The 48,831-nt window shown below is 66.8% G+C and carries 51 protein-coding genes, 3 tRNA genes and 3 pseudogenes; 51 read left to right on the top strand and 6 right to left on the bottom strand.

The genetic code is table 11. From position 1 onward, the window contains the following. On the bottom strand, positions 1 to 1,246 hold a 1,246-nt coding region (locus G5C60_RS21075; protein WP_165261568.1), incomplete at its 3' end, for an amidohydrolase family protein. A gap of 244 nt (positions 1,247 to 1,490) precedes the next feature. Here G5C60_RS21075 and G5C60_RS21070 point away from each other — a divergent pair. The 8 genes from G5C60_RS21070 (at position 1,491) to G5C60_RS21035 (ending at position 6,336) form a co-directional block, all read left to right on the top strand. Further along, positions 1,491 to 1,563 (top strand) — tRNA-Thr (locus G5C60_RS21070). 45 nt (positions 1,564 to 1,608) lie between these two features. Beyond that, positions 1,609 to 1,681 (top strand) — tRNA-Met (locus tag G5C60_RS21065). Positions 1,682 to 1,770: 89 nt separating this feature from the next. Continuing rightward, positions 1,771 to 1,935 carry a 50S ribosomal protein L33 gene (rpmG, locus tag G5C60_RS21060; RefSeq protein ID WP_003948671.1) on the top strand — a complete coding sequence of 55 codons (165 nt, stop codon included), beginning with the start codon at positions 1,771 to 1,773 and terminating at the stop codon, positions 1,933 to 1,935. Between the two features lie 126 nt (positions 1,936 to 2,061). Further along, complete coding sequence (locus G5C60_RS21055; RefSeq protein ID WP_165261566.1) at positions 2,062 to 2,514, top strand: MaoC family dehydratase N-terminal domain-containing protein; 453 nt, start codon at positions 2,062 to 2,064, stop codon at positions 2,512 to 2,514. A 5-nt stretch (positions 2,515 to 2,519) separates the two neighbouring features. Then, entirely contained in the window at positions 2,520 to 2,948 is a 429-nt protein-coding gene (locus tag G5C60_RS21050; protein ID WP_165261564.1) for a MaoC family dehydratase, read from the top strand. 173 nt (positions 2,949 to 3,121) lie between these two features. Next, positions 3,122 to 3,691, top strand: a complete 570-nt coding sequence (locus tag G5C60_RS21045) for a TetR/AcrR family transcriptional regulator (protein ID WP_206439790.1) — start codon at positions 3,122 to 3,124, stop codon at positions 3,689 to 3,691. Positions 3,692 to 3,771: 80 nt separating this feature from the next. Then, entirely contained in the window at positions 3,772 to 5,217 is a 1,446-nt protein-coding gene (locus G5C60_RS21040) for an MFS transporter (RefSeq protein ID WP_165261560.1), read from the top strand. Positions 5,218 to 5,274: 57 nt separating this feature from the next. Next, positions 5,275 to 6,336, top strand: coding sequence for a UDP-N-acetylmuramate dehydrogenase (locus G5C60_RS21035; RefSeq protein WP_165261558.1), 1,062 nt, complete (start codon positions 5,275 to 5,277; stop codon positions 6,334 to 6,336). 94 nt (positions 6,337 to 6,430) lie between these two features. On the opposite strand, the pseudogene G5C60_RS21030 reads toward G5C60_RS21035, so the two are convergent. Next, positions 6,431 to 6,755, bottom strand: a pseudogene (locus tag G5C60_RS21030) (NAD(P)H-binding protein); the annotation flags it as partial. Positions 6,756 to 6,759: 4 nt separating this feature from the next. On the opposite strand from G5C60_RS21030, the pseudogene G5C60_RS21025 reads away from it, so the two are divergent. Then, positions 6,760 to 6,957 (top strand): annotated as a pseudogene (locus G5C60_RS21025) (TetR/AcrR family transcriptional regulator); the annotation flags it as partial. A 153-nt stretch (positions 6,958 to 7,110) separates the two neighbouring features. On the opposite strand, the gene G5C60_RS21020 reads toward G5C60_RS21025, so the two are convergent. Further along, on the bottom strand, positions 7,111 to 8,139 hold the full coding sequence (locus G5C60_RS21020) for an adenosine deaminase (protein ID WP_165261556.1): 1,029 nt from the start codon (positions 8,137 to 8,139) through the stop codon (positions 7,111 to 7,113). A 160-nt stretch (positions 8,140 to 8,299) separates the two neighbouring features. Beyond that, positions 8,300 to 9,526 carry a pyridoxal phosphate-dependent aminotransferase gene (locus G5C60_RS21015; protein WP_165261554.1) on the bottom strand — a complete coding sequence of 409 codons (1,227 nt, stop codon included), beginning with the start codon at positions 9,524 to 9,526 and terminating at the stop codon, positions 8,300 to 8,302. A gap of 203 nt (positions 9,527 to 9,729) precedes the next feature. Here G5C60_RS21015 and G5C60_RS21010 point away from each other — a divergent pair. The 18 genes from G5C60_RS21010 (at position 9,730) to G5C60_RS20925 (ending at position 34,142) form a co-directional block, all read left to right on the top strand. Further along, positions 9,730 to 9,802 (top strand) — tRNA-Trp (locus G5C60_RS21010). Positions 9,803 to 9,911: 109 nt separating this feature from the next. Continuing rightward, positions 9,912 to 10,199, top strand: a complete 288-nt coding sequence (secE, locus tag G5C60_RS21005) for a preprotein translocase subunit SecE (protein ID WP_165261552.1) — start codon at positions 9,912 to 9,914, stop codon at positions 10,197 to 10,199. A gap of 77 nt (positions 10,200 to 10,276) precedes the next feature. Beyond that, positions 10,277 to 11,194 carry a transcription termination/antitermination protein NusG gene (gene nusG, locus G5C60_RS21000; protein WP_165261550.1) on the top strand — a complete coding sequence of 306 codons (918 nt, stop codon included), beginning with the start codon at positions 10,277 to 10,279 and terminating at the stop codon, positions 11,192 to 11,194. 214 nt (positions 11,195 to 11,408) lie between these two features. Further along, the gene (rplK, locus tag G5C60_RS20995) at positions 11,409 to 11,843 is read left to right on the top strand and encodes a 50S ribosomal protein L11 (protein WP_165261548.1); all 435 of its coding nucleotides are present in this window, start codon (positions 11,409 to 11,411) and stop codon (positions 11,841 to 11,843) included. A gap of 101 nt (positions 11,844 to 11,944) precedes the next feature. Further along, entirely contained in the window at positions 11,945 to 12,670 is a 726-nt protein-coding gene (gene rplA, locus G5C60_RS20990; protein ID WP_165261546.1) for a 50S ribosomal protein L1, read from the top strand. 195 nt (positions 12,671 to 12,865) lie between these two features. Further along, on the top strand, positions 12,866 to 13,774 hold the full coding sequence (locus tag G5C60_RS20985) for an SCO4651 family lipoprotein (protein ID WP_165261544.1): 909 nt from the start codon (positions 12,866 to 12,868) through the stop codon (positions 13,772 to 13,774). A 105-nt stretch (positions 13,775 to 13,879) separates the two neighbouring features. Further along, entirely contained in the window at positions 13,880 to 14,758 is an 879-nt protein-coding gene (locus G5C60_RS20980; RefSeq protein WP_241266947.1) for an SCO4651 family lipoprotein, read from the top strand. Positions 14,759 to 15,107: 349 nt separating this feature from the next. Continuing rightward, the gene (rplJ, locus tag G5C60_RS20975) at positions 15,108 to 15,650 is read left to right on the top strand and encodes a 50S ribosomal protein L10 (protein WP_165261540.1); all 543 of its coding nucleotides are present in this window, start codon (positions 15,108 to 15,110) and stop codon (positions 15,648 to 15,650) included. Positions 15,651 to 15,764: 114 nt separating this feature from the next. Beyond that, on the top strand, positions 15,765 to 16,151 hold the full coding sequence (gene rplL, locus G5C60_RS20970) for a 50S ribosomal protein L7/L12 (RefSeq protein ID WP_165261538.1): 387 nt from the start codon (positions 15,765 to 15,767) through the stop codon (positions 16,149 to 16,151). A 655-nt stretch (positions 16,152 to 16,806) separates the two neighbouring features. Further along, positions 16,807 to 20,292: a DNA-directed RNA polymerase subunit beta gene (rpoB, locus tag G5C60_RS20965; RefSeq protein WP_165261536.1), complete on the top strand. Its 3,486-nt coding sequence runs from the start codon at positions 16,807 to 16,809 to the stop codon at positions 20,290 to 20,292. A gap of 97 nt (positions 20,293 to 20,389) precedes the next feature. Beyond that, positions 20,390 to 24,289 carry a DNA-directed RNA polymerase subunit beta' gene (locus G5C60_RS20960; protein WP_165261534.1) on the top strand — a complete coding sequence of 1,300 codons (3,900 nt, stop codon included), beginning with the start codon at positions 20,390 to 20,392 and terminating at the stop codon, positions 24,287 to 24,289. Positions 24,290 to 24,529: 240 nt separating this feature from the next. Then, positions 24,530 to 24,997 carry a DUF1707 and DUF4190 domain-containing protein gene (locus G5C60_RS20955; protein ID WP_165261532.1) on the top strand — a complete coding sequence of 156 codons (468 nt, stop codon included), beginning with the start codon at positions 24,530 to 24,532 and terminating at the stop codon, positions 24,995 to 24,997. Between the two features lie 298 nt (positions 24,998 to 25,295). Next, positions 25,296 to 25,667 carry a 30S ribosomal protein S12 gene (gene rpsL / locus G5C60_RS20950; RefSeq protein ID WP_003948652.1) on the top strand — a complete coding sequence of 124 codons (372 nt, stop codon included), beginning with the start codon at positions 25,296 to 25,298 and terminating at the stop codon, positions 25,665 to 25,667. Positions 25,668 to 25,669: 2 nt separating this feature from the next. Next, positions 25,670 to 26,140, top strand: a complete 471-nt coding sequence (gene rpsG, locus G5C60_RS20945) for a 30S ribosomal protein S7 (RefSeq protein ID WP_030345396.1) — start codon at positions 25,670 to 25,672, stop codon at positions 26,138 to 26,140. 39 nt (positions 26,141 to 26,179) lie between these two features. Continuing rightward, positions 26,180 to 28,306, top strand: coding sequence for an elongation factor G (gene fusA, locus G5C60_RS20940; RefSeq protein WP_165261530.1), 2,127 nt, complete (start codon positions 26,180 to 26,182; stop codon positions 28,304 to 28,306). Positions 28,307 to 28,473: 167 nt separating this feature from the next. Further along, positions 28,474 to 29,667, top strand: a complete 1,194-nt coding sequence (tuf, locus tag G5C60_RS20935; protein WP_165261528.1) for an elongation factor Tu — start codon at positions 28,474 to 28,476, stop codon at positions 29,665 to 29,667. A 270-nt stretch (positions 29,668 to 29,937) separates the two neighbouring features. Then, complete coding sequence (locus G5C60_RS20930) at positions 29,938 to 32,997, top strand: glycosyl hydrolase 115 family protein (protein ID WP_165261570.1); 3,060 nt, start codon at positions 29,938 to 29,940, stop codon at positions 32,995 to 32,997. A gap of 38 nt (positions 32,998 to 33,035) precedes the next feature. Beyond that, positions 33,036 to 34,142 carry an endo-1,4-beta-xylanase gene (locus G5C60_RS20925; protein ID WP_165261526.1) on the top strand — a complete coding sequence of 369 codons (1,107 nt, stop codon included), beginning with the start codon at positions 33,036 to 33,038 and terminating at the stop codon, positions 34,140 to 34,142. A gap of 49 nt (positions 34,143 to 34,191) precedes the next feature. Here the strand turns inward: G5C60_RS20925 and G5C60_RS54200 are convergent, their stop codons facing one another. Together G5C60_RS54200 and G5C60_RS20915 are read right to left on the bottom strand one after the other, a co-directional pair. After that, the gene (locus tag G5C60_RS54200) at positions 34,192 to 34,380 is read right to left on the bottom strand and encodes a hypothetical protein (protein ID WP_420907394.1); all 189 of its coding nucleotides are present in this window, start codon (positions 34,378 to 34,380) and stop codon (positions 34,192 to 34,194) included. Between the two features lie 88 nt (positions 34,381 to 34,468). Then, positions 34,469 to 34,594 (bottom strand): annotated as a pseudogene (locus G5C60_RS20915) (helix-turn-helix domain-containing protein); the annotation flags it as partial. A 730-nt stretch (positions 34,595 to 35,324) separates the two neighbouring features. On the opposite strand from G5C60_RS20915, the gene rpsJ reads away from it, so the two are divergent. From rpsJ to map, 24 genes are all read left to right on the top strand, one after another. Next, positions 35,325 to 35,633, top strand: coding sequence for a 30S ribosomal protein S10 (gene rpsJ, locus G5C60_RS20910; RefSeq protein WP_003948644.1), 309 nt, complete (start codon positions 35,325 to 35,327; stop codon positions 35,631 to 35,633). Positions 35,634 to 35,649: 16 nt separating this feature from the next. Continuing rightward, complete coding sequence (gene rplC / locus G5C60_RS20905) at positions 35,650 to 36,294, top strand: 50S ribosomal protein L3 (RefSeq protein WP_165261524.1); 645 nt, start codon at positions 35,650 to 35,652, stop codon at positions 36,292 to 36,294. An 8-nt stretch (positions 36,295 to 36,302) separates the two neighbouring features. Further along, positions 36,303 to 36,968 (top strand): 50S ribosomal protein L4, encoded by a 666-nt coding sequence (rplD, locus tag G5C60_RS20900; RefSeq protein WP_165261522.1) that lies wholly within the window; start codon positions 36,303 to 36,305, stop codon positions 36,966 to 36,968. Beyond that, positions 36,968 to 37,384 (top strand): 50S ribosomal protein L23, encoded by a 417-nt coding sequence (gene rplW, locus G5C60_RS20895; RefSeq protein ID WP_165261520.1) that lies wholly within the window; start codon positions 36,968 to 36,970, stop codon positions 37,382 to 37,384. The genes rplD and rplW overlap by 1 nt, the downstream gene beginning before the upstream one ends. Before the next feature lie 38 nt (positions 37,385 to 37,422). Then, on the top strand, positions 37,423 to 38,259 hold the full coding sequence (gene rplB, locus G5C60_RS20890) for a 50S ribosomal protein L2 (protein ID WP_030046376.1): 837 nt from the start codon (positions 37,423 to 37,425) through the stop codon (positions 38,257 to 38,259). Between the two features lie 12 nt (positions 38,260 to 38,271). Further along, positions 38,272 to 38,553, top strand: a complete 282-nt coding sequence (gene rpsS / locus G5C60_RS20885) for a 30S ribosomal protein S19 (protein WP_165261518.1) — start codon at positions 38,272 to 38,274, stop codon at positions 38,551 to 38,553. 41 nt (positions 38,554 to 38,594) lie between these two features. Continuing rightward, positions 38,595 to 38,942 carry a 50S ribosomal protein L22 gene (gene rplV / locus G5C60_RS20880; protein WP_165261516.1) on the top strand — a complete coding sequence of 116 codons (348 nt, stop codon included), beginning with the start codon at positions 38,595 to 38,597 and terminating at the stop codon, positions 38,940 to 38,942. Then, positions 38,942 to 39,784, top strand: a complete 843-nt coding sequence (rpsC, locus tag G5C60_RS20875) for a 30S ribosomal protein S3 (protein WP_165261514.1) — start codon at positions 38,942 to 38,944, stop codon at positions 39,782 to 39,784. Before rplV ends, rpsC begins: the two co-directional genes overlap by 1 nt. 5 nt (positions 39,785 to 39,789) lie before the next feature. Continuing rightward, positions 39,790 to 40,209, top strand: coding sequence for a 50S ribosomal protein L16 (gene rplP / locus G5C60_RS20870; RefSeq protein ID WP_165261512.1), 420 nt, complete (start codon positions 39,790 to 39,792; stop codon positions 40,207 to 40,209). Next, positions 40,209 to 40,433: a 50S ribosomal protein L29 gene (gene rpmC, locus G5C60_RS20865; RefSeq protein WP_003998824.1), complete on the top strand. Its 225-nt coding sequence runs from the start codon at positions 40,209 to 40,211 to the stop codon at positions 40,431 to 40,433. Before rplP ends, rpmC begins: the two co-directional genes overlap by 1 nt. Next, on the top strand, positions 40,433 to 40,720 hold the full coding sequence (gene rpsQ / locus G5C60_RS20860; protein WP_165261510.1) for a 30S ribosomal protein S17: 288 nt from the start codon (positions 40,433 to 40,435) through the stop codon (positions 40,718 to 40,720). The genes rpmC and rpsQ overlap by 1 nt, the downstream gene beginning before the upstream one ends. A gap of 487 nt (positions 40,721 to 41,207) precedes the next feature. Then, positions 41,208 to 41,576, top strand: coding sequence for a 50S ribosomal protein L14 (rplN, locus tag G5C60_RS20855; protein ID WP_003992364.1), 369 nt, complete (start codon positions 41,208 to 41,210; stop codon positions 41,574 to 41,576). A gap of 2 nt (positions 41,577 to 41,578) precedes the next feature. Further along, positions 41,579 to 41,902: a 50S ribosomal protein L24 gene (rplX, locus tag G5C60_RS20850; protein ID WP_053674523.1), complete on the top strand. Its 324-nt coding sequence runs from the start codon at positions 41,579 to 41,581 to the stop codon at positions 41,900 to 41,902. Next, entirely contained in the window at positions 41,902 to 42,459 is a 558-nt protein-coding gene (gene rplE / locus G5C60_RS20845; protein WP_165261508.1) for a 50S ribosomal protein L5, read from the top strand. Before rplX ends, rplE begins: the two co-directional genes overlap by 1 nt. A 5-nt stretch (positions 42,460 to 42,464) precedes the next feature. Beyond that, entirely contained in the window at positions 42,465 to 42,650 is a 186-nt protein-coding gene (locus tag G5C60_RS20840; protein ID WP_003948630.1) for a type Z 30S ribosomal protein S14, read from the top strand. A 212-nt stretch (positions 42,651 to 42,862) separates the two neighbouring features. Then, positions 42,863 to 43,261, top strand: coding sequence for a 30S ribosomal protein S8 (rpsH, locus tag G5C60_RS20835; RefSeq protein ID WP_030831671.1), 399 nt, complete (start codon positions 42,863 to 42,865; stop codon positions 43,259 to 43,261). A 24-nt stretch (positions 43,262 to 43,285) separates the two neighbouring features. Then, positions 43,286 to 43,825, top strand: a complete 540-nt coding sequence (gene rplF, locus G5C60_RS20830; protein ID WP_165261506.1) for a 50S ribosomal protein L6 — start codon at positions 43,286 to 43,288, stop codon at positions 43,823 to 43,825. A gap of 3 nt (positions 43,826 to 43,828) precedes the next feature. Continuing rightward, positions 43,829 to 44,212, top strand: a complete 384-nt coding sequence (gene rplR / locus G5C60_RS20825; protein ID WP_165261504.1) for a 50S ribosomal protein L18 — start codon at positions 43,829 to 43,831, stop codon at positions 44,210 to 44,212. Positions 44,213 to 44,253: 41 nt separating this feature from the next. Then, entirely contained in the window at positions 44,254 to 44,862 is a 609-nt protein-coding gene (rpsE, locus tag G5C60_RS20820; protein ID WP_165261502.1) for a 30S ribosomal protein S5, read from the top strand. Next, positions 44,862 to 45,044, top strand: coding sequence for a 50S ribosomal protein L30 (rpmD, locus tag G5C60_RS20815; protein ID WP_033319647.1), 183 nt, complete (start codon positions 44,862 to 44,864; stop codon positions 45,042 to 45,044). Before rpsE ends, rpmD begins: the two co-directional genes overlap by 1 nt. A 2-nt stretch (positions 45,045 to 45,046) precedes the next feature. Beyond that, positions 45,047 to 45,502 carry a 50S ribosomal protein L15 gene (gene rplO, locus G5C60_RS20810; protein WP_055493178.1) on the top strand — a complete coding sequence of 152 codons (456 nt, stop codon included), beginning with the start codon at positions 45,047 to 45,049 and terminating at the stop codon, positions 45,500 to 45,502. A 244-nt stretch (positions 45,503 to 45,746) separates the two neighbouring features. Continuing rightward, complete coding sequence (secY, locus tag G5C60_RS20805; protein WP_165261500.1) at positions 45,747 to 47,060, top strand: preprotein translocase subunit SecY; 1,314 nt, start codon at positions 45,747 to 45,749, stop codon at positions 47,058 to 47,060. After that, positions 47,060 to 47,743 carry an adenylate kinase gene (locus tag G5C60_RS20800; RefSeq protein WP_165261498.1) on the top strand — a complete coding sequence of 228 codons (684 nt, stop codon included), beginning with the start codon at positions 47,060 to 47,062 and terminating at the stop codon, positions 47,741 to 47,743. Before secY ends, G5C60_RS20800 begins: the two co-directional genes overlap by 1 nt. A 179-nt stretch (positions 47,744 to 47,922) precedes the next feature. Beyond that, the gene (map, locus tag G5C60_RS20795; protein WP_165261496.1) at positions 47,923 to 48,759 is read left to right on the top strand and encodes a type I methionyl aminopeptidase; all 837 of its coding nucleotides are present in this window, start codon (positions 47,923 to 47,925) and stop codon (positions 48,757 to 48,759) included. The last annotated feature ends 72 nt before the right edge of the window (positions 48,760 to 48,831 follow it).

Here is a 48,831-nt window from a genome sequence, read left to right as displayed (position 1 = left end):
GCCCCTCACCCCGCCCCTGCCGAGGCAGATCCAACGCCACAGCCGCAGCCGAGCCGCAGAATTCCCGCACCGCATTCGTCCGAGCCACCACACGCCCCTGGTGCACCACGATCCGGCTGTAGGCCAGCGACAGCGCCCCCGCCAGCCGGTCCCCGCGCACAGCGAGCAGTTCGGCCGGGAAACCCGCATCCACCCGTACCTCGGGCAGCCCGAGCGCTGCCCGGGCCGACGAACTCACCGCGTCGTACGCGTCCTCGGGCCGCAAGCCGTAGCGGGAGGCCAGCAGATACGCCGCCTCCAGCGGGTCGCCGCGCCCCACCGGGTTCGATACGTCCCTCAGGGCGCCGCTGCCCGCCACGACCCGCACCCCGGCCGACCGCAGCAGCCGTACGGGAGCCGTCCCGCGCCGGTCGACGCCCGAGCAGCCGCCCTGGGGCAGGCAGGCCACGGTCACCCCGGCAGCGGCCAGCTGGTCCGCGGCCCGCGACGCCACCTCTGAGGGCAGTCGCCCGAGCCCGCCGCACGGTCCGAGCGTCACGCCGGGCCGCAGCCCGCCCGCCATCGCCGCGAGTCGCGTGAGCCGCGCCGGGTCGTCACCGTCCGTGTGCAGGTCGACCGGGCAGCCGTGCTCGGAAGCGACTTCCAGGACCGCCTCCACGTACCCCGTCGGATCGGGGTCGAGATCCGGACAACCGCCCACTACGGAGGCACCCATTTTCACCGCGTCCCGCAGCATCGCCAGCCCTTCGATACCGGCGAGCCCGGTCAGCACCCGTGGCATCGCCACCGCCGTCAGCTCGGTGAGCCCCCGCAGCGCGCGCCGCGCCTGGAGCACCGCCTCCAGCGCGCCGAGCCCCTGCACATCACCGATGCGCACGTGGGAACGCAACGCCGTGGCCCCATGCCCGAGCTGCAGCAACGCGGCCTCGGTCGTACGGCGCTGGACGTCCTGATCGTCGTACGAGACAGGGCCGTCGCCGTCGGCCGAAAGGGCCGTGTCGCCGTGGGCGTGCGGCTCCGCGGGGGCCGGCAGGAGCAGATAGCCGGCGAGGTCCACGCGCGCGGTGTGCATGCTGAGGCTGCCGGCCGTGCCGACGGCCTCGATGCGCCCGCCGCCCAGCCGCACGTCCACGGTCCGGCCGTCCGTGAGCCGGGCACCGCACAGCAGGAGGGCGGAGCCGTCGGTCCGGCCCGACGAGGGACCCGACGACGAGGAAGGGGGCTGCTGCGGCTGGCTGTCGGGCATCGCGCTCCTGGGGCTTCGGGGCGGCTGCGAAGGGGGACATTGATCACGCAGCGTGAGTCGAGCCTAGGGTGACGAGCAGTGCGCTTCGAGGAGGAGCGGAATAGTCGTACCGGTGTGGTCCGCTGTGCAGAAGGGGCTGTTGGAGCTCATGGGAACAGCCGAGAACGCCGGGAACGGGGTGGTGCAGGTGCCGCGAAACGGATTTGGGCGATCGGCTGCCGAGCGTGTAATGTCTTCATCGCTCGCCCCAATAGCTCAGTCGGCAGAGCGTCTCCATGGTAAGGAGAAGGTCTACGGTTCGATTCCGTATTGGGGCTCTGGTGTGTGAGGTCCCGCCGTGAGGCGGGATTCGATCGCATCACAGCGGTGTAGCTCAGTCGGTAGAGCAAGCGGCTCATAATCGCTGTGTCACCGGTTCAAGTCCGGTCACCGCTACTGACAGTAGCCGATTGTGGGGTCGGTCCTCCGATCGGCTACTCTTCTGTGCGTTGTACCGTCCCATCCGTCCGGCAAGGAGCACTCACGTGGCTGCCACCGACGTCCGCCCGAAGATCACGCTGGCCTGCGTGGAGTGCAAGGAGCGGAACTACATCACCAAGAAGAACCGGCGTAACAACCCGGACCGTCTTGAGATGAAGAAGCACTGCCCGCGTTGCAATGCGCACACCGCGCATCGCGAGACGCGATAAAACAGGCTCGTACGCGAGGCCGCCCCCAGCTGATGGGGGCGGCCTCGCGTCGTTGTCGGCCGCATCGGCCGACCGGCCGCATGCTGTTCCGGGCAATCACAGCGAAAACCAGGAGGTGCCGGGTCCATGGCGCTCGACCAGTCCTTCGTGGGGCGGTCCTATCCGCCCACCGATCCCTATGAGGTCGGCCGGGAGAAGATCCGCGAGTTCGCGGAGGCAGTGGGGGACCCCAACCCCGCGTACACGGACCCGGAAGCCGCCAAGGCGCTCGGGTACGCCGATGTGATCGCCCCGCCCACCTTCGTTTTCTCGATCACCTTCAAGGCCGCGGGACAGGTCGTCCAGGACCCTCAGCTGGGCCTCGACTACAGCCGCGTCGTGCACGGCGACCAGAAGTTCGTCTACGCGCGGCCGGTGCGCGCGGGCGACCGGCTGACGGTCACCTCGACCATCGACGCGATCAAGTCCATGGCGGGCAACGACATCCTGGACATCCGGGGCGAGGTTCACGACGAGGCGGGCGAGCACGTGGTCACCGCCTGGACGAAGCTCGTGGCCCGCGCGGCAGAGGAGGGCTGACCCGCATGGCGGCGAAGATCGCGTACGACGACGTCGAGGTCGGCACCGAGCTGTCGGCTCAGAGCTTCCCCGTGACCCGCGCCACGCTCGTGCAGTACGCGGGCGCCTCCGGGGACTTCAACCCGATCCACTGGAACGAGAAGTTCGCGGTCGAGGTCGGCCTCCCCGATGTCATCGCGCACGGCATGTTCACGATGGCCGAGGCGATCCGGGTCGTCACCGACTGGGTCGGCGATCCGGGCGCGGTCGTCGAGTACGGCGTGCGCTTCACCAAGCCCGTGGTCGTCCCGAACGACGACAAGGGGGCCACGATCGAGGTCAGCGCCAAGGTCGCGGCGAAGCTGGACGACAACACCGTGCGCGTCGACCTCACGGCGACGAGTGCGGGACAGAAGGTCCTGGGGATGTCGCGGGCGGTCGTACGACTGGCCTGATGGCATCCCATGAGTAAGGGGCACCCTCAATGGAGGCGTGCCCCTTACTCGTACGCTCCGATCGCACTCGTACGCTCCGACCGCGCTCCAACGCGACGGGGAAAGCCGCTGCCGAAATGGCTGCAACAGCACCCCCTTGACCTAGGTAGTGATTGGCCACTAACTTAGCTCGCATGGTCAGGATGAGCGCAGAAGAGAGGCGTGAGAGCGTCATTCGCGCGGCGACGGGTGAGTTCGCCCGGGGCGGCTACTACGGCACGTCCACCGAGGCGATCGCCAAGCGTGTGGGTGTCTCGCAGCCATATCTCTTCCGCCTCTTCTCCAGTAAGAAGGCGATCTTCCTCGCGACGGCGGAGCGCTGCACGGAGGACACTCGCCGCACTTTCGAGGAGGCCGCCAAGGGGCTGGAGGGCGAAGAGGCCCTGCACTCCATGGCGGACGCGTACACCAAGCTCATCGCGGAGCAGCCGGAGTTGCTGCTGATGCAGATGCAGATGTACGCCGCGGTGGGGGCCGCCGAAGAGGCGGGTGACCATGAGTTCGGCGAAGCGGTGCGGGCCGGCTGGATGCGCCTGTGGGACACCGTCCACCTGCCGCTGGGTGCCGACGTCAACGACACCACGACCTTCCTGGCTTACGGGATGCTCGTCAACTGCCTGGTGGCCATGGGGTTTCCGCCCGAGCACCGGGTGTGGGAGGGGCTCTATCCCTCGGCTCGGGCCAAGGGCCGACTCGAACTCTGAAATGACAGTGGCGTAGATCGTCGCCTCTTCATGCCTGTGAAAGTTAGTCATCAATTACTAACCAAATCTCTGGGGGAGCGATGTCACAGGAGACACCAAGTCGCGGGAGCACAGCCTGGGCTCTCGTCATCACCAGCGTCGCGGGGTTCATGGCGGCGCTCGACAATCTCGTCGTCACCACCGCCCTGCCGTCGATCCGCGAGGACCTCGGGGGAGGGATGGAAGACCTGGAATGGACCGTGAGCGCGTACACGCTCACCTTCGCCGTGCTGCTGATGTTCGGCGCGGCGCTCGGGGACCGGTACGGCCGCCGTCGGCTCTTCCTCACCGGCATCACGATCTTCACCGTGGCCTCGGCCGCCGCGGCCATGGCGCCCGGTATCGACTCGCTGATCGCCGCTCGGGCGGTGCAAGGCGTCGGTGCGGCGATCATGATGCCGTTGACGCTGACCCTGCTGACGGCCGCCGTGCCCGCCGCCAAGCGCGGTATGGCGTACGGGATCTGGGGTGCCGTCAACGGACTCGCGGTCGCCTCCGGGCCACTCATCGGTGGCACTCTCACCGAACACGTCTCCTGGAACTGGATCTTCTGGCTGAACGTGCCGCTCGGCCTCGCCCTGCTGCCGCTCGCCCGGATGCGCCTCTCGGAGTCGTACGGCTCGGGCGCCCCGCTCGACATCCCCGGCACTGTGCTCGCCAGTGGCGGCCTCTTCGGGATCGTGTACGGCCTGATCCGCGGCCCCGTCGACGGCTGGACCAGCGGGCCCGTGCTGACGGGCCTGATCGCGGGCGGCGCGCTGCTCGGCGGCTTCGTCCACCACGGCATCCACAGCAAGAACCCGATGCTGCCCATGCGGCTCTTTCGCAGCCGGGCCTTCGCCGGGATCAACCTGGCCAGCCTGCTGATGTTCCTCGGGATGTTCGGCTCGATCTTCCTGCTCAGCCAGTACATGCAGGGCGTTCTCGGCTACTCGCCCACCGAGGCGGGGCTGCGGATGCTGCCCTGGACCGGCATGCCGATGCTCATCGCTCCGGTCGCCGGCTATCTGTCCGACCGGATCGGTGGTCGCCCGGTCGTCGCCGTAGGCCTGTTCCTGCAGGCCGTCGGACTGGGCTGGTTCGCCTCCGTGGTCGCGGCCGACACCTCGTACGCCACGCAGCTGCCCGCTCTGGTCATCAGCGGCATCGGCATGTCCCTCTTCTTCGCCCCGGCCTCCAACCTGGTCATGTCCAGTGTCCGGGCACAGGAGCAGGGGATCGCGTCCGGCGCCAACAACGCGCTGCGCGAGGTCGGCGGCGCGCTCGGTATCGCCGTGATGGCCTCGATCTTCTCCGCGCAGGGCGGTTACGAGACCGGTCAGTCCTTCGTGGACGGGATCCGGCCCGCGCTGTGGGTGGGCGCCTCCGCGGTGGCCCTGGCGGGCATCGCGGCACTGTTCATCCCGACCCGCCGCCGTGCGGCCGAGATGGAGGTGCGGGGCGCGGAGACCGCACCCGGGCCGGTACTGGAGACGGCCTCCCACTGAGTCGAGCCCCATGGAGAACGGCCCCGCCCTGACCGGCGGGGCCGTTCTCGTACCCTTGTGCACGTGCAGGAACTCCACGATGCCCCGCTCGCCCCACTGACCACCTTCCGTCTCGGTGGCCCCGCCACGCGGCTGATCACCGCGACGACCGACGCCGAGGTGGTCGCCGCCGTCCGCGAGGCCGACGGCACCGGTACGCCGCTGCTGCTCATCGGAGGCGGCTCCAACCTGGTCATCGGCGACAAGGGCTTCGCCGGCACCGCCCTGCGCATCGCCACGCGCGGCTTCGAACTCGACGGTACGAAGCTGGAGTTGGCCGCCGGTGAGGTGTGGACCGACGCGGTCGCCCGCACTGTCGAGGCCGGCCTCGCGGGCATCGAGTGCCTCGCCGGAATCCCCGGCTCCGCGGGCGCGACGCCCATCCAGAACGTCGGCGCGTACGGCCAGGAAGTGTCGTCGACGATCACCGAAGTGATCGCGTACGACCGGAAGACCCGCGAAACGGTCACTGTTCCGAACGCCGAGTGCGCCTTCTCGTACCGCCACAGCCGCTTCAAGGCCGACCCCGAGCGCTTCGTCGTCCTGCGCGTCCGCTTCGAACTGGAGGACGCCGACGGGCTCTCCGCGCCGATCAAGTACGCCGAGACGGCTCGCGCCCTCGGTGTCGAGGCCGGCGATCGCGTGCCCCTCGCGGCCGCCCGCGAGACCGTCCTGAAGCTGCGCTCCGGAAAGGGCATGGTCCTGGACCCCGAGGACCACGACACCTGGTCGGCGGGGTCGTTCTTCACCAACCCGATCCTCACGGACGAGGAGTTCGCGGCGTTCCACGCGCGCGTGGAGGCGCGTCTGGGGACGGGCGTCACCCCGCCCGCGTACCCGGCGGGCAACGGCCACACCAAGACCTCCGCGGCCTGGCTGATCGACAAGTCGGGCTTCACCAAGGGCTACGGCACGGGTGCCGCGCGCATCTCCACCAAGCACACCCTCGCCCTCACCAACCGCGGGGAGGCCACCACCGATGACCTGCTCGCGCTGGCCCGCGAGGTCGTCGCCGGAGTCCACGCCGCCTTCGGGATCACGCTGGTCAACGAACCGGTGATGGTGGGCGTCAGCCTTTGATGTGCCCTCCAGGGGGACGATTTTCGAAAACCGGCCCCCAGTAGAGCCTCATCAGCAACCGGGCCCTACTAGAGGGCTAGTAAGCCACCCCCCAGACATCCGCGCGCCCGATCGTGCGGCCCTTGCGGGGCACGCCGCCGACGGCCGTCCGGTACGTACCGGTCAGCGGCTTGTCGAGCAGGCGGGGCGGCCGCACGGACGTCCAGCCGGTGGCGCTGTTCGCCACGTCCTCCGGCGAGCGGGGCCGCGCTCACCACCAGCAGCCGTCGTACCTCCTCCGCCTCCACGGCCCGCAGGACGGACCGGGTCAGCCGTGCCGCGACCCCGGCGTCCTTGCGGCTGCGGGCGCCGAGCCCGGACAGGACCGCCCGCCGGCCCGCGACCGCGGCTCGCAGCGCCTCAGGGGCCGTCAGCTCCGCGCCCGCGGAGCAGGCCGCAGGCCGCGTCAGTCCCGACGCGGACACCTTCGCTGCGGCCTCGCTCCTCCTCGGCGCCTGCGCGCAGCGCGCCTTCGCCTACGACGCGACGAAGGAGGGTGCGGCGCCGTCCGTGGAGCCCTTCGCGCGGTCACTCGCCCGCACGCTCCTGAGTGGGATCTCCACCACCGACCAACCGTCGTGACCGTCGGCGTTTTCCGCCCCCGCCGCCCCTACCCGTCCCATCCCTGGGGCTGCGCCCCAGGCCCCCCCTTGAGAGGTCGTGTTTCGGCTGCGGGTTCGTTGTGGCTGGTCGCGCAGTTCCCCGCGCCCCTTTAGGGCGCCCTTTAGGGGCGCCCTAAAGGGGCGCGGCACTGAGCCAGGTGTCGATTCCGGACAGGAGCTTCTCCTTGACGTCCTGGGGCGCCGCCGACCCCCGTACCGACTGCCGCGCCAGCTCGGCCAGTTCCGCGTCCGTGAAACCGTGATGGTGCCGTGCGATCTCGTACTGGGCGGCCAGCCGTGACCCGAAGAGGAGCGGATCGTCCGCGCCCAGCGCCATCGGAACCCCGGCTTCGAAAAGCGTGCGCAAGGGGACGTCCTCCGGCTTTTCGTACACCCCTAGGGCCACGTTCGACGCCGGGCACACCTCACACGTGATCCCGCGGTCCGCGAGCCGCTTCAGCAGACGCGGGTCCTCGGCGGCCCGCACGCCGTGCCCGATGCGCGACGCGTGCAGGTCGTCCAGGCAGTCACGCACGGACGCGGGACCCGTCAGCTCGCCGCCGTGCGGTGCGGACAGCAGCCCGCCGTCGCGTGCGATCGCGAAGGCACGGTCGAAGTCCCGTGCCAGGCCCCGGCGTTCGTCGTTGGAGAGGCCGAAGCCGACGATGCCGCGGTCCGCGTACCGCACGGCCAGACGGGCCAGCGTGCGGGCGTCCAGCGGGTGCTTCATACGGTTCGCGGCCACCAGGACCCGCATCCCGAGCCCGGTCTCGCGCATGGCCGAGTCCACCGCGTCCAGGATGACCTCCAGGGCCGGAATCAGCCCGCCCAGCCGAGGCGCGTACGACGTCGGATCGACCTGGATCTCCAGCCAGCCGGAGCCGTCCCTGAGGTCCTCCTCGGCAGCCTCGCGCACCAGCCGCTGAATGTCCTCGGGCTCTCTGAGGCACGACCGCGCCGCGTCGTACAGCCGCTGGAAACGGAACCAGCCCCGCTCGTCCGTGGCCCGCAGCTTCGGCGGCTCGCCGCTGGTCAGCGCGTCGGGAAGATGGATCCCGTGCTTGTCGGCCAGTTCCAGCAGGGTGGTGATCCGCATCGAACCGGTGAAGTGCAGGTGCAGATGGGCTTTCGGCAGCTCAGAGACATCACGTACGTGCTCCATCTGAAGATCCTCCCGTACGCCCCCGTCGAGTCGGTAGCGCTTTCCCCGAACGTGGTCTTGCTCGCACTGAGAAGCGGGCCGCCTCCCCAAAGGGAAGCGACCCGCACGCACGCGTGGAGCACGAAAACGAAAACGGCGACCCCAGGACGTACCAAAACTGTCAGGCCCGCGCCTCCGCCAGCAGCTTCTGGATCCGCGAGACACCCTCGACGAGGTCCTCGTCACCCAGGGCGTACGACAGTCGCAGATAGCCCGGCGTGCCGAAGGCCTCGCCCGGGACGACCGCGACCTCGGCCTCCTCCAGGATGAGGGCGGCCAGCTCGACCGAGTCCTTCGGGCGCTTGCCGCGGATCTCCTTGCCGATGAGGGCCTTCACGGAGGGGTACGCGTAGAAGGCGCCCTCGGGCTCGGGGCAGACCACGCCGTCGATCTCGTTGAGCATCCGAACGATGGTCTTGCGGCGCCGGTCGAAGGCCTCACGCATCTTGGCGACGGCTTCCAGGTCGCCCGAGACGGCGGCGAGCGCGGCGATCTGAGCCACGTTCGACACATTGGACGTGGCGTGCGACTGGAGGTTCGTCGCGGCCTTCACCACATCCTTCGGGCCGATGATCCAGCCGACGCGCCAACCCGTCATCGCGTACGTCTTCGCGACACCGTTGACCACGACGCACTTGTCGCGCAGCTCGGGCAGGAGGGCCGGCAGCGACACGGAAGCGGCGTCCCCGTAGACGAGGTGCTCGTAGATCTCGTCGGTCATCACCCACAGGCCGTGCTCGACGGCCCAGCGGCCGATGGCCTCGGTGTCGGCCCGGTTGTAGACCGCGCCGGTCGGGTTCGAGGGGGACACGAAGAGGACGACCTTGGTCTTCTCCGTACGGGCCGCCTCCAGCTGCTCGACCGAGACGCGGTAGCCCGTGGTCTCGTCGGCGACCACCTCGACCGGGACGCCGCCGGCGAGACGGATCGACTCCGGGTACGTCGTCCAGTACGGAGCCGGGACGATCACCTCGTCACCCGGGTCGAGGATCGCGGCGAACGCCTCGTAGATGGCCTGCTTGCCGCCATTGGTCACCAGGATCTGCGAGACCTCGGGTTCGTAGCCGGAGTCGCGCAGTGTCTTCGCGGCGATCGCGGCCTTCAGCTCCGGCAGACCGCCGGCCGGCGTGTAGCGGTGGTACTTCGGGTTCTTGCACGCCTCGATGGCGGCCTCGACGATGTAGTCCGGCGTCGGGAAGTCGGGCTCACCGGCACCGAAGCCGATCACCGGACGCCCGGCGGCCTTCAGGGCCTTCGCCTTGGCGTCCACGGCGAGGGTGGCGGACTCGGAGATCGCGCCGACCCGGGCGGAGACCCGGCGGTCGGTGGGAGAGGTTGCAGCGCTCATGAGGCCCATCGTTCCAGACCCGAAACGTCCGCGGCACACGGGTTTCACAGACTGAGCGAGCCTCGCCAAGGCCCGTACGGACGCTTTCTGTTCGACGACCGGCCGCCGACCACGTACACTCTCACCTCGTTGGCCTTCACCGGCCGCACGCACCGGATGCACACCGAGCACTCGGACGGATGCGGTACGTTGAAGGGAAACAAAGGGTCGTAGCTCAATTGGTAGAGCACTGGTCTCCAAAACCAGCGGTTGGGGGTTCAAGTCCCTCCGGCCCTGCTACACACTCCTTTCGCCAGGATGTGTGCACATGTACGTACTGCAATGCACCCGCCGTGCGGCTCGACCGGGCGCGGCACGGCCACGACCCGGAATCAGGTGAGGACGAGTGACGGACGCCGTGGGCTCCATCGACATGCCTGATGCCCAGGATGAGGTGCCGGAGTCCAAGAAGAAGGGCCGCAAGGGCGGCAAGCGTGCCAAGAAGGGCCCGCTGAAGCGCCTCGCCCTCTTCTACCGCCAGATCGTCGCGGAACTCCGCAAGGTCGTCTGGCCGACTCGCAGTCAGCTGACGACGTACACCACTGTGGTGATCGTCTTCGTTGTCATCATGATCGGTCTGGTGACTGTGATTGACTTTGGACTCGACAAGGCGGCCAAGTACGTCTTCGGCTGAGCCAAGCGCGAAGGGCGCCGTACTCGGCGCCCCGTTTCGCGTGTTCCACCCCATGTATCCAGGAAGAAGCAGCCACCGTGTCTGACCCGAACCTGAACGACGCCATCGAGTCGGCGGAGTCCGTTGAGGACGAGCTCGACATCGTCGAGGCTGCGGACGCCGAGCAGAACGTCGAGACCGCCGAGAACGTCGAGACTGCCGAGAACGCCGAAGACACCGCTCTGGCCGAGGCTGCCGACGCCGAGTCGGTCGAGGAGGCGTCCGTCGAGGAGGCGTCCGTCGAGGACGCTCCCGTCGCCGAGGAAGCTGCGGAAGAGGCCCCGGAGGAAGTCGAGGAGGCAGAGGCCGAGGAGGCAGAGGCCGAGCCGGCCGAGCCCGTCGACCCGGTCGTCGCCCTCCGCGAGGAGCTTCGCGGTCTGCCCGGCGAGTGGTACGTCATCCACACCTACGCCGGTTACGAGAAGCGCGTGAAGGCCAACCTGGAGCAGCGCGCCGTCTCGCTGAACGTCGAGGACTTCATCTACCAGGCCGAGGTCCCCGAGGAAGAGATCGTCCAGATCAAGAACGGCGAGCGCAAGAACGTCCGGCAGAACAAGCTGCCCGGTTACGTCCTCGTTCGCATGGATCTGACGAACGAGTCCTGGGGTGTCGTCCGCAACACGCCCGGCGTCACCGGCTTCGTGGGCAACGCCTACGACCCGTACCCGCTGACCCTGGACGAGATCGTCAAGATGCTCGCCCCGGAGGCCGAGGAGAAGGCCGCCCGTGAGGCCGCCGAGGCCGAGGGGAAGCCGGCTCCGGCCCGCAAGATGGAGGTCCAGGTGCTGGACTTCGAGGTCGGCGACTCGGTCACCGTCACCGACGGCCCCTTCGCGACGCTCCAGGCGACGATCAACGAGATCAACGCCGACTCGAAGAAGGTCAAGGGCCTCGTCGAGATCTTCGGCCGCGAGACTCCGGTCGAGCTCTCCTTCGACCAGATCCAGAAGAACTGATCTCAGTTTCAGAAGAACCAGCTCCTCGGGGCCTTCTGAAACACTCACTTCCGTCCAGGTCAGACCGGCTCCCACTGGGGGCGCCCCCGCTTGCGGGGGATGGTCTGACCTGCTCGGTTTCAGGCTGCGCCACATTGGCCGTTATCGTGGTGCGGTTGCCCTTCGCGGCAACATGACAAGGCAAGACAGACAAGGAAAAGGCAGAGGACCCGGAATGCCTCCCAAGAAGAAGAAGGTCACGGGGCTGATCAAGCTCCAGATCCAGGCCGGTGCCGCCAACCCGGCTCCGCCGGTCGGCCCGGCGCTGGGCCAGCACGGCGTCAACATCATGGAGTTCTGCAAGGCCTACAACGCCGCGACCGAGTCGCAGCGCGGTTGGGTCATCCCGGTGGAGATCACGGTCTACGAGGACCGCTCCTTCACCTTCATCACCAAGACTCCGCCGGCTTCCCGCATGATCCTGAAGGCCGCGGGCGTCGAGAAGGGCTCTGGCGAGCCGCACAAGACCAAGGTCGCGAAGCTGACGCGTGACCAGGTCCGCGAGATCGCCACCACCAAGATGCCCGACCTCAACGCCAACGACCTGGACCAGGCGGAGAAGATCATCGCCGGTACCGCTCGTTCCATGGGCATCACGGTCGAGGGCTGACCTTCACCATCCGTAAGGCCTGTGCGGCGACAACCGCATGGGCACGTGGCAGGGCCTGCTCGGTCCGTACCACGACTCCTCAGAACACATCAGGAGCAGTAGTGAGCAAGCGCAGCAAGTCTCTCCGCGCTGCGGACGCCAAGATCGACCGGGAGAAGCTGTACGCCCCGCTCGAGGCAGTGCGTCTCGCCAAGGAGACCTCCACGTCGAAGTTCGACGGCACCGTCGAGGTCGCCTTCCGCCTGGGCGTTGACCCGCGCAAGGCCGACCAGATGGTCCGTGGCACCGTGAACCTCCCGCACGGCACCGGTAAGACCGCCCGGGTCCTGGTCTTCGCGACCGGTGACCGTGCCGAGGCCGCTCGTGCCGCGGGCGCCGACATCGTCGGCGCCGACGAGCTCATCGACGAGGTGTCGAAGGGCCGTCTGGACTTCGACGCCGTCGTCGCCACCCCGGACCTCATGGGCAAGGTCGGCCGCCTGGGCCGTGTCCTCGGCCCGCGTGGTCTGATGCCGAACCCGAAGACCGGCACCGTGACCCCGGACGTGACCAAGGCCGTGTCCGAGATCAAGGGCGGCAAGATCGAGTTCCGCGTCGACAAGCACTCGAACCTGCACTTCATCATCGGCAAGGCGTCCTTCGACGACACCAAGCTGGTGGAGAACTACGGCGCCGCGCTGGAGGAGATCCTCCGTCTGAAGCCGTCCGCCGCAAAGGGCCGGTACATCAAGAAGGCCGCCATCACCACCACGATCGGCCCCGGCATTCCGGTCGACCCGAACCGCACCCGCAACCTCCTCGTCGAGGAGGACCCGGCCGCCGTCTGAATCTGACGACAGCCGCGAGCGCCGTCCGGCGTGTGCAGGCGTTCTTTTCAGCGGGCCCCGCAACCTTTCGAGGTGCGGGGCCCGTCCCTTTGGTGGATGTGGATTTCGGATCCGGGGTGTCAGTGGCCTGCGCTAGCGTGCGAGGCACAGGAATCCCATAGGGGTGGGTGGACAGTGGGCTCAGGGGTGGGACAAATGAAGAGCACGATCGCGCGCCGTGTGACCGTCTCGATCGCGGTGGTGGCCGCGTTGACGGGGGTGGCGGCCTGTAGTGGCTCGGACTCCGGCGAAGGCTCGAAGGGCGATGACAAGGCGGCCGGCAAGGACGCGACCCGGGTCAGTCCGATATCGGCCCTGCGCTCCGTGGAGAAATCCACCGACAAGGCCGACTCCGCCAAGGTCGAGTCCACGACGACCATGGGCTCGATGATGTCCATGAAGGCGGACGGCGCTCTTGGCTGGGCCGATGGTCTCACCGGCAAGCTGACGATCACGTACACCGGCGGGACGATGGCCGACACGATGCGTCAGATGGGCGCCACGTCCATGGAGGCCCGTTATCTGCCCGACGCCTACTACGCGAAGATGGGCGACCGGTTCGCCGCGCAGTCGGGTGGCAAGCACTGGATCAAGTACGCGTACGAGGATCTGGCGGATCTTGCCGGTGGTTCGGGTGCGTATCTGAAGGACCAGATGCAGAACACCACCCCGAATCAGTCGGTGAAGCTGCTGCTGGCCTCTGGTGATGTTCGGAAGGTCGGTGAGGAGGAGGTGCGTGGGGTGAACACCACGCACTACTCGGGGACGGTGGACGTCGCGGACCTCGCCGGGCGGAACTCGAACCTCAGCGAGGATCAACTGGCCGACATGAAGCGGCAGTTGGAGCAGGCCGGGATTACCACCGAGACGGTCGACATCTGGGTCAACGATGACGATCTGCTGGTGAAGAAGGTCGAGAAGGGGGAGCTGGCCAGCGGCTCCATGTCTTCCACGGCGTATTACAGCGGCTACGGGGTGGAGGTTTCCGCGGAGGAGCCTCCGGCTGGTGACACTGCCGACTTCAGGGACCTCATGCAGAGTCAGCCGTCGGCCTCCGGCGGTTGAGCGGTTGGGTTCGTTGTCGGGTGAAGGTTGTCGCGAACAGCCACAACTAACCCTGGGATAGGGTCGCGCTTTGTTCGGTGATCGGTCGTATCGGTGATCGGTCGTATGTTCCTGGGGGGACTCGTGGTGTTTTCTGTACGCGGCATTGTGGTGGGGCGCAGAGCTGTTGGTGGCGTTCTCGGGGTCGCGTTTCTGGCTGGGGGCGTAAGTGCCTGTGGGGGCTCCGACGAGGGGAGTGGGGACTCTCCGCGTATGACGCCTGCCGCGGCTGTGGCGAAGGCGGCGAAGAACACGGAGGACATCACCTCCCTCCGTTACCGGATGACCGGCAAGGTCCCGGTGGAGGGCCGTGTCGAGGCCGAGGCCTCGATGAGCCTGAAGCCCTCGGTCGCGATGAGCATGAAGATGAACGCGCTGGACCAGGGGGCGGACGGCAAGGTCGAGATCCGGCTTGTGGACAAGGCCATGTACCTGGGCGGGGGCGCCGTCGCCAAGGAGATGGACGGCAAGAACTGGATGAAGCTCGATCTCTCCGGGGCCGCGGGCAATGCCCTGGGCAGTGGCGGGATGGGGAGTCAGGCCAACAAGAACCCGGCGCAGGAGTCCACCTTCCTGACCGGCTCCAAGGACGTGAAGAAGGTCGGCACCGAGAAGGTCGACGGCGTCGAGACCACCCACTACAAGGGCACGGTCACCCTCGACCAGTTCCGCGAAGCCCTCAAGGACGAGGACAAGGCGACCCGTGAGAAGCGGGAGAAGAGCCTCGACCAGTACGAGCAGCTGGGCGTCGACAAGCTCACGATGGACATGTGGATCGACGGCGAGGACCACACCAAGCAGTTCCGCATGCGGGGCGACGCCGACAAGGGCGCGCTCGACATGACCATCACCTTCCTCGACTTCAACGAGCCGGTGAAGGTCGAGGCGCCGCCCGCCAAGGACACCATGGACCTGGCCGACATGATGAAGGACGCCCAGAGCTGATGAAGGACGCCCGGAGCTGAGGACCGCCGACGTGTTTTGACACGTGACGCGACAGGTGCGTACTCTTCCACAGAAGCCAAAGACCGCTGGTCGTTGCCGTGTGCTCGTACGAGGGCATGGTGGCCGAAGGATCCGCTGAACTGCGGGCGACCCGCGTAGGTGACTGTGGAAGTGCTCCCGCGTCCTGTTCATAGGATGTCCGGTCGAGTTCACGCCCCGTGCGCCTGCGCCGGGGCGTTTCGTTTTGAGTCGAACCCCTTCCTCGTGTGCCTGATTCAGGCGGTCCGGCGACATACGGCTGATCGCGAGGTCAGTCGAGGATCATCACCCCGGAAGGAGGCCGAGGCTCATGGCGACGTCCAACAAGGTCCCAGAGGACAAGGTCGCAGCCGTTGAAGAGATCACCAGGAAGCTGCGTGACTCCAACGCGGCTGTCGTGACTTCTTACACCGGACTGACCGTGGCGCAGCTCAAGGAGCTCCGCCGTTCTCTCGGCGAGAACGCTCAGTACCGAGTGGTGAAGAACACGCTGACCCAGATCGCGGCCAAGGAGGCCGGGGTCCAGCTGGACGAGCACCTCAAGGGCTCGACCGCTGTTGCCTTCGTGACCGGTGACCCGGTCGTGGCGGCGAAGGGTCTTCGCGACTTCGCCAAGGACAACCCCGCTCTCGTCATCAAGGGCGGTGTCCTTGACGGCAAGGCGCTGTCCGCCGACGAGATCAAGAAGCTTGCGGACCTCGAGTCCCGCGAGGTTCTGCTCGCCAAGCTGGCGGGCGCCATGAAGGGCAAGCAGTCCCAGGCTGCCGCGCTCTTCCAGGCGCTTCCGTCGAAGCTCGTCCGCACCGTGGACGCGCTTCGCGCCAAGCAGGCCGAGCAGGGCGGTGCCGAGTAACTCGGCTCGCACAATGACCGGCGCCGCACAGGGGCGACGGTCACAGCGGGCCAGACGTACGCCCGCCGACATGTACATCCGGCACCAGCCGATTTAGTGGAAGGATCGCCCATCATGGCGAAGCTCAGCCAGGAAGACCTGCTCGCGCAGTTCGAGGAGATGACCCTCATCGAGCTCTCCGAGTTCGTGAAGGCGTTCGAGGAGAAGTTCGACGTCACCGCCGCTGCCCCGGTCGCCGTTGCCGGCGTTGCGGGCCCGGGTGCCCCCGCCGCCGAGGCCGAGCCGGAGAAGGACGAGTTCGACGTCATCCTCACCGGTGCCGGCGACAAGAAGATCCAGGTCATCAAGGTCGTGCGTGAGCTGACCTCGCTGGGTCTGAAGGAGGCCAAGGACCTCGTGGACGGCGCTCCGAAGCCGGTCCTCGAGAAGGTCGCCAAGGACGCCGCCGACAAGGCCGCCGAGTCCCTCAAGGGCGCCGGCGCCTCCGTCGAGGTCAAGTAAGTCTCCCTGCGCGGCTACGGCCGCGTGGCGACTTCCGTGACCATGGCTCTTCCGTAGAGGGCTGTAAGGCTCTCCCGTAGGGCTGTAACGCGGACGCACTGAGGAGCGATCACCCAACTGGGTGGTCGCTCTTCGGCGTTCGAGGGGGTGCCGGTAGCGGCTGCCTTGCGCTGTAGGTCGCGGCGAGTATGGTGATCTTCGTTGTGCCTTCGGCCGCCCCGGTGACGGGCAGCAAGCCGGGCTGCAAGTGACGATCGCAGCACCCGGTTTGGGCATGGGGGGCCTTGACGAACCGCACGCAGCGCGCAATTCTCAGGACGCGTCGTCACAACGATCCGGATCCGAGGCATGGATCGACGGCGGAGAGGGAAGTATCGATGTGCATTGAGGGCGTGGCTTGCAGCAGGGGTTGAGAACAACGAGGGTCTTCAAAAACCCGCACTGGACATCAGTGGGCCTAGTGGCTACACTGACCCTTTGCGCTGCCTGTTAGCTGCCTCCTGCCCGTCACCAGGGGCATACCCTCGCTTGAGCACTGTGGATTGAAACGGCTCTGACCTGGCCTTCTTTGGCTGATTCAGGAAACGTCTGTCTCTGTGCCCGGCTTGGGACCGGTACGCGCGTAGTGAGTCCGAGCCCTCGGAAGGACCCCCTCTTGGCCGCCTCGCGCACTGCCTCGACCGCGAATACGAACAACGGCGCCAGCACCGCCCCGCTGCGCATCTCCTTTGCAAAGATCAAGGAGCCCCTCGAGGTTCCGAACCTTCTTGCGCTGCAAACCGAGAGCTTCGACTGGCTGCTCGGTAACGACGCGTGGAAGGCTCGTGTCGAGGCGGCTCTGGACAGCGGACAGGACGTCCCCACGAAGTCCGGTCTGGAAGAGATCTTCGAGGAGATTTCTCCGATCGAAGACTTCTCCGGGTCGATGTCGCTGACTTTCCGCGACCACCGTTTCGAGCCTCCGAAGAACTCCATCGACGAGTGCAAGGAGCGCGACTTCACGTACGCTGCCCCGCTCTTCGTCACCGCTGAGTTCACCAACAACGAGACCGGCGAGATCAAGTCCCAGACCGTCTTCATGGGCGACTTCCCGCTCATGACGAACAAGGGCACCTTCGTCATCAACGGCACCGAGCGTGTCGTGGTGTCGCAGCTGGTCCGTTCGCCGGGTGTCTACTTCGACTCCTCCATCGACAAGACGTCCGACAAGGACATCTTCTCCGCGAAGGTCATCCCGTCCCGGGGTGCCTGGCTGGAGATGGAGATCGACAAGCGCGACATGGTCGGTGTGCGCATCGACCGCAAGCGCAAGCAGTCTGTCACCGTCCTGCTCAAGGCTCTCGGTTGGACGACCGAGCAGATCCTCGAGGAGTTCGGCGAGTACGAGTCCATGCGCGCCACCCTGGAGAAGGACCACACGCAGGGCCAGGACGACGCGCTGCTCGACATCTACCGCAAGCTGCGTCCGGGCGAGCCCCCGACCCGTGAGGCCGCGCAGACGCTTCTTGAGAACCTCTACTTCAACCCGAAGCGCTACGACCTCGCGAAGGTCGGCCGCTACAAGGTGAACAAGAAGCTCGGCGCGAACGAGCCGCTGGACGCCGGCGTGCTCACCACCGACGACATCATCGCCTCCATCAAGTACCTGGTGAAGCTGCACGCCGGTGAGACGGAGACGATCGGCGAGTCCGGTCGCTCGATCATGGTCGAGACCGATGACATCGACCACTTCGGCAACCGCCGTATCCGTAACGTCGGCGAGCTGATCCAGAACCAGGTCCGTACGGGTCTCGCCCGTATGGAGCGGGTTGTGCGCGAGCGCATGACCACCCAGGACGTCGAGGCGATCACGCCGCAGACCCTGATCAACATCCGGCCGGTCGTCGCCTCCATCAAGGAGTTCTTCGGCACCAGCCAGCTGTCCCAGTTCATGGACCAGAACAACCCGCTGTCGGGCCTGACGCACAAGCGTCGTCTCAACGCCCTCGGCCCGGGTGGTCTCTCCCGTGAGCGGGCCGGCTTCGAGGTCCGTGACGTACACCCGTCGCACTACGGCCGCATGTGCCCGATCGAGACGCCGGAAGGCCCGAACATCGGTCTGATCGGTTCGCTGGCTTCGTACGGCCGGATCAACGCGTTCGGCTTCATCGAGACGCCGTACCGCCGGGTCACCGACGGTGTCGTCACCGACGAGGTCGACTACCTGACCGCCGACGAGGAGGACCGCTTCGTCATCGCGCAGGCCAACGCGCCGCTCAGCGACGACTTCCGGTTCGAGGAGTCCCGCGTGCTGGTCCGCCGCCGTGGCGGTGAGGTCGACTACGTGCCCGGCACGGACGTCGACTACATGGACGTCTCCCCGCGCCAGATGGTGTCGGTCGCGACCGCCATGATCCCGTTCCTCGAGCACGACGACGCCAACCGTGCCCTCATGGGCGCGAACATGATGCGTCAGGCCGTGCCGCTGATCACCGCCGAGGCCCCCCTCGTCGGTACGGGCATGGAGTACCGCTGCGCCGTCGACGCCGGTGACGTCATCAAGGCCGAGAAGGCGGGTGTGGTCCAGGAGGTCTCCGCGGACTACGTCACCATCGCCAACGACGACGGTACGTACACCACGTACCGCGTCGCGAAGTTCTCCCGCTCCAACCAGGGCACCTCGGTCAACCAGAAGGTCGTCGTCGACGAGGGCGACCGGGTCATCGAGAACCAGGTGCTCGCCGACGGTCCTGCGACCGAAGACGGCGAGATGGCGCTCGGCAAGAACCTGCTCGTGGCGTTCATGCCCTGGGAGGGTCACAACTACGAGGACGCGATCATCCTGTCGCAGCGCCTCGTGCAGGACGACGTCCTCTCCTCGATCCACATCGAGGAGCACGAGGTCGACGCCCGTGACACCAAGCTCGGCCCCGAGGAGATCACCCGGGACATCCCGAACGTCTCCGAGGAGGTCCTCGCCGACCTCGACGAGCGCGGCATCATCCGCATCGGCGCCGAGGTCATCGCGGGCGACATCCTCGTCGGCAAGGTGACCCCCAAGGGCGAGACCGAGCTGACGCCGGAGGAGCGCCTGCTGCGCGCGATCTTCGGTGAGAAGGCCCGTGAGGTCCGTGACACCTCGCTGAAGGTGCCGCACGGCGAGACCGGCAAGGTCATCGGCGTACGCGTCTTCGACCGCGAGGAGGGCGACGAGCTTCCCCCCGGTGTGAACCAGCTGGTGCGCGTGTACGTGGCGCAGAAGCGCAAGATCACCGACGGTGACAAGCTCGCCGGCCGTCACGGCAACAAGGGCGTCATCTCGAAGATCCTGCCGATCGAGGACATGCCGTTCCTGGAGGACGGCACCCCGGTCGACATCATCCTCAACCCGCTGGGTGTGCCGTCCCGAATGAACCCGGGACAGGTGCTGGAGATCCACCTCGGCTGGCTCGCCAGCCAGGGCTGGGACGTCTCCGGACTCGCCGACGAGTGGGCGCAGCGCCTCCAGGTCATCGGCGCCGACCAGGTGGACGCGCGGACCAACGTCGCGACTCCGGTCTTCGACGGTGCCCGCGAGGACGAGCTGACCGGCCTGCTGGAGCACACCATCCCGAACCGCGACGGAGACCGCATGGTCCTCCCGTCCGGCAAGGCGAGGCTGTACGACGGCCGCTCCGGCGAGCCGTTCCCGGAGCCGATCTCGGTCGGCTACATGTACATCCTCAAGCTGCACCACCTGGTCGACGACAAGCTGCACGCCCGCTCGACCGGTCCGTACTCGATGATCACCCAGCAGCCGCTGGGTGGTAAGGCCCAGTTCGGTGGCCAGCGGTTCGGCGAGATGGAGGTGTGGGCGCTGGAGGCGTACGGCGCCGCTTACGCCCTCCAGGAACTGCTGACCATCAAGTCCGACGACGTGACCGGCCGCGTGAAGGTCTACGAGGCCATCGTCAAGGGCGAGAACATTCCCGAGCCCGGCATCCCCGAGTCCTTCAAGGTGCTCATCAAGGAGATGCAGTCGCTCTGCCTCAACGTGGAGGTGCTGTCCTCGGACGGTATGTCCATCGAGATGCGCGACACGGACGAGGACGTCTTCCGCGCCGCGGAGGAGCTCGGTATCGACCTGTCCCGGCGCGAGCCGAGCAGCGTCGAAGAGGTCTGACGGGTCTGGCCGGGGCTTCTTGAACAAGAGCCCCGGCTAACCCCGGACCCCAGTCAGACCAGTGAAGAATCGACCCCGAAAGAGGGATTGACGACCAGTGCTCGACGTCAACTTCTTCGACGAGCTGCGGATCGGCCTTGCTACCGCTGACGATATCCGTCAGTGGTCCCACGGCGAGGTCAAGAAGCCGGAGACCATCAACTACCGCACCCTCAAGCCCGAAAAGGACGGACTCTTCTGCGAGAAGATCTTCGGTCCGACCCGGGACTGGGAGTGCTACTGCGGCAAGTACAAGCGTGTCCGGTTCAAGGGCATCATCTGCGAGCGCTGCGGCGTCGAGGTCACTCGCGCCAAGGTGCGTCGTGAGCGGATGGGCCACATCGAACTGGCCGCTCCCGTCACCCACATCTGGTACTTCAAGGGCGTCCCGTCGCGCCTTGGCTACCTGCTCGACCTTGCCCCGAAGGACCTCGAGAAGGTCATCTACTTCGCCGCGTACATGATCACGTACGTGGACGAGGAGCGCCGTACGCGCGATCTGCCCTCCCTGGAGGCGCACGTCTCCGTGGAGCGTCAGCAGGTCGAGAACCGTCGCGACGCCGACCTCGAGGCCCGCGCCAAGAAGCTCGAGACCGACCTGGCCGAGCTCGAGGCCGAGGGCGCCAAGGCCGACGTACGCCGCAAGGTGCGCGAAGGTGCCGAGCGGGAGATGAAGCAGCTGCGTGACCGTGCGCAGCGCGAGATCGACCGTCTCGACGAGGTGTGGACCCGCTTCAAGAACCTCAAGGTCCAGGACCTGGAGGGCGACGAGCTCCTCTACCGCGAGCTGCGTGACCGCTTCGGCACGTACTTCGACGGCTCCATGGGTGCGGCTGCCCTGCAGAAGCGCCTGGAGTCCTTCGACCTCGACGAGGAGGCCGAGCGCCTCCGCGAGATCATCCGTACCGGCAAGGGCCAGAAGAAGACCCGTGCTCTGAAGCGGCTGAAGGTCGTGTCTGCGTTCCTGCAGACCTCCAACAGCCCCAAGGGCATGGTCCTCGACTGCGTCCCGGTCATCCCGCCGGACCTGCGTCCGATGGTGCAGCTGGACGGTGGCCGCTTCGCGACCTCCGACCTGAACGACCTGTACCGCCGTGTGATCAACCGCAACAACCGTCTGAAGAGGCTCCTCGACCTCGGCGCGCCCGAGATCATCGTCAACAACGAGAAGCGCATGCTTCAGGAGGCTGTTGACGCCCTCTTCGACAACGGTCGTCGTGGTCGCCCGGTGACCGGTCCCGGTAACCGTCCCCTGAAGTCCCTCAGCGACATGCTGAAGGGCAAGCAGGGTCGCTTCCGGCAGAACCTGCTCGGTAAGCGAGTCGACTACTCGGCGCGTTCCGTGATCGTCGTCGGTCCGCAGCTGAAGCTGCACCAGTGCGGTCTGCCGAAGGCGATGGCGCTGGAGCTCTTCAAGCCGTTCGTGATGAAGCGGCTCGTGGACCTCAACCACGCGCAGAACATCAAGAGCGCCAAGCGCATGGTGGAGCGCGGCCGTACGGTCGTGTACGACGTCCTCGAAGAGGTCATCGCCGAGCACCCGGTTCTGCTGAACCGTGCTCCCACCCTGCACCGCCTCGGCATCCAGGCCTTCGAGCCGCAGCTGGTCGAGGGCAAGGCCATCCAGATCCACCCGCTCGTCTGCACCGCGTTCAACGCGGACTTCGACGGTGACCAGATGGCCGTGCACCTGCCGCTGTCCGCGGAGGCGCAGGCCGAGGCCCGCATCCTGATGCTGTCCTCGAACAACATCCTCAAGCCCGCTGACGGCCGTCCGGTGACGATGCCGACCCAGGACATGGTCCTCGGTCTGTTCTTCCTCACCACCGACGGCGAGATGCGGGACGTCAAGGGCGAGGGCCGGTCCTTCGGTTCCGCCGCCGAGGCGATCATGGCGTTCGACGCGGGCGAGCTCTCGCTCCAGTCGAGGGTCGACATCCGCTTCCCCGTCGGCACCATCCCGCCGCGTGGCTGGACTCCGCCGGTACGGGAAGAGGGCGAGCCGGAGTGGCAGCAGGGTGACAGCTTCCGTCTGAAGACCACGCTCGGCCGTGCGCTCTTCAACGAGCTGCTGCCCGAGGACTACCCGTTCGTCGACTACGAGGTCGGCAAGAAGCAGCTCTCCGAGATCGTCAACGACCTCGCCGAGCGCTACCCCAAGGTCATCGTGGCGGCGACGCTCGACAACCTGAAGGCGGCCGGCTTCTACTGGGCGACCCGTTCCGGTGTCACCGTCGCCATCTCCGACGTCGTCGTTCCCGAGGCGAAGAAGGAGATCGTCCGCGGGTACGAGGCGCAGGACGAGAAGGTCCAGAAGCAGTACGAGCGCGGTCTGATCACCAAGGACGAGCGCACGCAGGAGCTCATCGCGATCTGGACCAAGGCGACCAACGAGGTCGCCGAGGCGATGAACGACAACTTCCCGAAGACCAACCCGATCTTCATGATGGTGAACTCGGGCGCCCGAGGGAACATGATGCAGATGCGTCAGATCGCCGGTATGCGTGGTCTGGTGTCGAACGCCAAGAACGAGACGATCCCGCGTCCGATCAAGGCCTCCTTCCGTGAGGGCCTGTCGGTGCTGGAGTACTTCATCTCGACTCACGGTGCTCGTAAGGGTCTGGCGGACACCGCTCTGCGTACCGCCGACTCGGGTTACCTCACCCGTCGTCTGGTCGACGTCTCCCAGGACGTCATCATTCGCGAGGAGGACTGCGGCACCGACCGTGGCCTGCGTCTGTCGATCGCCGAGCGGGGCGCCGATGGCGTCCTGCGCAAGGCGGACAACGTCGAGACCAGCGTGTACGCACGTGCGCTGGCCGAGGACATCGTCGCCGACGGCAGGGTGCTGGCCCCGGCCAACACCGACCTGGGCGACGTCCTCATCGACGAGCTGGTGAAGCACGGCATCGAGGAGGTCAAGACCCGCTCGGTCCTGACCTGCGAGTCCGCCGTCGGCACCTGCGCCATGTGCTACGGCCGTTCGCTGGCCACCGGCAAGCTGGTCGACATCGGTGAGGCGGTCGGCATCATCGCCGCCCAGTCCATCGGTGAGCCCGGCACGCAGCTGACGATGCGTACCTTCCACACCGGTGGTGTGGCCGGTGACGACATCACCCAGGGTCTGCCCCGTGTCGTCGAGCTCTTCGAGGCTCGTACGCCCAAGGGTGTCGCCCCGATCTCCGAGGCCTCCGGCCGCGTACGGATCGAGGAGACCGAGAAGACCAAGAAGATCGTCGTGACCCCGGACGACGGCAGCGACGAGACGGCGTACCCGATCTCGAAGCGCGCCAAGCTCCAGGTGCGGGAGGGCGACCACGTCGAGGTGGGCCAGAAGCTCACCTACGGCGCCACCAACCCGCACGACGTGCTGCGCATCCTCGGTCAGCGGGCCGTTCAGGTCCACCTGGTCGGCGAGGTGCAGAAGGTCTACAACTCGCAGGGTGTGTCGATCCACGACAAGCACATCGAGATCATCATCCGGCAGATGCTGCGCCGCGTGACGATCATCGAGTCCGGCGACGCCGAGCTGCTGCCCGGCGAGCTCGTGGAGCGCTCGAAGTTCGAGACCGAGAACCGTCGTGTGGTCCAGGAAGGCGGCCACCCGGCCTCCGGCCGTCCGCAGCTGATGGGTATCACCAAGGCCTCCCTCGCGACCGAGTCGTGGCTGTCGGCGGCGTCCTTCCAGGAGACGACCAGGGTCCTCACGGACGCGGCGATCAACGCCAAGTCCGACTCCCTGATCGGCCTCAAGGAGAACGTCATCATCGGTAAGCTCATCCCGGCCGGTACGGGCCTGTCCCGCTACCGCAACATCCGGGTCGAGCCGACCGAGGAGGCCAAGGCCGCGATGTACTCGGCCGTCGGCTACGACGACATCGACTACTCGCCGTTCGGCACGGGCTCCGGCCAGGCCGTCCCGCTGGAGGACTACGACTACGGTCCGTACAACCAGTAAGCGAGTCGCACGAGTTGAAGGGCGGTCATCCTTCGGGGTGGCCGCCCTTCGGCGTTGCCCGGGTCAAAGCGGGTCAAAGAAAGAGCCGGTTCGGGAACCGGTGCCGATACTGGCGCGTTAGAGGATGATGGGGACATCCAAACGCCGGGGGAGGTGTCCGTGTCGTACCCGTCGCAATGGCAGCCGTGGCAGGGCCAGGGCGGTAGCCCGCAGCCATGGCAAGGACAGAGCAGTTCATCCATGCTTGCCTCCCACGCCGACCGGGAGCGCGCTGTCGACGTGCTCAGAGCCGGTTTCGGTGAGGGGCGCCTGCAGCAGGCCGAGCTCGAGAAGCGCATAGCGAGGGCCTACGAGGCCCGTACGGTCGGGGAGCTGGCTCTGCTCGTCGCCGACCTGCCGCAGGGCCCCATGCCCGTGCCCTTCGCCGCCGGGGCACCGGTGCCGCGGACCTTCCTGCCCGCACAGCCGCCGCCCACGAACAGCAAGGCGGTCGGGTCCATGGTCTGTGGTGTGCTCACCACGATGACCTTCGGCATCACCGGCCTCCCCGCGGTGATCCTGGGCCATACGGCACGCGCCGAAATACGCCGTACTGGCGAGGGCGGTGAGGGCTTCGCGATGGCCGGCCTCATCCTCGGGTGGCTGTCCGTCGCGGGCTGGGCCGCGTTCATGATGATCCTGATGGTGGCTTCAGCCGCGTCCAGCTGAAGATCAGGAAGCGTCCTGTACGGAGCGGGCGCATGGCATGGCCCGCTCAACGTCCTGGGTGCCGCCCATTTGTTTTGACCGCAGCGTATGAGGTAGGTACGCTCAGACCTTGTGCCTGGGGTGTGCCCTGGCTCCCGTGCGTGCCTTCAAACCGCAAGGGGAGTCGTAAGCGGCCACCGTAAATCTGCGCCCTTTTCGCTTCGCGGCGAGAGTCTGCAGGCTTCGACACACCCGACCGCGTGGGTCGGCGACGTTCCAGGTTAGCTTCACCATTCGGCACACAGAAACCGGAGAAGTAGTGCCTACGATCCAGCAGCTGGTCCGGAAGGGCCGGCAGGACAAGGTCGAGAAGAACAAGACGCCCGCACTCGAGGGTTCGCCCCAGCGTCGCGGCGTCTGCACGCGTGTGTTCACGACCACCCCGAAGAAGCCGAACTCGGCCCTGCGTAAGGTCGCGCGTGTGCGTCTGACCAGCGGGATCGAAGTCACCGCTTACATTCCGGGTGAGGGACACAACCTGCAGGAGCACTCCATCGTGCTCGTGCGTGGCGGCCGTGTGAAGGACCTGCCCGGTGTTCGTTACAAGATCATCCGCGGTTCGCTTGACACCCAGGGTGTCAAGAACCGCAAGCAGGCCCGCAGCCGCTACGGCGCCAAGAAGGAGAAGTAAGAATGCCTCGTAAGGGCCCCGCCCCGAAGCGCCCGGTCATCATCGACCCGGTCTACGGTTCTCCTCTGGTCACGTCGCTCATCAACAAGGTGCTGCTGAACGGCAAGCGCTCCACCGCCGAGCGCATCGTCTACGGCGCCATGGAGGGCCTGCGCGAGAAGACCGGCAACGACCCGGTCATCACGCTGAAGCGCGCTCTCGAGAACATCAAGCCGACCCTCGAGGTCAAGTCCCGCCGTGTCGGTGGCGCCACCTACCAGGTGCCGGTCGAGGTCAAGCCCGGCCGCGCCAGCACCCTGGCGCTGCGCTGGCTGGTCGGTTACTCCCGCGCCCGTCGCGAGAAGACCATGACCGAGCGTCTGCTCAACGAGCTTCTCGACGCCTCCAACGGCCTTGGTGCCGCTGTGAAGAAGCGCGAGGACACCCACAAGATGGCCGAGTCCAACAAGGCCTTCGCGCACTACCGCTGGTAGTCGCTACCCACATCGAGACCGAGAGAAGACCGAAGCCTTATGGCTACCACTTCACTTGACCTGGCCAGGGTCCGCAACATCGGGATCATGGCTCACATCGACGCGGGCAAGACGACCACCACCGAGCGGATCCTGTTCTACACCGGCGTCTCGTACAAGATCGGTGAGGTCCACGACGGCGCTGCCACCATGGACTGGATGGAGCAGGAGCAGGAGCGTGGCATCACGATCACCTCCGCTGCGACCACCTGTCACTGGCCGCTGGAGAACGACGACTACACCATCAACATCATCGACACCCCGGGCCACGTCGACTTCACCGTCGAGGTGGAGCGCTCGCTGCGCGTGCTCGACGGTGCCGTGACGGTGTTCGACGGTGTCGCCGGTGTCGAGCCGCAGTCCGAGACGGTGTGGCGTCAGGCCGACCGTTATGGCGTGCCGCGCATCTGCTTCGTCAACAAGCTGGACCGTACCGGCGCCGAGTTCCACCGCTGCGTGGACATGATCTCGGACCGTCTGGGCGCCCAGCCGATCGTCATGCAGCTGCCGATCGGTGCCGAGGCCGACTTCAAGGGCGTTGTGGACCTGGTCCGCATGAAGGCGCTCGTGTGGTCTGCCGAGGCGGCGAAGGGCGAGATGTACGACACCGTCGACATCCCGGCCACGCACACCGAGGCCGCCGAGGAGTGGCGCGGCAAGCTGCTCGAGGCCGTCGCGGAGAACGACGAAGAGATCATGGAGCTGTACCTGGAGGGCGAGGAGCCTTCCGAGGAGCAGCTGTACGCCGCGATCCGTCGCATCACCATCGCGTCCGGCAAGTCCAGCGACACCACGGTCACCCCGGTGTTCTGCGGCACCGCGTTCAAGAACAAGGGTGTCCAGCCCCTGCTCGACGCGGTCGTGCGCTACCTGCCCACTCCGCTCGACGTCGAGGCCATCGAGGGCCACGACGTCAAGGACCCGGAGCTGGTCGTCAAGCGCAAGCCGTCCGACGACGAGCCGCTGTCCGCGCTGGCGTTCAAGATCATGAGCGACCCGCACCTCGGCAAGCTCACCTTCGTCCGGGTCTACTCGGGCCGCCTCCAGTCCGGCACCGCGGTGCTGAACTCGGTCAAGGGCCGCAAGGAGCGCATCGGCAAGATCTACCGCATGCACGCGAACAAGCGTGAGGAGATCGAGTCGGTGGGCGCCGGTGACATCGTCGCCGTGATGGGCCTGAAGCAGACCACCACCGGTGAGACGCTGAGCGACGACAAGAACCCGGTGATCCTGGAGTCCATGGACTTCCCGGCGCCGGTGATCCAGGTCGCCATCGAGCCCAAGTCCAAGGGTGACCAGGAGAAGCTGGGTGTCGCCATCCAGCGTCTCGCGGAGGAGGACCCCTCCTTCCAGGTGCACACCAACGAGGAGACCGGCCAGACCATCATCGGCGGCATGGGCGAACTGCACCTCGAGGTGCTGGTCGACCGTATGCGCCGTGAGTTCAAGGTCGAGGCCAACGTCGGCAAGCCGCAGGTGGCCTACCGCGAGACGATCCGCAAGGCCGTCGAGCGAGTCGACTACACGCACAAGAAGCAGACCGGTGGTACCGGTCAGTTCGCCAAGGTGCAGATCGCGATCGAGCCGCTCGAGGCCGGCGACACCTCGTACGAGTTCGTGAACAAGGTCACCGGTGGCCGTATCCCGAAGGAGTACATCCCTTCGGTCGACGCCGGTGCGCAGGAGGCCATGCAGTTCGGCATCCTCGCGGGCTACGAGATGACGGGCGTGCGCGTCACGCTCATCGACGGCGCCTACCACGAGGTCGACTCCTCCGAGCTCGCGTTCAAGATCGCCGGTTCGCAGGCCTTCAAGGAGGCCGCGCGCAAGGCCAGCCCCGTGCTGCTCGAGCCGATGATGGCCGTCGAGGTCACCACGCCCGAGGACTACATGGGCGATGTCATCGGTGACATCAACTCCCGCCGTGGCCAGATCCAGGCCATGGAGGAGCGTGCCGGTGCCCGCGTCGTGAAGGGCCTGGTTCCACTGTCGGAGATGTTCGGCTACGTCGGCGACCTCCGCAGCAAGACATCGGGTCGCGCGAGCTACTCGATGCAGTTCGACTCCTACGCCGAGGTTCCCCGGAACGTCGCCGAGGAGATCATCGCGAAGGCCAAGGGCGAGTAACTCACCGAGTTCAAACTCACCCGAGTTCACGCTTTAGGCTTGACTCCGGAGCCTGCTGGGGCATTCCGCCGCAACCGCGGCGGAATGCCCTGGGCCCCGGCTTTCCAGCAAAGATCACCTGGCGCCGATGAGTAAGGCGTACAGAACCACTCCACAGGAGGACCCCAGTGGCGAAGGCGAAGTTCGAGCGGACTAAGCCGCACGTCAACATCGGCACCATCGGTCACATCGACCACGGTAAGACGACCCTCACGGCCGCCATTACCAAGGTGCTGCATGACGCGTACCCGGACCTGAACGAGGCCTCGGCCTTCGACCAGATCGACAAGGCTCCTGAGGAGCGCCAGCGCGGTATCACCATCTCCATCGCGCACGTCGAGTACCAGACGGAGACGCGTCACTACGCGCACGTCGACTGCCCCGGTCACGCGGACTACATCAAGAACATGATCACGGGTGCGGCGCAGATGGACGGCGCCATCCTCGTGGTCGCCGCCACGGACGGCCCGATGCCGCAGACCAAGGAGCACGTGCTCCTGGCCCGCCAGGTCGGCGTTCCCTACATCGTCGTCGCCCTGAACAAGGCCGACATGGTGGACGACGAGGAGATCCTGGAGCTCGTCGAGCTCGAGGTTCGCGAGCTGCTCTCCGAGTACGAGTTCCCGGGCGACGACCTGCCGGTCGTCAAGGTCTCGGCGCTCAAGGCCCTCGAGGGCGACAAGGAGTGGGGCAACTCCGTCCTCGAGCTGATGAAGGCCGTCGACGAGTCGATCCCGCAGCCCGAGCGTGACGTCGACAAGCCGTTCCTGATGCCGATCGAGGACGTCTTCACGATCACCGGTCGCGGTACGGTCGTCACCGGCCGTATCGAGCGCGGTGTCCTCAAGGTCAACGAGACCGTTGACATCGTGGGCATCAAGCAGGAGAAGACCACCACCACGGTCACCGGTATCGAGATGTTCCGCAAGCTGCTCGACGAGGGCCAGGCCGGTGAGAACGTCGGTCTGCTGCTCCGCGGCATCAAGCGCGAGGACGTCGAGCGCGGCCAGGTCATCATCAAGCCGGGTTCGGTCACCCCGCACACCGAGTTCGAGGCGCAGGCGTACATCCTGTCCAAGGACGAGGGTGGCCGCCACACGCCGTTCTTCAACAACTACCGTCCGCAGTTCTACTTCCGTACGACTGACGTGACCGGTGTTGTGACCCTTCCCGAGGGCACCGAGATGGTCATGCCCGGCGACAACACTGAGATGAAGGTTGAGCTCATCCAGCCCGTCGCCATGGAAGAGGGCCTGAAGTTCGCCATCCGTGAGGGTGGCCGGACCGTGGGCGCCGGCCAGGTCACCAAGATCAACAAGTGATCTTGAACTGACCCGGTAGATCTCCGGCAGGTCTCGAAGAGGCCCGTACGACTTCGGTCGTACGGGCCTCTTTGCTGTAACGAAACTATTCGACGCGAACGACCCGTTGTTCCCTCGCTGCACTCCCCTCACCATTTGTCATGCCGCTGAGCAAATTGCTTCGGAGGGTTCTGAGGGTTCGGAGGGGGAGCCGTGGAGGGGCACGTAAGACGGAGAACGGTTCTTGGCGCGGGTCTCGCCGCGCTGCCGACGACGTCGGCGCTGTCGGCGATGTCCGGTGTGGCGTGGGCGGATTCGGCGTCAGGGCAGGGTGCGGGGTCACGGCCGGATGCGGCGTTACGGCCCACCGACCCAGGGGCGTACATCTCCTTCACTGGTGGTGCCTTCTCGCTCGTGGGCGCGCCGGTGGTGGTCAGCACCGACGACCACCCCGGAGTCGTACGCGTGGCGGGCGATCTGCGGGACGACATCGAGCGAGTCACGGGGGTGCGTCCGGGCACCTCGGTCGCGCGGGAGGTCGTGCTCGTCGGGACCATCGGCCGCAGTCCGCTGATCGACGGCTTGGTGAAGTCGGGCAAGCTCGATGTCACCGGTGTCGTCGGCAAGTGGGAGACCTCCCTGCAGACCGTGGTCGAGCGGCCGATGCCGGGTGTGGAGCGGGCGTTCGTCGTCGCGGGCAGCGATCCGCGGGGGACGATGTTCGGGGCGTACGACGTCTCGTACGGGATCGGAGTCTCGCCCTGGTACTGGTGGGACGACGTACGGCCGGTGCGCCGGGACGAGGTGTACGTGCTGCCGGGCCGGTACACGCAGGGCACCCCGGCCGTGAAGTACCGCGGCGTGTTCATCAACGACGAGAACCCGGCCCTCGGCACCTGGGCGCCCGCGTACTTCGGGCCCGGGAAGGCGCCGGGCCACCCCGGAGGCTTCACCGCGGACTTCTTCGCGAAGGTCTTCGAGGTGCTGCTGCGGCTGAAGGCCAACTATCTGTGGCCGGCCGTGTGGGGGCGGGCCTTCGCCGAGGACGATCCGGAGAACCACGCGCGCGCCAAGGAATACGGGATTGTCATGGGCACGTCTCATGAGGCGCCCATGATGCGGGGGATCGAGGAGTGGAACCGGCATGCGGTGCCCGCGGTTCGCGACGGCTCCGGGGCGATCGTGACGCCGGGCCGGGATCCGTACGGCGGTACGGGGGAGTGGTCGTTCCGGCGCAACGCCGACGCCATCAAGGCGTACTGGCGCGACGGCATCAAACGCATGGTGGACCAGGACTTCGAGGGCGTCGTCACGCTCGGGATGCGCGGGAACGGCGATACGAGCCTGCCGGACGGTGACGGCATCGAGTTGATGCAGGAGATCATCGACACCCAGCGGGGGATCCTCGCGGAGGTCACCGGTCGCGAGGCGTCCGAGACCCCGCAGGTGTGGACGCTCTACAAGGAGGTCCAGCGGTACTGGGACCGCGGCTTGCGGGTGCCGGACGATGTGACCGTCGTCCTGACGGACGACAACTGGGGGAACATCCGCAAGCATCCGGATCCGGCGGAGGACGCGCGGGGCGGGGGCTACGGGCTGTACTACCACTTCGACTACGTCGGCGTCGGCCGCAACTACAAGTGGGTCGACACTGCTTCGCTGCCGAACCTGTGGGACCAGCTCCACCAGGCGGTCGAATACGGGAATCGAGAGCTGTGGGTCACGAACGTCGGTGACCTGAAGGGCAATGAACTCCCGACGGAGTTCTTCCTCAACTACGCCTGGAATCCTTCGCGTTGGCCGTTGGAGAGCCTGGGTGAATGGGAACGGCGGTACGCACGCCAGAACTTCGGCTCGTCGCAGTCGGCAGCAATCGCCTCCGTCCTCTCGACATACGGTCAGCTCCAGTCACGCCGGAAGCCTGAGCTGCTCAACCGCCGTATCACGCTGGACGGTTCGAAGGTCGTGTACGACGACCAGGCCACGCCCTTCTACTGGGGCGAGCTGGAGCGGGTCACCGACGAGTGGCGGCGGCTGCGGAAGAACGCGAACCGCGTCGCCAGGCGCCTGCCGGCCGCCGCGCAGGACGCCTGGTACGAGCTGGTCGGGTACGAGGTGGAGGCGACCGCGAACCTGTACGAGTTGCGTGAGGCGGAGTTCACCAACCTGCTCTACGCCAGGCAGGGGCGGGCCGCGACCAACGAACGGGCGGCCGCCGCGGAGGCCGGGCTCGCCCGGGACTTCGCGCTCGCCGAACGCTTCAACTCCCAGGTGGCGGGCGGCAAATGGCGCGGTTTCCAGACACAGCCGCACATCGGGTACGGGGATGTGGCGCGCTACGGACCGAACGCGCCGTGGCAGCAGCCCGAGCGGGACAATGTGGCGCTGCCCGACGAGATCTTTCCGGCGGTGAAGCGGATCGAGGTGCCTGCCGGGGCCGAGCTGGGTGTGGCGGTGGACGGTTCGGAGGACTGGTGGCCGGGGGAGTCGTCGGGTGCGGAGGCGGGTGCGGACGCGACCGTGGCCGCGCCAGTGCCCGTGCTGCCGGTCTTCAACCCGTACCAGACCCGGCCCGCCCAGTACATCGAGATCTTCAACCGGGGGCGTACGGCCTTCGACTACCGCATCACGCCGTCCGTCCCGTGGATCAGGGTCGACCGCCCGCGGGGCTGGGTCGAGCAGCAGGTGCGGGCGGTGCTGACGGTGGACTGGGCGAAGGCTCCGCGGGGGCGTACGGAGGCGTCGGTCACCGTGGAGGGAGCGGGCGCCTCGGTGACGGTCGGGGTGATCGCCGAGTATCCGTCGGCGCGTGGGCTGCGGGGTTTCGTGGAGGCGGGCGGTTACGTCGCCGTCGACGCCGAGCACTTCGCGCGCTCGGTGGGCACCTGGCGGCGTATCGACGGGATCGGCCGTACGGGGGCGGGCATGACGCCGTGGCCGGTGACGGCTCCGCGGCGGACTCCGGGAGGATCGTCCCCCCGCCTGGAGTACGAGGTGAGTCTGCTCGCTGCCGGCCCGGTGACGGTCTGGGCGTACCTCTCCCCGCGGAATCCGGCCCTGCCGACGGGTGGGCTGGAGTACGGGATCTCGTTCGACGAGGACGCCCCGCAGATCGTGGACATCCACGAGGCGACGAAGGCCGACGACGGTCTGATGAACATGGAGTGGGCCCGCAACACGTCGGACAACGTCAACCGCACGGCGACGCGGCACACGATCGCGGCCGCGGGTGTGCACCGGCTGAAGTTCTGGATGGTTGATCCGACGGTTGTGGTGCAGCGGCTTGTGATCGATACGGGTGGGTTGCCGACGACGTATCTGGGGCCGCTGGAGAGCCACCGCGTTCGCTGACCCGCACTCAGTTGTCGTACTCATTGGGAGGACCGCACATGAAGTACTTCCGCATGCCCTTGGCCGGCCTGCTCGGCGCGACGCTGCTGTTCACGGGTGTCATGGGCGTACAGACGGCCTCGGCGCACGAGGCACCGCGGGTGCCGCGGGTGCCGCGGGTGCCGCAGGCACAACAGGTGCCACTCCGTGTGCTCGCCGACCGTGCCGACCTGCGCATCGGGACGGCCGTGGACATGGCGGCGCTGGCCGACGACACGACGTATCGGCGGACGACCGGACGCGAGTTCAACTCGGTCACCGCCGAGAACGTCATGAAGTGGGAGGTGGTCGAGCCGACGCGCGGTACGTACCACTGGTCGGGCGCGGACGCCCTGGTCCGCTCCGCGCGAGCCCACGGCCAGGTCGTACGCGGCCACACGCTGGTCTGGCACAGCCAGCTGCCGGGCTGGCTGACCTCGGGGGTGGCGGACGGTTCGATCGACGCGGCGGAACTGCGGGGCATCCTGCGGAACCACATCACCACCGAGGTCAAGCGCTACAAGGGCAAGATCCAGCAGTGGGACGTGGTGAACGAGGTCTTCGAGGAGGACGGTTCGCTGCGGGACTCGCTCTGGCTGCGCGAGCTCGGTCCGTCGTACATCGCGGATGCCTTCCGCTGGGCCCACGCGGCCGACCCGAAGGCGAAGCTCTTCCTGAACGACTACAACGTGGAGGGCGTCAACGCGAAGTCGACGGCGTACTACGAGCTGGCGAAGCGGCTGCGTGCCGAGGGCGTACCGGTGCAGGGCTTCGGCATCCAAGGGCACTTGGCGATCCAGTACGGCTTCCCGGGCGATGTGCCGGAGAACCTCGCGCGCTTCGCCGGGCTCGGCATGCAGACGGCCTTCACGGAGGTGGACGTACGGATGATCCTGCCGACGGACTCGTCGAAGCTCGCGACGCAGGCAACGTACTTCCGGGGGCTGCTGGACGCCTGCCTCGGCACGCGCAGCTGCAAGTCCTTCACGGTGTGGGGGTTCACGGACAAGTACTCGTGGGTGCCCGGGGTTTTTGCGGGGGAGGGGGCGGCGACGCTGATGGATGAGGAGTTCGGGGCCAAGCGGGCGTACGGGGCGGTACGGGAAGGGCTGCGCTCGGGCCGCTGATTCATGGGGCACATGGGGCGCAAGGGATAGCAGGCAGCACCGCGGAACGTCAGTGCGCGGGTTGTCCGCCGTCCCTGCCCGGGTAGCGCGGAAGGCCGGCGGTCGAGATCGTCCACTTGGCGATGGTGACGTCCTCGCCGTACACGAAGTCCTTGCGGGTGGCGTAACGCGGGCCGCTCGGGGTCGAGTGGATATCGGAGAGAACGGCGCCCTCTCCTGAGCGCGGGTCGAAGATCACGTAGACACGACTTCGATGGCGGCGATGAGCGTACGAGGGTCGAAGGCTCCGTCGCCCTCCATGTCCTCCATCGCGATCACCATCACGTCGGCTGGTTGCAGGAGACCGTGCGAGTGACGATCCGGCCGTCCGGGACTCGTTCGCGGGTGCGGCGGACGTAGCCGTGGGCTTCGAGTTCGCGCAGCGCGGCGGCGATGCGGGTGGTTCCGGTGGGATCGGCGGTCGGCTCCGGATCGCCGATGTCGAACTCGTCCATCGTGTGCCGGTCGGCCTCGATCACCAGCTGCCCTCCGCCTTCCGCAGCCTCGCTGACGCTCGTCCAGCGCACCTGGCTGCCCAGCGCGAACGCGCGCACCCGGCCCCGCCCGTTCTTGTCGTGCGGGGCTCGGCCCTTTTCCGGTGTGCCCTTCGCGCTCCCAGAGGGGGAGGCGGAAGCCAGGATGTGCCTCGTCGCGCCGCCGGATGGTACGAAGCCACCGTGGAATCACCCATCAGGATGATCAGTCCTCATGCAGGGGCTCAGACGGTCCCAGGTTTGACCTGCGTCACCCGCGGGGTACGATCCTCGGCTCGATTGGCCAGCGCAGCGCCCCGTATGGCAGACTGTCCGGGTTGCTCGGTTGAGTGCCGATGCTGCGCGCCTCCCGCCGGGAGGACCGGAAGCGAGTCCCACAGTACTCGTCGCCTTAACTGTCCCTCAGGGCAGCGCTGGGGCGGACGTACGGGAATCTTCCGGGAAGTGTCAGCGGGGTACCGGCCAGGCGCCCGGTGGGTGTCTCACCCTCGGTTCCGCGGTCGATGATCGCACCCCCTGGAAGGGAATCCGGCTACGGATACCCGTGTCAGCGAGGGAGCGACACGCCCGACCGCGTGGGTCGGAGGATGAAGACGCGGACCTTCCGAGTCGCCAGAGCGTTTACGAGAGACAGGACTACGGAGTAGCCATGGCGGGACAGAAGATCCGCATCCGGCTCAAGGCTTACGACCACGAGGTCATCGATTCGTCGGCGAAGAAGATCGTCGAGACGGTGACGCGTACTGGTGCGTCGGTCGCGGGCCCGGTGCCGCTGCCCACTGAGAAGAACGTGTACTGCGTCATCAAGTCGCCGCACAAGTACAAGGACTCGCGCGAGCACTTCGAGATGCGCACGCACAAGCGCCTGATCGACATCCTCGACCCGACCCCCAAGACCGTTGACTCCCTGATGCGACTCGACCTCCCGGCCGGTGTCGACATCGAGATCAAGCTCTGAGGCCGGTGATCTGAAGATGGCTAAGCAGATCAAGGGCATCCTGGGCGAGAAGCTCGGCATGACGCAGGTGTGGGACGAGAACAACCGTGTTGTTCCCGTCACCGTCGTCAAGGCCGGACCGAACGTCGTGACCCAGGTCCGTAAGAACGACATCGATGGCTACGAGTCGGTGCAGATCGCCTTCGGCGAGATCGACCCGCGCAAGGTGAACAAGCCCCTCAAGGGCCACTTCGCCAAGGCCGACGTCACCCCCCGCCGCCACCTCGTCGAGATCCGGACTTCTGACGCGAGCGAGTACACGCTCGGCCAGGAGATCACCGCCGAGGTCTTCGAGTCCGGCGTCAAGGTCGACGTCACCGGCAAGAGCAAGGGCAAGGGCTTCGCCGGTGTCATGAAGCGCCACAACTTCGGTGGCCTCGGCGCCGGCCACGGTACCCAGCGCAAGCACCGCTCTCCCGGCTCCATCGGTGGCTGCGCCACCCCGGGCCGTGTGTTCAAGGGCCTCCGCATGGCGGGCCGTATGGGCAACGAGCGGGTCACCACCCAGAACCTGACCGTCCACGCCGTTGACGCGGAGAAGGGTCTGCTGCTCATCAAGGGCGCGGTTCCTGGTCCGAACGGCGGCCTCGTCCTGGTCCGTACCGCGGCCAAGGGGGCCTGAGGTAACCGATGAGCACCATTGACATCCTTTCGCCGGCAGGCGACAAGACCGGGACGGTCGAGCTCCCCGCGGAGATCTTCGCCGTCGAGAAGGTCAGCATTCCGCTGATCCACCAGGTCGTCGTCGCACAGCTGGCCGCTGCCCGTCAGGGCACGCACAAGACCAAGACACGCGGCGAGGTTCGCGGTGGCGGCAAGAAGCCGTACCGCCAGAAGGGCACCGGCCGCGCGCGCCAGGGCTCGACCCGCGCTCCGCAGTTCGCCGGTGGTGGCGTCGTGCACGGTCCCGTGCCGCGTGACTACTCGCAGCGGACCCCGAAGAAGATGAAGGCCGCGGCCCTGCGCCACGCCCTCACCGACCGGGCCCGCAACAACCGCATCCACGTCGTCACCGGCGTGGTCGAGAGCGAGATCTCCACCAAGGCCGCCAAGTCGCTGCTCGGCAAGATCTCGGAGCGCAAGAACGTGCTCCTGGTGATCGACCGCGCGGACGAGGCTTCGCTGCTGTCCGCCCGCAACCTGCCCCAGGTGCACATCCTGGAGCCGGGCCAGCTGAACACGTACGACGTTCTCGTCTCGGACGACGTGGTCTTCACCCAGGCCGCCTTCGAGTCCTTCGTGTCCGGCGCGCCCTCTGCGGAGCGGAACACCGACACTGAAGGGAGCGAGGTCTGATGGCTATCCGTCACCCCTCCATCGCCTCGAAGGCCGCGAAGAAGGCCAAGGAAGCGCGCGTCGCCAAGGCGCGTCGCCACGCCACCGAGGGCAAGAACACCGTCGAGACCCCGCTGAGCAAGTCGTACACGGACCCCCGTGACGTACTGATCAAGCCGGTCGTCTCCGAGAAGAGCTACGCGCTCCTCGACGAGAACAAGTACACGTTCGTCGTCGACCCGCGCGCCAACAAGACCCAGATCAAGGAGGCCGTCCAGGCGGTCTTCTCGGTCAAGGTCACCGGGGTCAACACGATCAACCGCCAGGGCAAGCGCAAGCGGACCCGCACTGGTTTCGGCAAGCGTGCCGACACCAAGCGCGCGATCGTGACCCTTGCAGAGGGCGACCGTATCGACATCTTCGGCCAGGCCTCCTAACGGAGTGCCCTGGTCCGATATCGGACGAGGACTGAGAAATGGGAATCCGCAAGTACAAGCCGACTACGCCGGGCCGCCGTGGCTCCAGCGTCGCCGACTTCGTCGAGGTCACGCGGTCCACGCCGGAGAAGTCGCTGGTCCGCCCGCTGCACAGCAAGGGCGGCCGTAACAATTCCGGTCGTGTGACCGTTCGCCACCAAGGTGGCGGACACAAGCGCGCCTACCGCGTCATCGACTTCCGTCGCCATGACAAGGACGGCGTGCCGGCGAAGGTCGCGCACATCGAGTACGACCCCAACCGCACCGCGCGCATCGCGCTGCTGCACTACGCGGACGGCGAGAAGCGCTACATCCTCGCCCCGCGCAACCTGCAGCAGGGCGACCGGGTGGAGAACGGTCCCGGGGCCGACATCAAGCCGGGCAACAACCTGGCGCTCCGCAACATCCCGGTCGGTACCACGATCCACGCGATCGAGCTCCGTCCGGGTGGCGGCGCCAAGTTCGCCCGCTCCGCCGGTGCCTCCGTGCAGCTTCTCGCGAAGGAGGGCCAGATGGCCCACCTCCGCATGCCGTCCGGTGAGATCCGCCTGGTCGACGTGCGCTGCCGCGCCACCGTCGGCGAGGTCGGCAACGCCGAGCAGAGCAACATCAACTGGGGCAAGGCCGGCCGCAAGCGCTGGCTGGGCGTCCGCCCGACCGTTCGCGGTGTGGCGATGAACCCGGTTGACCACCCGCACGGTGGTGGTGAGGGCAAGACCTCCGGTGGTCGCCACCCGGTCTCCCCGTGGGGTCAGAAGGAAGGTCGTACTCGTTCGCCGAAGAAGGCTTCGAACAAGTACATCGTCCGCCGCCGCAAGACGAACAAGAAGCGCTAGGAGCGGGTTTAGATGCCGCGCAGTCTCAAGAAGGGGCCCTTCGTCGACGACCACCTGATCAAGAAGGTGGACGTACAGAACGAATCCGGCTCCAAGAACGTCATCAAGACCTGGTCCCGCCGCTCGATGATCGTCCCGGCCATGCTGGGCCACACGATCGCGGTGCACAACGGCAAGACCCACATCCCGGTGTTCGTCACCGAGTCGATGGTCGGCCACAAGCTCGGCGAGTTCTCGCCGACGCGCACCTTCCGGGGTCACGTCAAGGACGACCGGAAGTCGAAGCGCCGCTAGGCGGGGTGGAATCGACTATGACTAACACCGAAGGGACAACCATGGAAGCCAGGGCCCAGGCGCGGTACATCCGCGTCACGCCCATGAAGGCCCGCCGCGTGGTGGACCTCATCCGTGGCATGGCCGCCACGGAGGCTCAGGCGGTCCTGCGTTTCGCCCCGCAGGCCGCGAGCGTGCCGGTCGGCAAGGTGCTGGACAGCGCCATCGCCAACGCCGCGCACAACTACGACCACACCGACGCCGACAGCCTTTTCATCTCCGAGGCGTACGTCGACGAGGGCCCGACCCTGAAGCGGTTCCGTCCGCGCGCCCAGGGCCGTGCCTACCGGATCCGCAAGCGGACCAGCCACATCACCGTGGTCGTCAGCAGCAAGGAAGGAACCCGGTAATGGGCCAGAAGGTAAACCCGCATGGGTTCCGGCTCGGTGTCACGACCGACTTCAAGTCGCGTTGGTACGCCGACAAGCTGTACAAGGACTACGTCAAGGAAGACGTCGCCATCCGTCGGATGATGACGTCCGGCATGGAGCGCGCCGGTATCTCGAAGGTGGAGATCGAGCGCACCCGTGACCGTGTGCGGGTGGACATCCACACCGCGCGTCCGGGCATCGTCATCGGCCGCCGTGGCGCCGAGGCCGACCGCATCCGCGGCGACCTCGAGAAGCTCACGGGCAAGCAGGTCCAGCTGAACATCCTCGAGGTCAAGAACCCCGAGACGGACGCTCAGCTGGTCGCGCAGGCCGTTGCCGAGCAGCTGTCCTCGCGTGTCTCCTTCCGCCGCGCCATGCGTAAGAGCATGCAGTCGGCGATGAAGGCGGGCGCCAAGGGCATCAAGATCCAGTGTGGTGGCCGTCTCGGCGGCGCCGAGATGTCCCGCTCGGAGTTCTACCGCGAGGGCCGCGTGCCCCTGCACACGCTCCGCGCGAACGTCGACTACGGCTTCTTCGAGGCCAAGACGACCTTCGGCCGCATCGGTGTGAAGGTCTGGATCTACAAGGGCGACGTCAAGAACATCGCCGAGGTCCGCGCCGAGAACGCTGCCGCCCGTGCGGGTAACCGCCCGGCCCGCGGTGGCGGCGCCGACCGCCCGGCCCGTGGTGGCCGTGGTGGCGAGCGTGGCGGTCGCGGCCGCAAGCCGCAGCAGTCCGCTCCGGCGGCTGCCGAGGCCCCCAAGGCCGAGGCTCCCGCCGCCGCGGCTGCCGAGCCCAGCGCTGCCGGAAAGGAGAGCTGACCGACATGCTGATCCCCCGTAGGGTCAAGCACCGTAAGCAGCACCACCCCAAGCGCAGTGGTATGGCCAAGGGTGGTACTGAGGTCGCGTTCGGCGAGTACGGCATCCAGGCGCTGACCCCGGCGTACGTGACGAACCGTCAGATCGAGGCTGCTCGTATCGCGATGACCCGCCACATCAAGCGTGGCGGCAAGGTCTGGATCAACATCTACCCGGACCGTCCCCTCACGAAGAAGCCCGCCGAGACCCGCATGGGTTCCGGTAAGGGCTCCCCGGAGTGGTGGATCGCGAACGTCAAGCCCGGTCGGGTGATGTTCGAGCTGTCCTACCCGAACGAGAAGATTGCGCGTGAGGCGCTTACCCGCGCTGCTCACAAGCTTCCGATGAAGTGCCGCATTGTGCGGCGCGAGGCAGGTGAAGCGTGATGTCGGCCGGTACCAAGGCGTCCGAGCTGCGCGAACTGGGCGACGAGGAGCTTCTTGCGAAGCTTCGCGAGGCCAAGGAAGAGCTGTTCAACCTCCGCTTCCAGGCGGCGACCGGTCAGCTCGAGAACCACGGCCGTCTGAAGGCGGTCCGTAAGGACATCGCGCGGATCTACACCCTGATGCGTGAGCGCGAGCTGGGCATCGAAACGGTGGAGAGCGCCTGATGAGCGAGAGCAACGTGACTGAAGAGACGAAGGCCGCGCGCGGCTTCCGCAAGACCCGTGAGGGTCTCGTCGTCAGCGACAAGATGGACAAGACCGTCGTCGTCGCCGTCGAGGACCGCGTCAAGCACGCGCTGTACGGCAAGGTCATCCGCCGTACGAACAAGCTCAAGGCGCACGACGAGCAGAACGCCGCGGGTATCGGTGACCGGGTCCTCCTCATGGAGACCCGTCCGCTCTCCGCGACGAAGCGCTGGCGCGTCGTCGAGATCCTCGAGAAGGCGAAGTAATCAAGCGGGGGTTCCGCCCCCGCTGACCCCCGCTGGGGGCTCCGCCCCCAGGCCCCCGGGCCGGGTGGGCGAAGGCCCCGGCAAGGGATCCGGCGCAGGCCCGGCACCGGGCTCCGCGAGTCACCTCGCGAAGCCCGACCGGCCCGCGACCGGACCCACGGGGCCACTGCCCCCGGGCCCTCGGGCCTGCGGGACAAAGGCCCCGCGGCCTCCGCGAAGGGCGCTGCTCCGGCCACCGGCCCGGATCGGCCCCGGCGCCAGGCCGGCCGACGGCTCGCGAGGCGACTCGCGGAGCCCGGCCGGACGGCCTGCGGCCGGACCGGCTGGGGCACTGCCCCAGGCCCCCCGGGGCCGAGCCCCAGCGAGGGTTTTCGCCTCCAGAGGCACAAGTAATTCCTGCGGGAGCAACCCGCAGGACGGTTCCGCCAGGCTCGCAGGTTGACCCGAAAGGTCACTGCGGGAACCGGCAGACGATCAGGAGATAGACGTGATCCAGCAGGAGTCGCGGCTGCGTGTCGCCGACAACACTGGTGCGAAGGAAATCCTTTGCATCCGTGTGCTCGGTGGCTCCGGTCGCCGCTACGCGGGCATCGGTGACGTCATCGTCGCCACCGTCAAGGACGCGATCCCCGGCGGCAACGTGAAGAAGGGTGACGTCATCAAGGCGGTCATCGTTCGCACCGTCAAGGAGCGCCGCCGTCCGGACGGCTCGTACATCCGCTTCGACGAGAACGCCGCCGTCATTCTGAAGAACGACGGCGACCCTCGCGGCACCCGTATCTTCGGCCCCGTGGGTCGTGAGCTGCGCGAGAAGAAGTTCATGAAGATCATCTCCCTCGCGCCGGAGGTGCTGTAAGCATGAAGATCAAGAAGGGCGACCTGGTCCAGGTCATCACCGGTAAGGACAAGGGCAAGCAGGGCAAGGTCATTGCCGCTTACCCGCGCGACGAGCGCGTCCTGGTCGAGGGTGTCAACCGGGTCAAGAAGCACACCAAGGCAGGTCCGACGGCTCGCGGTTCGCAGGCCGGCGGCATCGTCACCACCGAGGCGCCGATCCACGTCTCCAACGTCCAGCTGGTCGTGGAGAAGGACGGCAACAAGGTCGTGACCCGCGTCGGTTACCGCTTCGATGACGAAGGCAACAAGATCCGCGTTGCCAAGCGGACGGGTGAGGACATCTGATGACTACCACCACCGCCCCGCGTCTGAAGCAGAAGTACCGCGAGGAGATCGCGGGCAAGCTGCGTGACGAGTTCAAGTACGAGAACGTCATGCAGATCCCCGGCCTCGTCAAGATCGTGGTCAACATGGGTGTGGGCGACGCCGCCCGCGACTCCAAGCTGATCGAGGGCGCCATCCGCGACCTCACCACGATCACCGGTCAGAAGCCGGCCGTCACCAAGGCCCGCAAGTCCATCGCGCAGTTCAAGCTGCGCGAGGGCCAGCCGATCGGTGCCCACGTCACGCTCCGTGGCGACCGCATGTGGGAGTTCCTGGACCGCACCCTGTCGCTCGCGCTGCCGCGCATCCGCGACTTCCGTGGTCTGTCCCCCAAGCAGTTCGACGGCCGTGGCAACTACACCTTCGGTCTCACGGAGCAGGTCATGTTCCACGAGATCGACCAGGACAAGATCGACCGCGTCCGGGGTATGGACATCACCGTGGTCACCACGGCGACCAACGACGCTGAGGGCCGCGCGCTCCTCCGTCACCTCGGCTTCCCCTTCAAGGAGGCGTAAGCGAGATGGCGAAGAAGGCTCTGATTGCCAAGGCTGCTCGTAAGCCCAAGTTCGGTGTACGTGGCTACACGCGCTGCCAGCGCTGCGGCCGTCCGCACTCCGTGTACCGCAAGTTCGGCCTGTGCCGCGTGTGCCTTCGTGAGATGGCTCACCGTGGCGAGCTGCCGGGCGTGACCAAGAGCTCCTGGTAATCCCCTAAATAAGGGATTCTCAGGGCTCTCGGTAAGTAAAGGGCTCGGTCAGGTGCCCACCCCTCCATGGCTTAGGCTTGGGGGGTTGGGCGCCTGGACGCCCAAACGACTTACTACGCCGTAGGTCCACCGCGCCGCACCCGTCCCGTCTCGGATCGGGGAGAGGGATGGCGCACCAGGAAACCCCGGCGAGAGAGGCCGAAGGCCAATTCATGACCATGACTGATCCGATCGCAGACATGCTGACGCGTCTGCGTAACGCGAACTCGGCGTACCACGACTCCGTGGCGATGCCGCACAGCAAGATCAAGTCGCACATCGCGGAGATCCTCCAGCAGGAGGGCTTCATCACGGGCTGGAAGACCGAGGACGCCGAGGTCGGCAAGAACCTCGTCCTCGAGCTGAAGTTCGGCCCGAACCGTGAGCGCTCCATCGCGGGCATCAAGCGGATCTCCAAGCCCGGTCTCCGGGTGTACGCGAAGTCCACCAACCTGCCGAAGGTGCTCGGCGGCCTGGGCGTGGCGATCATCTCCACGTCCCACGGGCTCCTCACCGACAAGCAGGCCGGCAAGAAGGGCGTAGGCGGAGAAGTCCTCGCCTACGTCTGGTAGCGGAAGGGAACGGAGGAAACAGCTATGTCGCGCATTGGCAAGCTCCCCATCACGGTTCCCGCCGGCGTGGACGTCACCATCGATGGCCGTACGGTCCAGGTGAAGGGCCCCAAGGGCACCCTCTCCCACACCGTCGCGGCGCCGATCGAGATCGCTAAGGGCGAGGACGGCATTCTCAATGTCACCCGCCCGAACGACGAGCGTCAGAACAAGGCCCTGCACGGCCTGTCCCGCACGCTGGTGGCGAACATGATCACCGGCGTGACCACGGGTTACGTGAAGAAGCTCGAAATCAGCGGTGTCGGTTACCGAGTCCTGGCCAAGGGTTCCAACCTGGAGTTCTCGCTCGGCTACAGCCACCCGATCCTGGTCGAGGCCCCCGAGGGCATCACCTTCAAGGTCGAGAACCCGACGCGGTTCTCGGTCGAGGGCATCGACAAGCAGAAGGTCGGCGAGGTTGCGGCCAACATCCGCAAGCTGCGCAAGCCCGACCCGTACAAGGCCAAGGGTGTCAAGTACGAGGGCGAAGTCATCCGCCGCAAGGTCGGAAAGGCGGGTAAGTAAGCCATGGCATACGGGCAGAAGATCGCCAAGGGCGACGCCTACAAGCGCGCTGCCATCAAGCGGCGTCACATCCGGATCCGTAAGAAGGTCTCGGGTACGGCTGAGCGTCCCCGCCTGGTCGTGACGCGCTCGAACCGCCACATCGTGGCCCAGGTGATCGACGACCTCAAGGGTCACACCCTTGCGTCGGCGTCCACCCTGGACACCTCGATCCGCGGCAACGAGGGCGACAAGTCCGCGCAGGCCAAGCAGGTCGGCGCCCTGGTCGCCGAGCGCGCCAAGGCCGCGGGCGTCGAGGTCGTCGTGTTCGACCGTGGTGGCAACCAGTACGCCGGGCGCATCGCCGCCCTGGCGGACGCCGCCCGCGAGGCCGGACTCAAGTTCTGAGTCGGTTCCGTAGCTAGCGGAAACAGAGAGAGGTAATTCCAATGGCTGGACCCCAGCGCCGCGGAAGCGGTGCCGGTGGCGGCGAGCGGCGGGACCGGAAGGGCCGTGACGGCGGCGCTGCTGCCGCCGAGAAGACCGCGTACGTTGAGCGCGTCGTCGCGATCAACCGCGTCGCCAAGGTAGTCAAGGGTGGTCGTCGCTTCAGCTTCACCGCGCTGGTCGTGGTGGGCGACGGTGACGGCACCGTGGGTGTCGGATACGGCAAGGCCAAGGAGGTGCCGGCCGCCATCGCCAAGGGTGTTGAGGAGGCCAAGAAGCACTTCTTCAAGGTCCCGCGTATCCAGGGCACCATCCCGCACCCGATCACGGGTGAGAAGGCGGCGGGCGTCGTCCTGCTCAAGCCGGCGTCCCCCGGTACCGGCGTTATCGCCGGTGGCCCGGTGCGTGCCGTGCTCGAGTGCGCCGGCGTTCACGACATCCTGTCGAAGTCGCTCGGCTCGTCGAACGCGATCAACATCGTGCACGCGACCGTGGAGGCCCTGAAGGGTCTGCAGCGTCCCGAGGAGATCGCGGCCCGCCGCGGTCTGCCCCTCGAGGACGTCGCTCCCGCGGCTCTGCTGCGTGCGCGTGCCGGGGCTGGTGCGTCGTAATGGCTCAGCTCAAGATCACGCAGACGAAGTCGTACATCGGCAGCAAGCAGAACCACCGTGACACCCTGCGTTCGCTTGGTCTGAAGAGGATCAACGACGTGGTCGTCAAGGAGGACCGCCCCGAGTTCCGCGGCATGGTGCACACCGTCCGCCACCTCGTGACGGTCGAGGAGGTCGACTGATCATGGCGGAGCAGAACCCGCTCAAGATCCACAACCTCCGTCCTGCCCCGGGCGCCAAGACCGCCAAGACCCGTGTCGGTCGTGGTGAGGCCTCGAAGGGTAAGACGGCCGGTCGTGGCACCAAGGGCACGAAGGCCCGCTACCAGGTTCCGGAGCGCTTCGAGGGTGGGCAGATGCCCCTCCACATGCGGCTCCCGAAGCTGAAGGGCTTCAAGAACCCGTTCAAGACCGAGTACCAGGTCGTGAACCTCGACAAGCTGGCCGCGCTCTACCCCGAGGGCGGCGAAGTCACGGTGGCCGATCTGGTCGCCAAGGGCGCCGTTCGCAAGAACAGCCTTGTCAAGGTCCTCGGCCAGGGCGAGATCTCCGTTGCGCTGCAGGTGACGGTCGACGCCGTCTCCGGCTCCGCCAAGGAGAAGATCACCGCCGCCGGCGGCACCGTCACCGAGCTCGTCTGAACACCACAGGCGCCTCGATGACTTGAGCGCACCCGACCGGGGATGCCCCACAAATGGGGCATCCCCGGTCGGTCGTTCCAAGGAAAGCTGTGTCGCCGGTATGGTGGCCAGCACTGCTCATTTTCGCCTGGTGTGCCCAGTGGGAACTTCAGGCGGCTTTTGACTGTTAGTTAGCTGTCCGTTACTCGTCGAACCTCAAGACCGTCACCTCTGACGCAGTTGCGCGGGGGTCGCAGGAGGCACCGTGCTCACCGCGTTCGCCCGGGCGTTCAAGACGCCCGACCTGCGCAAGAAGCTGCTCTTCACGCTCGGCATCATCGTGATCTACCGGGTCGGTACGCACATCCCGATCCCGGGCGTGGACTACGGGAACGTCCAGACCTGTATCGACAACGCGAATGCGAACCAGGGCCTGTTCGGCCTGGTCAACATGTTCAGTGGTGGCGCGCTGCTGCAGATCACGATCTTCGCGCTCGGCATCATGCCGTACATCACGGCGAGCATCATTCTGCAGCTGCTGACCGTGGTGATCCCGCGCCTGGAAGCCCTGAAGAAGGAGGGCCAGTCCGGTACGGCGAAGATCACGCAGTACACCCGTTACCTCACGGTGGCGCTGGCCATCCTCCAGGGCACCGGCCTGGTGGCCACCGCCCGTACGGGTGCGCTGTTCCAGGGCTGCCCCGTCGCCACCGAGATCGTGCCCGACCAGTCGGTCTTCGTGACGATCACGATGGTCATCACCATGACCGCCGGTACGGCCACCGTCATGTGGCTCGGTGAGCTCATCACCGACCGCGGCATCGGCAACGGCATGTCGATCCTGATGTTCATCTCGATCGCCGCCACCTTCCCGTCCGCGCTGTGGGCCATCAAGACGCAGGGCGACCTCGCGGGCGGCTGGATCGAGTTCGGCACCGTGATCGCGGTCGGCCTGGTCATGGTCGGCCTGGTCGTCTTCGTCGAGCAGGCTCAGCGCCGCATCCCGGTCCAGTACGCGAAGCGGATGATCGGCCGCCGGTCCTACGGCGGTACGTCGACCTACATCCCGCTGAAGGTCAACCAGGCGGGCATCATCCCTGTGATCTTTGCCTCGTCGCTGCTGTATATCCCGGCACTGATCGCACAGTTCTCCGGTGGGAACTCCGGATGGAAGACCTGGATCGAGCAGAATCTCACCAAGGGTGACCATCCGATTTACATCACCACGTACTTCGTACTGATCGTGTTCTTCGCCTTCTTCTACGTGGCCATCTCGTTCAACCCCGAGGAAGTCGCGGACAACATGAAGAAGTATGGTGGCTTCATCCCGGGCATCCGGGCTGGCCGGCCAACCGCTGAGTACCTGGGATACGTACTCAACCGGATCACCTGGCCGGGTTCGCTGTACCTGGGGCTCATCGCTCTCGTACCGACGATGGCGTTGGTTGGTTTCGGGGCAAACCAGAACTTCCCGTTCGGTGGCACCAGCATCCTCATCATCGTGGGTGTCGGTCTGGAGACCGTGAAGCAGATTGAGAGCCAGCTCCAGCAGCGCAATTACGAAGGGTTCCTCCGCTGATGCGAATCGTCCTCGTTGGGCCGCCTGGTGCAGGCAAGGGAACGCAGGCCGCGTTTCTCGCCAAGAACCTGTCGATCCCGCACATCTCAACGGGCGACCTCTTCCGCTCCAACATCAATCAGCAGACGGAGCTCGGGAAACTCGCCAAGTCCTTCATGGACGCGGGGAACCTGGTACCGGACGAGGTCACCATCGGGATGGCGCGGGACCGCATGGAGCAGCCCGACGCCGTGAACGGCTTCCTGCTCGACGGCTTTCCGCGCAACGTCTCGCAGGCCGAGGCGCTGGACCAGGCGCTGAAGGCCGACGGGGTGGAGCTGGACGCGGTGCTGGACCTGGAGGTCCCCGAGGACGAGGTGGTCAAGCGCATCGCCGGCCGCCGCATCTGCCGCAGGGACTCGAGCCACGTCTTCCACGTGGTGTACAGCCCGCCGAAGAAGGAAGGCGTCTGTGACGTCTGCGGCGGTGAGCTGTACCAGCGGGACGACGACTCCGAGGAGACCGTCCGCAGGAGGCTCGAGGTCTACCACACGCAGACGGAGCCGATCATCGACTACTACCGGGCGCAGGGCCTGGTCGTGACGATCTCGGCGCTCGGCAAGGTGGACGAGGTCACCAAGCGGGCGATGGACGCGCTCAAGCGTGAGGACGATCAGGCCTCTGTGGGCGACGCGAGCGCGTAGTCGTCCTGCTCGTCCTGCTTGTTCGGCCGCGGTGCCCGTGAGGGTGCCGCGGCCCCTTTTTGCGGCTGAACCGCCGCCGCTCTCGCGGACGTGGTGATTCGCCGCTGTGGTTGCTCAATTGACGGTTGCGGCAGACTTGAGCCAAGACGTTGTACGGGAAGCGGAGAGGCGACAGCCCCATGGTGCAGATCAAGACCCCCGAGCAGATCGCCAAGATGCGTGAGGCGGGCCTTGTCGTCGCCGCCATCCACAAGGCGACGCGTGAAGCGGCGGTGCCCGGGGCCACGACCAGGGATCTGGACGAGGTCGCCCGCAAGGTGCTGGACGAGCACGGGGCGAAGTCGAACTTCCTGGGGTACGGGGGCTTTCCCGCGACGATCTGCACCTCCGCGAACGAGGTCGTCGTCCATGGCATCCCGAGCGACGACGTCGTCCTCAAGGACGGCGACATCATCTCCATCGACGCGGGCGCGATCGTGGACGGGTGGCACGGGGACGCGGCCTACACGGCGTTCGTGGGGAGCGGTCATGCTCCGGAGCTCGTCGAGCTCTCGCGGGTGACCGAGGAGTCGATGTGGGCGGGGATCGCGGCGATGAAGGCGGGCAATCGGCTCGTCGATGTCTCGCGTGCGATCGAGACGTACATCCGGCGGCAGCCCAAGCCTGGCGGCGGCCGGTACGGGATCATCGAGGACTACGGCGGTCATGGCATCGGTACGGAGATGCACATGGATCCGCATCTGCTGAACTACGTCGAGCGGCGGCGGGGGAAGGGGCCGAAGCTGGTGCCCGGCTTCTGCCTCGCCATCGAGCCGATGGTGTCCTTGGGGACGGCGAAGACCGAGGTTCTCTCTGACGACTGGACCGTCATCACGACCGATGGCACGTGGTCGTCCCACTGGGAGCACTCGGTGGCCTTGACGGAGGGGGGGCCGCTGGTGCTTACGGCTCCTGACGGGGGTAAGGCGAAGTTGGCCGAGTACGGGATCGTGGCCGCGCCGGATCCGTTGGGGTGACGGGCGTTTCTTTTCCCCAAGCCCGCCCCTTCCCGAAACTGGGGGCTGCGCCCCCAGTTTCGGGAAGGGGCG

The sequence above is a fragment of the Streptomyces scabichelini genome, from assembly GCF_011045015.1.
Classification (GTDB): Bacteria; Actinomycetota; Actinomycetes; order Streptomycetales; family Streptomycetaceae; genus Streptomyces; species Streptomyces scabichelini.
Note: the sequence above shows the minus strand (reverse complement) of the source record. Positions and strands in the feature narration are given on the sequence as shown.

Excerpts from the sequence above, each read along its gene's own strand:
- rplK (WP_165261548.1), top strand. The coding sequence starts at position 11,409 with ATGCCTCCCAAGAAGAAGAAGGTCACGGGGCTGATCAAGCTCCAGATC.
- rplC (WP_165261524.1), top strand. The coding sequence starts at position 35,650 with ATGGCTAAGCAGATCAAGGGCATCCTGGGCGAGAAGCTCGGCATGACG.
- G5C60_RS20925 (WP_165261526.1), top strand. The coding sequence starts at position 33,036 with ATGAAGTACTTCCGCATGCCCTTGGCCGGCCTGCTCGGCGCGACGCTG.
- G5C60_RS20800 (WP_165261498.1), top strand. The coding sequence starts at position 47,060 with ATGCGAATCGTCCTCGTTGGGCCGCCTGGTGCAGGCAAGGGAACGCAG.
- rplE (WP_165261508.1), top strand. The coding sequence starts at position 41,902 with ATGACTACCACCACCGCCCCGCGTCTGAAGCAGAAGTACCGCGAGGAG.
- G5C60_RS20930 (WP_165261570.1), top strand. The coding sequence starts at position 29,938 with ATGTCCGGTGTGGCGTGGGCGGATTCGGCGTCAGGGCAGGGTGCGGGG.
- rplW (WP_165261520.1), top strand. The coding sequence starts at position 36,968 with ATGGCTATCCGTCACCCCTCCATCGCCTCGAAGGCCGCGAAGAAGGCC.
- G5C60_RS21045 (WP_206439790.1), top strand. The coding sequence starts at position 3,122 with ATGGTCAGGATGAGCGCAGAAGAGAGGCGTGAGAGCGTCATTCGCGCG.
- rpsG (WP_030345396.1), top strand. The coding sequence starts at position 25,670 with ATGCCTCGTAAGGGCCCCGCCCCGAAGCGCCCGGTCATCATCGACCCG.
- rplB (WP_030046376.1), top strand. The coding sequence starts at position 37,423 with ATGGGAATCCGCAAGTACAAGCCGACTACGCCGGGCCGCCGTGGCTCC.
- rplX (WP_053674523.1), top strand. The coding sequence starts at position 41,579 with ATGAAGATCAAGAAGGGCGACCTGGTCCAGGTCATCACCGGTAAGGAC.
- rplP (WP_165261512.1), top strand. The coding sequence starts at position 39,790 with ATGCTGATCCCCCGTAGGGTCAAGCACCGTAAGCAGCACCACCCCAAG.
- G5C60_RS21055 (WP_165261566.1), top strand. The coding sequence starts at position 2,062 with ATGGCGCTCGACCAGTCCTTCGTGGGGCGGTCCTATCCGCCCACCGAT.
- G5C60_RS21020 (WP_165261556.1), bottom strand. The coding sequence starts at position 8,139 with ATGGAGCACGTACGTGATGTCTCTGAGCTGCCGAAAGCCCATCTGCAC.
- G5C60_RS20980 (WP_241266947.1), top strand. The coding sequence starts at position 13,880 with ATGTTCCTGGGGGGACTCGTGGTGTTTTCTGTACGCGGCATTGTGGTG.
- fusA (WP_165261530.1), top strand. The coding sequence starts at position 26,180 with ATGGCTACCACTTCACTTGACCTGGCCAGGGTCCGCAACATCGGGATC.
- G5C60_RS20955 (WP_165261532.1), top strand. The coding sequence starts at position 24,530 with ATGCTTGCCTCCCACGCCGACCGGGAGCGCGCTGTCGACGTGCTCAGA.
- G5C60_RS21040 (WP_165261560.1), top strand. The coding sequence starts at position 3,772 with ATGTCACAGGAGACACCAAGTCGCGGGAGCACAGCCTGGGCTCTCGTC.
- rpmD (WP_033319647.1), top strand. The coding sequence starts at position 44,862 with ATGGCTCAGCTCAAGATCACGCAGACGAAGTCGTACATCGGCAGCAAG.
- rpmC (WP_003998824.1), top strand. The coding sequence starts at position 40,209 with ATGTCGGCCGGTACCAAGGCGTCCGAGCTGCGCGAACTGGGCGACGAG.
- rplJ (WP_165261540.1), top strand. The coding sequence starts at position 15,108 with ATGGCGACGTCCAACAAGGTCCCAGAGGACAAGGTCGCAGCCGTTGAA.
- G5C60_RS21050 (WP_165261564.1), top strand. The coding sequence starts at position 2,520 with ATGGCGGCGAAGATCGCGTACGACGACGTCGAGGTCGGCACCGAGCTG.
- G5C60_RS21015 (WP_165261554.1), bottom strand. The coding sequence starts at position 9,526 with ATGAGCGCTGCAACCTCTCCCACCGACCGCCGGGTCTCCGCCCGGGTC.
- rpsC (WP_165261514.1), top strand. The coding sequence starts at position 38,942 with ATGGGCCAGAAGGTAAACCCGCATGGGTTCCGGCTCGGTGTCACGACC.
- rpsQ (WP_165261510.1), top strand. The coding sequence starts at position 40,433 with ATGAGCGAGAGCAACGTGACTGAAGAGACGAAGGCCGCGCGCGGCTTC.
- rpsJ (WP_003948644.1), top strand. The coding sequence starts at position 35,325 with ATGGCGGGACAGAAGATCCGCATCCGGCTCAAGGCTTACGACCACGAG.
- rplD (WP_165261522.1), top strand. The coding sequence starts at position 36,303 with ATGAGCACCATTGACATCCTTTCGCCGGCAGGCGACAAGACCGGGACG.
- rpsE (WP_165261502.1), top strand. The coding sequence starts at position 44,254 with ATGGCTGGACCCCAGCGCCGCGGAAGCGGTGCCGGTGGCGGCGAGCGG.
- rplF (WP_165261506.1), top strand. The coding sequence starts at position 43,286 with ATGTCGCGCATTGGCAAGCTCCCCATCACGGTTCCCGCCGGCGTGGAC.
- rplV (WP_165261516.1), top strand. The coding sequence starts at position 38,595 with ATGGAAGCCAGGGCCCAGGCGCGGTACATCCGCGTCACGCCCATGAAG.
- rpsH (WP_030831671.1), top strand. The coding sequence starts at position 42,863 with ATGACCATGACTGATCCGATCGCAGACATGCTGACGCGTCTGCGTAAC.
- G5C60_RS20985 (WP_165261544.1), top strand. The coding sequence starts at position 12,866 with ATGAAGAGCACGATCGCGCGCCGTGTGACCGTCTCGATCGCGGTGGTG.
- G5C60_RS20840 (WP_003948630.1), top strand. The coding sequence starts at position 42,465 with ATGGCGAAGAAGGCTCTGATTGCCAAGGCTGCTCGTAAGCCCAAGTTC.
- rplL (WP_165261538.1), top strand. The coding sequence starts at position 15,765 with ATGGCGAAGCTCAGCCAGGAAGACCTGCTCGCGCAGTTCGAGGAGATG.
- rplO (WP_055493178.1), top strand. The coding sequence starts at position 45,047 with ATGGCGGAGCAGAACCCGCTCAAGATCCACAACCTCCGTCCTGCCCCG.
- rplR (WP_165261504.1), top strand. The coding sequence starts at position 43,829 with ATGGCATACGGGCAGAAGATCGCCAAGGGCGACGCCTACAAGCGCGCT.
- rpsS (WP_165261518.1), top strand. The coding sequence starts at position 38,272 with ATGCCGCGCAGTCTCAAGAAGGGGCCCTTCGTCGACGACCACCTGATC.
- map (WP_165261496.1), top strand. The coding sequence starts at position 47,923 with ATGGTGCAGATCAAGACCCCCGAGCAGATCGCCAAGATGCGTGAGGCG.